This is a genomic window from Dactylosporangium sp. NPDC000555 (assembly GCF_040300025.1).
Classification (GTDB): domain Bacteria; phylum Actinomycetota; class Actinomycetes; order Mycobacteriales; family Micromonosporaceae; genus Dactylosporangium.
Genome location: NZ_JBEPDB010000011.1, coordinates 56052 through 113335 on the forward strand (window position 1 = coordinate 56052; position 57284 = coordinate 113335).

Genomic DNA, 57284 nt, shown 5'->3' on the forward strand with positions numbered 1-57284 from the left:
CCGTGACGTTCCGCGCTCCTACGGGTGGACCGGCCGACCGTCTGCCAGGCCGTCCACCGGCGCCGCCCGCTCCCCGTGTGCGACCGGGCAGCCGCCGGCCGGCGTCCCGGGGGAGCGGCCCCGCCGGCCGAGCTCCCGCGCGTCCGGGTCGAGGTAGAAGTTGGGGCGCTGGTCGGCCTCGGCGTAGTACCGGTGGAACACGCCGGTCGCCGCGCCGCTGATCGGCGGCACGATCCAGGACCAGTCGGCCGGGGTACGGCGGCCGGAGCGCTCCTCGCTGGCCACGTGCGCCAGGAACCGTTCCGACTCCGTGTGGTGGTCGCTGATGCGAGCGCCGGCCCGGTCGAAGGAGAACAGCACGGCCCGGTTGAGCTCGACCAGCGCCCGGTCCTTCCACAGGGAGCGCTCGGTGCCGGTGTCCAGACCCAGCCGCGCGGCGACCAGCGGCAGCAGGTTGTAGCGCTCCGGGTCGGCGAGGTTGCGCGCGCCGATCTCGGTGCCCAGGTACCAGCCGTTGAACGGCGCCAGCGGATAGTCGACGCCGCCGATGGTCAGCCGCATGTTCGAGATCGCCGGGATCACGTGCCAGCGTAGCCCCAGCTCGGCGAACCAGCGCAGCTCGGGGTGCACGATCGGCACCTCCCAGACTGCGTCCTCCGGCAGCTCGTGCAGGCTCACCGTGCCGTCGGGCGACTCGATCGCCAGCGGCAGCACGTCGAACGGGTTGTCGGGCTTGCCGCACCAGCCGTACTGCCGCAGCGTCTCGGTGAACCGCGCGTACTGCGGGTCGCCGACGAGCGTGCCGTCGGGGTGGCGGTGGCCCGCGTAGCGGATCAGCTGGTCGTTCCACAGCCGCGGGCCGGGGCGGCCCGGCGTGTGCGGCGCGAAGATCGAGATCATCGGGCGGATCACGTTGCGCTCGCGCTGCCCGGCCAGGCGCAGGTGGCGCACGAGCTCCTCGAAGATCTCGGCCGGGGCGGCGACCTTGCGCAGGTCCCGCACGACCAGGCTGCGCCAGTAGAGCCGGCCGATGCAGCGGCTGGCGTTGCGCCACGCGACCCGGGCACCGAAGACCAGCTCGGCGTACGTGTGCGCGTACGTGCCGGTCTCGGCGATCTCGTCGCGGACCCGGGCCAGCCGCTCGCGCCCGTCGCCGGGATCATGATGCTCGCGGCGGTAGAGGGCGAGGAAGTCCTCCGCCTCCGCGAGGTCCACGGGTGCGTGGGCATCCCAGTGCGGCCCTGGCATGTCGCGGTATCCAGGCACGCTCACGCGCCTACCTCCCCAACGCCTCCGGTGGTGACAAGGCACCCATCGTGTCGGCGTGATGCGGGCGCGGATCGCACACCGTGTGCGGCTGGCGTCGCACCGTCAGGATCTGGTCACCTGATCTTGCGGGTTCCCTCCGCCGGGGTCACGACGAAGGCGTCGGGGGGCGTGAAGCCGGCCGCTGCGAACGCCTCCCGCACCGCCGCCTTGGCCTGCGCGCACCGGTCGGCGTCCACCAGGGCCAGCACGCACCCGCCGAAGCCGCCGCCGGTCATCCGGGCCCCATACGCCCCGGCCGCCAGGGCCGCGGTCACCGCCGTGTCCACCTGCGGCACGGTGATCTCGTAGTCGTCGCGCATCGAGGCGTGCGAGGCGGTCATCAGCGGCCCGATGAGCCGGGCGTCGCCGGCCCGCAGCGCCGCCACGGTGTCGAGCACCCGCTGGTCCTCGGTGACCACGTGCCGGACCCGCTTGCGCGTCACCTCGTCGTCGAGGCGCTCCAGCACGGCCGGCAGCCCGGACGGGTCGATGTCGCGCAGCGCCGGCACGCCGAGGATCTTCGCCGCCTCCTCGCAGCTGCGCCGCCGGGCCGCGTACTCGCCGCTGACGTGCGCGTGCGGGGCCCGGCTGTCCACCACGAGGATGGCCAGGCCCTGCGCGGCCAGGTCGAAGGGCACCTGTTCGGCGACCATCGACCGGCAGTCCAGGAACAGCGCGTGGCCCTCCCGGCACAACGTGGCCGCGGACTGGTCCATGACGCCGGTCGGCGCGCCGACGTACTCGTTCTCGGCCCGCTGCGCCAGCCGCGGCCGCAGCGCCATCGGCAGGTCGATCCCGGCGAGGTCGAGCAGGACGGCCATCACCGCGCACTCCAGCGCCGCGGAGCTGGACAGCCCGGCGCCGAGGGGCACGTCGGAGACGACGGTCAGGGCCGCGCCCTGCACGTCGTGGCCGGCCTCGCGCAGCGCCCAGACCACCCCGGCGACGTAGGAGGCCCAGCCCTCCACCCTGTCCCGCGGCCCGAAGGTGACCGTCCCGCCCGTCTGCTCCGAGGTGACCGTCCACTCGGGACGGTCGAGCCGGCGCCCGCCCACCACCGTGCTGTGCGGCAGGGCGAAGGGCAGCACGTACCCGCCGTTGTAGTCGGTGTGCTCGCCGATCAGGTTGACCCGGCCGGGGCTGGCCCAGACGGCGTCGTAGGGTCCGTCCGGGAGCCGCTCCACGGCGGTGCTGCTCACAGGGCCACCTCCCGCAGCATCGCGGCGGCCTGCTCGGGTCGCACGTCGTTGACGAACACGCCCATGCCGGACTCGGAGCCGGCCAGGTACTTGAGCTTGCCCGGCGCCCGCCGGGTGCTGAACAGCTGCAGGTGCAGGTAGGCCAGGTCCCGCGCGACCCGCACCGGCGCCTGGTGCCAGGCGGCGATGTAGGGCATGGCCAGCCCGAACATGCCGTCGAGGCGGCGCAGGACCTCCAGGTACAGCGGGCCGAACGCGTCGCGCTCCGCGCCGCTGAGTGCGGGGATGTCGGCGACCCGGCGGTTGGGGTACAGGTGGATCTCGAACGGCCAGCGGGCGGTGGCGGGCACGAACGCCGTCCAGCAGTCGTTGGCGGCCACGATCCGGGTGCCGTCGGCGCGCTCGGCGGCCAGCACCTCGGCGAAGAGGTTCGCGCCGTCCGGGCTCTTGGCGGCGTACTCGCTGGCGGAGCGCAGCATGCGGCGGGTGCGCGGGGTGACGAACGGGTAGGCGTAGATCTGCCCGTGCGGGTGGGAGAGCGTCACGCCGATCTCCTCGCCCCGGTTCTCGAAGCAGAAGACCTGCTCGACGTCGTCGCGCGTGGACAGGTCGGCGGTGCGGTCGGCCCACGCCTCCATCACCGTGCGCACCCGGTGCGGGCCCAGCGACGCGAACGACGCGTTGTGCTCCGAGGTGAAGCAGACGACCTCGCAGCGCCCGGCGGCCGGGCGGGTCGGCACGAGGCCGGGCAGCACGTCGCGCCCGGCCGGCCCGACCCGGTGGCTGAAGGAGGGGAAGCGGTTCTCGAAGACCACGACGTCGTACCCCGGCGACGGGATCTCGCTCCGCCGCTGCGGCGTCGACGGGCACAGCGGGCACTGGTCCGACGGCGGCAGGAAGGTGCGGGACTGCCGGTGCGCGGCGATCGCCACCCACTCGTCGAGGATCGGGTCGTACCGCATCTCCGGCGCCGGCGGCGGCGGGGGCAGGTCCCGCTGGTCGACGACGTCCCGGGACGCGTCGTCGCGCTCATCGAAGTAGATGAGCTCCCGGCCGTCGGCGAGGTGGGTGACCGTGCGCTTCACTCGTTCTCCATGCTCTTCCGGCTAACCGTTCGGATTGACGACGATGAGCTCCCCGACGCGCTCGGCGAGCTGCACCCGCGCCTCGGCGGTCAGCCCGACGTCGGTGATGAGGACGTCCGCCTCGTCCAGCGGCGTGATGGTGGCGATGCCCACCATTTCCCACTTCGTGTGGTCGGCGAGCACCACGAGCCGGCGCGCGGCGGCGACCAGCAGCCGGTTGGTGCCGGCCTCCATGAGGTTGGGCGTGGTGAAGCCGGTGCGCGGGCTCATGCCGTGCACGCCGAGGAACAGCACGTCGACGTTGAGGGAGCCGATCGCCGCCTCGGCCACGGGGCCGGCGAGGGCGTCGGACGGCGTGCGGATCCCGCCGGTGAGCACGACCGTCTGGTCCGGGCGCCCGGCGTGGTACAGGGTGTCGGCGACCGGGATCGAGTTGGTGACGACGGTCAGTCCGGGGACGTCGACGAGGTGCGCGGCGAGCGCGGCGGTGGTGGTACCGGCCGACAGCGCGACCGCGGTGTGCGGTTCGATCAGCTTCGCGGCCCGCTCGGCGATCGCCGCCTTCTCGTTGCGCTGGCGCACGGACTTGGCGTCGAAGCCGGGCTCCTCGGTCGAGCCGGGCCCGGCGACCGTCGCGCCGCCGTGCACCTTGTCGACCAGTCCGCGCTCGGCGAGCGCCTCGAGATCGCGACGGATGGTCATGTCGGAGACGCCGAACTGGCGGACCAGCTGACTCACGCGCACGCCACCGTGGCGGCGAACCAGATCGAGGATGGCCGCCTGACGTTGCTGTGCGAGCATCACGCCGTTCCCTTCGCAGGCGCAGCGGGGGTGTGCACGGCTGCGCGAGTGTCCGACCCCACAATGGGTTCCCACGCAGACGGTACGTCTCCCGCACACATGTGCGTCTCGCTGACCCGGTCGAAGTCTCTCGCCGGGCGGCCACCCCGAAAGGCTGACTCGGCGCGGGAACCGCCGCTCCCACCACGGCCACCCGGCGGGCAGGAGCGTCAGAGGGGGCGGGTGCCGACCGTGGTCAGGCGCTGGGTGGCGCGGGACAGCGCGACGTACAGCGTCCGGAAGCCGGTCGTCGCCTCCTCGCGGATGTCGGCCGGCTCGACGACCAGGACGCCGTCGTACTCCATGCCCTTCGCGTCCAGCGCGCCGACCGTCTGCAGGCGCTGCGGGTCCAGGCCGTCCACCCAGCCGGCGACCTCCGCGCGGCGCGCCGTCGCGGTGATCACGCCGACCGTGCCCTCGACCTGGTCGAGCAGGGTCTTCGCGGCCTCGCGCACCGCCGTTTCCAGGTCGTCGGTCACGATCTCGAGGGGCTCGATGCCGGAGGAGCGCACCGCCGTCGGCAGCTCGATGTCCGGCTGCGCCGCCCGGATCACCCGCGCGGCGACCGCGAAGATCTCGGCCGAGTTGCGGTAGTTGGTGGTGAGCGTGAACGCGGAGCGGCGGCGGGTGCCCACCGCGCTCTCCATCGCCCGCTCGGCCTCGGCGGCGTCGGCCCACGCGGCCTGCGCCGGGTCGCCCACGACCGTCCAGGTGGCGTGCGGGCCGCGGCGGCCGATCATCCGCCACTGCATCGGCGAGACGTCCTGCGACTCGTCGACGATGATGTGCGCGTAGTCGCGGTAGTCGTCCGGGCGCTCCACGGACTGGGCGCGCGCCGCCGCCATCCGGTCCGCGTAGGTGGTCACCTCGCGCACGCCCTCGGCGACCTGGAACGGGTCGCGGGGCGGGCGCTTGCGCGCCGGCGGGTCGCCGAGCAGCTCGTGCAGCTCGTCGAGCAGCGCCACGTCCTCGACCGACAGGCTGCCGGGCAGCGTCTCGGGGTCGAGGGAGGCGGCCAGGGTGGCGATCTCCCGGTTGCTCAGCGTGCCGCCCGCCCAGCGCGACAGCCGCTGCCGGTCTGCGAGCCAGCCGAGCACCTCGACCGGGCGCAGCACCGGCCACCACCCGCGCATGAACCGGATGAACTCCGGGCGCTCGGCGATGTCCGGGGCGAAATCCTCGCGCTTCTGCTGCCGGCCGGCCGGCAGCAGCTCGACGCTCTGCCGCCACAGCGCGTCGAGCACGTACCCGGCGGCCTTGGCCCGGGCGGCGTTGCGCTTCACGCCGAGGCCCAGCACGGTGCGGCGCAGCTCGTCGAGCGCGGGCCGGTCGAGGCTGAGCAGCTCCCCGCGGTACAAGATCCGGATCTTGTCGGGCGAACCGGGTGCCGGGCTGCGGGCGGCGCGCCCCAGCACCCGCTGCATGCGCAGCGAGCCCTTGACGGCGGCGACCTCCGGCGGCTCGTGCCGGGTCGCCTGGACGCCCTCGACCAGCTGGCCCAGGGAGCGCAGGGAGGCGGTGTCCTCACCGAGCGACGGCAGCACCCGCGAGACGTACCCGACGAACACGTCCGACGGCCCGACCACCAGCACCCCACCGGACTCGTACCGGTTGCGGTCGGCGTAGAGCAGGTATGCGGCGCGGTGCAGCGCGACGGCGGTCTTGCCGGTGCCCGGCCCGCCCCGCACGATCGTGATTCCGGACGCGGGGGAGCGGATCGCGTCGTCCTGCTCGCGCTGGATGGTGGCGACGATGTCCTTCATGCCCCGGCCGGTGGCCCGGGACAGGTTGGCCAGCAGCGCCCCGTCGCCGACGACGACCATCGACGGGGGCGCGCCCGCCGGGTCGAGCAGGTCGTCCTCGATGCCGACGACCTTCTCGCCGGTGCTGCGGATGCTGCGCCGGCGCACCACGCCCATCCGGTCGGCGGGTGTGGCCCGGTAGAACGGCGCCGCGGCGGGCGCCCGCCAGTCGACGACCAGCGACTCGTACTCCTCGTCGCGCAGCCCCAGCCGCCCGATGTAGCGCGCCTCGCCGTCCGGCACCGCGGGCTCGACGGCGGCGGCGTCCGCGCCGGACACCCCGTCGGGGCCGAGGTCGAGGCGGCCGAACACCAGCCCGTCGTGCTCGCTCTCCAGCGCGCGCCGTCGCCGTGCCGCGTGGTACACCATCGCGTCGCGCTCGACGAGGGCGCCGAAGTTGCCGACCCGGGCCAGGCTGTACCCGGCCTTCTCCACCTCGGCGGCGGAGATACGCAACTGGTCCAGCCGCACGTACACCCGGTCCAGATATGCCTGCTCGGCGGCGATCTCCAAGTCGCGAACCGCGTCGCTCAACGCTTTACTCCTGCCGCCCGGCGAAAAACAACCCCGAAATCCTACTCGCGCGTCAGCGCCCGGTCCGGGTCGACCGCCGGATGGGGGCAGGGGCCTTCCTACGGCGTTGCCGCGGGCTCGCTGTCTGCTTTGTCCGCTTTGCCGGCTTCGACACGCAGTGCCCGAGCCTCGGCGGCCGCCCGTCGGCGCACGTAGATGGTGGTGGCCAGGCCGGCGACGGCGGCGAGGACGAGGGCCACCCAGGAGAAGTCCTTCAGCCACTTCTCGGCGACCCGGCCCAGCGAGTAGATGGCGAACACGGTGCCGAACGACCAGGTTAGCCCGCCGAGGGCGTTGGCGATGAGGAACTTGCCGTACGGCACCCGCAGCGCACCCGCGAGCGGGCCGGCGAGGATACGCAGCAGGGCGATGAACCGGCCGAAGAAGACCGCCCAGACGCCCCAGCGTTGGAACGCCCGCTCGGCCTTGGCCAGGTGCGCGGGCCCGAAGTGCTTCGGGAACCGCCGGCCGAACCGCTCCAGCAGGGCCCGGCCGCCGCGGTGGCCGATGAGATACCCGACGCTGTCCCCGAGGATCGCGCCGACCGACGCGGCCCCCGCGACCACCCACGGGTTCACCGAGGTGGTGACGGAAAGCAGGGAGGCGGTGACGAGCGTGATCTCGCCGGGCAGCGGCACGCCCATGCTCTCGACCCCGATCACGGTGCCGACCAGCAGATACACCCAGATCGGGGAGAGTGTGCCCATCCACGCCTCGATGTGATGCACCGCGGCTCCCCTCCCCAGAGACTTCCGGTCGGTGCTCAGCGTCTCATACGTTGCTGAGCGTGAGCTGGACGGTTTACGACACCAACACGTACAGCGTGTCGCTGCTCGCCGGCTGGCAGTAGTGATCCGTTGCCCTCGCCACCGACCTGGGCCTGCTGCATCGGGTGGCCCAGCTCACCCTTGGGGCAGCTCGAGGGCGTCGACGCCGTCGCCGCCTGCCTGGCGGCCGGGATGCACTACCCGGACATCACCGGCGAACCGGCCGTAGTCGAGGATATGTGAGGATATGTTCGGCCACGACGGGGTGACCCGCGCCGCCGGCGTGACGATGATCACCCGGTGCCGGCTTCGACACCCTCGCCGCGCTGCATCGCGGGCCCGGCGTGCACTACCCCGCCGGCCGCGGGCGGCGCTGACTTCGTACGCACGCCGGACGGCGTGACACGCAGCATGGCCGCGTGACGCTCACCCCGTCGGCGTGGCGACGCCGTCGTCTGTCACAGCGGTGCGCGGCCGGCGGGGCCTCGGCGCGCGGCGGCGGTTGCGGGCGGCGCGCCGGATGACCGACACGATCGCGTCCGTGACCGCGTCGGGGCGCTCGATCGGCAGCATGTGCCCGGCCTCGTCACACACCTGGAGCTCGGCGTCGGGCAGCTCCCGGACGATCGTCTCGGAGCAGATCGGCGGCGTGAGCCGGTCCATCGACCCGACCAGCACCGCCACGGGCAGCCCGCGCATCGCGGCCAGGCTCTCCACGCGGTGATGCAGGTCGACCGATGGCCGGAAGCCACCGATCGCGCACAGCGGGGCGTTGCCGACCATGGACGCCGTCAGCGCGACCCAGCTGGTGTCCACCCGGTGGCCGAACACGAGCCATCGCACACCGGGGGAGAGCAGTGGCATCAGGCGTCGGTGCGGCCGCCACGCGCCGGAGCGGGCCAGCAGCCCGGCGCCCTGGACCTCGAGGATCCGCATCACCCGGGCCAGGCGGGGGCTGAGCCCGTAACTGGTGCGCGAGGAGCCCTCGGCGGAGGTGGATACGAGCACGACCCCGACGACGCGGCGCGCGAAGTCGGCCGTGTAGCGGTGGGCGTACTCCATGATCGCCATCCCGCCGAGCGAGTGCCCGGCCAGGACGATGGGGCCGTGCGGGACGAGTTGCTCGATCACCTCGGCGAGGTCGTCGCCGAGCTGTTCGAGGGTGGCGTCGGCGCCGCGGATGGCCGACGAGCGGCCGTGGCCGCGCAGGTCGAAGGCGAGCAGCCGGATGGGAGCGCCGAGCCGGGCGGGCAGGTCGGCGATCTGCTGCTGCCAGAGGCGGTTGTCGAGCGTCCAGCCGTGCAGGAGGACCACCGTGACGGGGCGCCGGCCGGGGGCGGCCTGCGCGGCGGGGTGGAGCACGCTGTACAGGCGGGCGCCGTCCTTGAGCCTCACGGTCGGAGAGACGACGGTACCCATGAACCATTGTTACCCGGAAGTACCTGGAATTACCCCGGGCATTTTGAGGAGTAATCCGGGAGTACTACCAGGAGTACTCCTGGCGAAACGCCGGACGCCGCCGGGTGACCCCGGCGGCGTCCGCACAGCGAGAGGCTCAGGCAGCCTCGAACACGCCCGCCTCGACGAGACGCTTCTCGGCCGCGTCCCAGCCGTCCTGCGGGGTGGCGGCGGAGAGCGCCTGCAGCTCCGCGCGGATCTTCGTGGCGTGACCGGCCCCGGCCAGCTGCCGGATCTCCTCGATGAACGCGTCCGAGGTGGTGCTGAGGTGCACGGTCTTGCCGTTGGTCAGGTTGCGCACGTAGACGTGCTTGCCCTTGTTGAGCGGGATCAGGTACTTGAACTCGCCCAGCACACTGAGGGCGCCGGATGCACCGGCCTGACCTGCGCGGACTGAGGCCCGCGCGGTCTTTGAGGTGTTGCTCGCCACGGCGGGAACTCCTTGTCGAGGCTGCGTACGGAAGACAAGGAACTGTAACACCCGGTCGCACCACCCGGAAAAAGCGAGTTACCTGATGGAAGCTCCGATCGTTGGACAATTCGTACGACCGGTGTGAGCGATTCTCTGGCGCACCGGGGACAACATCGTCATCATTGGTCGCAACAGTCACCGCCGACGCGACGGCATGACCCGCGGGGCACGAGGTCGTAGGGGAAGACGCACCTCGGTCTCCAGGAGGTCTTACGTGCCCACGCGTGGCGTCATATACGTTCACTCGACCCCGCTCGCCGTGTCCTCGCACGTCGAGTGGGCGATCGCACGCGTCCTCGGGACACCGGTGCGACTCGAGTGGTCGGTGCAGCCCGTCGAGCCCTCGGCCCGCCGGGCTCAGTGCTCGTGGACCGGCGCGACCGGCACGGGCGGTGAGCTCGCGGCCGCGCTCCGGCAGTGGCCGATGATCCGCTTCGAGGTCACCGAGGAGCCGAGCCCGGGCGTCGACGGGGAGCGGTTCATGCACGTGCCCGGCCGGGGCCTGTTCCGCGGCTCGACCAGCGCCAACGGCGACATCGTGCTGTCCGAGGACCGGCTGCGGGCCCTCGTGGCCGGCGCCCGCGGCTACGAGACGTTCGCCCACACCCTGGAGAAGGCGCTCGGCGCTCCCTGGGACGCGGAGCTCGAGCCGTACCGCCACGCCGGCGACGGCGTTCCGCTGACCCTGCTCACCCGGGTCGGATAGCCGGCCGAGAACAGCTTTGCGCGCTTATGGTTGAGTTACGGGATGTCTGCCCTCCGCCGCCTCCTGCCGCCCCTGACGGCGCTCGCCCTGTCGCTGAGCGCCTGCACCGACGGCGGGGCCGGCGCCGCCGACCCGAGCTCCAGCGGACCCGTGTCCGACCTGGTGCCGAGCGGCGACCCGGCGGCGCAGGCCGCGGAGGTCGCCGGCCGCCTGTCCGATGAGGAGCTCGTCGGACAGCTGCTGATGCCCTACGCGTACGGCAACGCGGCCGACAAGGTGTCCTCCGGCTCGGTGTCGGCCAACCGCAACTACGCGGGCGCCACGACCCCGGCGGAGATCGTCAAGAAGTACCACCTGGGCGGCATCATCCTCGTTTCCTCCAGCGCCGACGACCCGACCGCCAGCACCAACATGACCACCAATGTCGAGTCCCCGGCCCAGATCGCGAAGCTGACCGCCGGCCTGCAGCAGGCGGCACTGAGCCTGCCCGCGCGCCTGCCGCTGCTGATCGGCACCGACCAGGAATACGGCCAGGTGACCCGCATCCGCGACGGCATGGTCCAGCTGCCGTCCGCGCTCGCGTTCGGCGCGGCCGGGGACCCGGCCGTGACGGAGGCCGCGTGGCGGGCGGCCGGCGCCGAACTCGCCGCGATCGGCGTCAACGTCGACTTCGCCCCGGACGCCGACGTGCTCGGCACCCAGCCGGGCGGCGTGATCGGCTCCCGCGCGTACGGCAACGACCCGGCGAAGGTCTCCGTCCAGGTCGCCGCGGCCGTGCGTGGACTGCAGTCAGCCGGGGTCGCCGCGACGGCCAAGCACTTCCCCGGCCACGGCCACACCACCGTCAACAGCCACAGCAGCCTGCCCGTGCTCGGCCAGAGCCTCGACGCGCTGCAGTCCGGCGACCTGCCCCCGTTCCTCGCCGCGCGCGACGCCGGCGTCGGCCTGATCATGTCCGGCCACCTCGATGTCAAGGCGGTCGACCCGGGCGTACCGGCCTCGTTCTCCAGCAAGGTGCTCGTCGACCTGCTGCGCACGAAGCTCGGGTACACCGGGGTCGTCGTCACCGACGCCCTGAACATGACGCCGGCCGAGGCGTGGCCGCCGGGGGAGGCCGCGGTCCGCGCGATCCTCGCCGGCAACGACGTGCTGCTCATGCCGCCCAACCTGACCGCGGCGTACAAGGGCCTGCTCGACGCCGTGCGCTCCGGGCGGATCACCAAGGAGCGGCTGATCGAGTCGGCGACCCGGATCCTGACGCTGAAGCTGCGGCTGGCCGCGGTACCGCGGCCGTCGATGAGCGTCGTGGACGGCGACGCCGGCAGGTCGGCCGCCCGGAACGCCGCCGCCGCCGCGATCACCGTCCTGCGCGGCCCGTGCTCCGGTGCCCTGGTCACCGGCCCGATCCGGGTCACCTCCGCGGGCTCCGAAACCGCCCGGGGCGTCCTGGAGGAGTCGCTGCGCCAGGCGGGCGCCGAGGTGGTGACCCAGGGCGGCGCGGAGGTGCGGCTCGTCGGCTACGGCCGCGGCTCGGCCGACCTGTCACCGTCGTCGGCGGTCACCGTGGCGCTGGACACCCCGTATGTGCTCGGCTCCGCCAAGGGCACCCTGGTCGCGACCTACTCCGGGTCGCGCGCCTCGATGTCCGCGCTCGCCGACGTGCTGATGGGCAAGGCGAAGGCGCCCGGCCGCACGCCGGTCCCGGTCCCGGGCCTGCCCGCCTCGGCCTGCGCCTGAGCCGCGACCGTGATGGCCGTGCGCGCTGAACACGGCGATGAACGCGAAGCCGTACCCGATGAGCAGCGGAGCGCTACCGGGCGCTGAGCGCGAGGCTGTCCAGGCGGCGGCCGGTGGTGGCGTCGACGATGGCCGTGGTCACGGCGGCCTTGGTCGCTTTCGACGGGGCGGCCACGCTCAGCGCCTTGGCCAGCTCGCGGAGCTGGGCGACCGTCAGCTTGAGATCGTTGAGATACTGCGCGGCGGCCTGCCGGTTGCCGAGCTCGGCCAGCATCGCCTCGATCTCGCTCGCCGGGCGGGACAGCGCGGCGGGTGCGGCCTTCGCCGGGCGGGCCGCGCGGGCCGGGCGGCCGCCCTTCGGCACCAGCTCCAGCTTCGCGGCGCCGGAGGCCAGGTCGGCCAGCTGGTCGGCGGGGAGGGTCTTCACGAACGCGGCCACGCGCAGGAGCACCTCGTGGGCGAGGTCGGCCGGGTCGGTCATCGGGGCTTCTCCCTCAGGTTCGCGTGCGTGCCAGGAACTCGCTGGTGAGCTGCTGCAACTCGTATCGTAGGTTCTCGATCGCGGCGCTGCCCGGCGGTGCCAGTACCGCCGGCACGGAGCGGTTGCCGGCCTCGGTGACCGCGCTCTTGTTGTCGCGGATGGTCTGGGAGAACACCGGCATCTCGATGCGCGTGGTCTCCTCGAACGAGCTGCGCTGGCTGGCCAGGGGGCCCGACGGGGTGTATTGCACCATCGTGTAGACGACGCCGGCGATCTCCGGGTTGATCGGGCGCTCCGCCACCGAATTGTAGTCCTCCACCAGCTGCGACAGCCGGTTGCGCAGCAGGTCGATGCCCAGGGTCGACAGGTAGTCGGGGCGGGCGGGGACGACCACGTGGTCGCTGGCGACCAGGGCGGTGCGGGTCACCAGGTTGAAGTTCGGCGGGCAGTCGATCAGCACAACGTCGTAGGCGTCGAACGGCTGCTCGGCCAGGGCGTCGGCGAGCAGGCGGTACACCTGCAGGTACCGCGGGCTGCTGCGCTGGAACCGGGCGCCGCCGAGGCCCGCGGCCAGATCGAGGTCGGCGTCGACCAGACCCAGGTGCGAGGCGATCAGGTGCAGGTGACCGCCCAGCGGCTGCACGACCGCGTTGACCGTGTGCGGGGCCAGCACGTACCGGAACAGCGACTCCGGGGTGCGGGTCGCGACGAACGCCTCGAACCAGGACCGGATTGTCGGCTGCTCGGTGAAGTCGGCCGGCCGGTAGAACGAGTACGTGAGGCTGGCCTGCGGGTCCAGGTCGATGAGCAGCACCTTGCGGCCGCGGGCGGCGAGCTCGGCGCCGAGGTTCGCGGTCACGGTGGTCTTCCCGACGCCGCCCTTGTAGTTGATCACGGAGACGACGCTCATCGGTGCAGCATGACATTCATCCCGGCCACTTGTCGCCGAGACGCTCCCCGCCGGGGCGAATTTCTTTCGGTCATGACTGTAAATTTCTTCGGGTCGTTGTCCATAGGAGGAGCATTGCTGACACTGCCGAGCTGGGACGACGCCCGCGTCGTCGTCGAGCCGCCCGCCGGCGGGCCGGGGAGCTGGGCCGGCGCGCCGAGCGCGCTGCGCGTCGGTGACGAGGTGTATTTGGCGTACCGGCTGCGCCGGCCGGTCGACGAGGGGCGCGGCTACGCCAACGTGGTGGCCCGCTCCCGCGACGGCGTCGCGTTCACCACGGTCGCCGTGGTGGACCGGGACCGCTTCGGTGGCGCGTCGCTGGAGCGGCCGGCGCTCGCGGTCACCCCGGAGGGCCGGTGGCGGCTGTACGTCAGCGTCGCCACCCCCGGCACGAAGCACTGGCGGGTCGACCTGCTGGAGGCCGGCGATCCCGGAGAGCTCGGCGAGGCGCCGGCGCGGACCGTGCTGCCCGGCGACGCGACGGCGGGCGTCAAGGACCCGGTCCTGCACTTCGACGGCCGCCGCTGGCACCTGTGGGCGTCGGTGCACCCGCTGGAGTCGGACGAGCACGCCGACCGGATGAGCACCTGGTATGCCGTCAGCCCCGACGGCGTGGACTGGACCTGGCGCGGCGTGGCCCTGGCACCGCGCCCGGGCGCGTGGGACGCCCGCGGCGTGCGGGTCAGCGCGGTCGTGCCGGTCGACGGCGGCCTGGCCTCCGCCTACGACGGGCGAGCCACCGCCGCGGAGAACTGGGAGGAGCGCACCGGCACCGCGACCGCGCCGCTCCTGGCCGACGGCACGTTCGGCCCGATGACGGCCTCGGACGCGCCGCCCGCGCAATCCCCGCACGCGCCGCACGGCCTGCGCTACCTGACCGCCGTGCCGGGCCGCATCTACTACGAGGGCACCCGCGAGGACGGCGCCCACGAGCTCCGAACGGAGGTCACAGCCTAGGCGCGGTGGTGGCGGCCCTTCGGGCGGTCGCGGCCGGAGCGCTCGTCCAGCAGGGCCGCGGTGCGCTGCAGGACCTCGTCCCACATGGACGGCGGGGCGCCGCCGGCGATCATCGCGGTCAGGTCCTCGGCCAGACGGTCGAGCATGGACAGCTCGACCGTCGGGTCCGGGTCGGGCTCGACGATCGTGCGCTGGCGCGGGATGCGGTCCGTCACGTCACCCGGTGACTCCAGCGGGAGCGTGTCGCCGCTGCTGACGATGTCGAGGTACCGGATGGTGCGGGTCAGCGCGACGAACAGCAGCCGGTGCCCGCGCGGGTCCTCGGCGACGATCTCCTCGGGCTCGACCACGATCACCGCGTCGAACTCGAGGCCCTTCGCCTCCTGCGGCGAGACCAGGTTGAGGGTGCGGTCCAGCTCGCCCTGGTCGGCGCGGCCCCACGGCAGGTCGTTGGCGTGCAGGGCGAACTCGAGCTCGGCCCGGCACGCGGCGGGGCAGACGATGCCGACGAAGCGGTGCGCCTCCAGGTGGTCGCGGGCGATCTGAGCGGCCCGCCCGGCCCGCTCCCCGGGCTCGACGACGTGGATGCCGGGACCGGCCGGGCCGTCGCGCACGACCCGGATCGGCTCGGCGCCGGGGGCGGCGATCGGCAGCAGCTTGGCGGCGAGCTCGTACACCTGCCGCGGCACCCGATAACCGAACCGCAGCCGCTCCACGACCCGCGGGAGCGTCTGCGGCAGGTGGTCGGTGACCTCTTCCCAGCGGTCGCGGGCCCACGCACCGGTGGACTGGGCCAGGTCGCCGACGACGGTGAGGGAACCGTTGGCCGAGCGGCGGGCGATGGCGCGCAGCTGCATCGGCGAGAGGTCCTGAGCCTCGTCGACGACGATGTGGCGGTATCGCCCGGGAGTCCCGTTGAGCAGGTCGTCGACCTCGTCGAGCAGCGGCCCGTCGGCGTCGCCCCAGACCTGCTCGGAGAGGCGGTCGGCGCCCCGCCGGTACAGCAGCGCCACCTCCTCGTCGGTGAGCTCGCCGGCGGCCGCGGCGGCCAGCCGGGCCCTCGAGCCGAACAGGCCGCGCAGGAACGCCGCGGCGCTCTGCAGCGGCCACAGCCGCTCGAGGAGGTGCTCCACCGGGGGGAGCCGTTCGGCGTCGACCGGGCCGCCGCGCTCGCGCACCAGCTCGGCGAGGCGGGCGCGCAGCCGCTGGCGGCGCAGCGCGTAGGGGCCGCCGGACTGCTGGGCGCCGGCCACCTCGGCGGCGACCTCGGCGCCGGTCAGGGTGAGGAAGCGGCCGTCGAAGAGCATCCGCTCGGCGGCCTCGGGCGCGCCGATGCGGGCCTCGAGGGCGCGGGCGAGCAGCCCGGCCATCCGGGCCTCGCCCTTGAGCCGGCGGGTGGCCGGGTCCTCCTGCCGGCCGCGCTGCACCGGCGGACCGAGCGCGTCGATGTCGACCTGCTCGACGTCGGCGTCGCCGAGGCTCGGCAGCACGGTGCGGATGTAGCGGGTAAACGCCGGGTGCGGGCCGACGACGAGCACGTCGCGGGGGCGCAGCCGCTCGCTGTGGTTGAACAGCAGCCACGACACCCGGTGCAGGGCGACCGCGGTCTTGCCGGTGCCGGGGCCGCCCTCGATGACCAGCAGCTGCTCGAGCGGGGCGCGGATGAGCCGGTGCTGGGCGGCCTGGATGGTGGCGACGATGTCGCGCATGGCGCCGGTGCGCTCGCGGTCGAGCTCGCCGAGCAGGGCCGCGTCGGGGCCGTCGAGGGCCTCGATCGCCTCGGCGAGCCGCTCGAACAGCAGATCCTCGAAGTCGACGATCCGGTTGCCGTCGCAGTTGTACGTGCGCTTGCGGGTCAGGCCGCGCGGGTCCTCGGCGGAGGCCTGGTAGTACAGCTCGCCGATCGGGGTCTTCCAGTTGACCACGAGGACCTGGCGCTGGTCGTCGAGGATCGTCTCCCGGCCGATGTAGAAGCGCTCCTCGCCGGCCTGGTCGACCTCGTCGGCCTTGTCGACACGGCCGAACGCGACCTCCTGCTCCGGCGGGGCGAGGGACTCGCGGCGGCCGCGGCGGAACCCCGACAGCCAGCGGCCGGTCCCGGTGTTGGCGGCGACGTCAGGGTTCTCGCCCAACTCGGCGCGCAGCCGCTCTCGGTGTTTGCGGGCGAGGTCGAAGTAGTGCTGCTCGGCGGCGATCTCGGCTGCCTTGGACTCCACGGCTCTCCCTATTCGCACGCTGCGTGGGGCCAACGCTACCTTGCGCCAGGAAGGGTGGTCGATCCCCTCACGGCCGAATCACCCTCGGACAACAGGCGGGTGGCGAGGCCCCGGATAGCGGCTCACCCGCGGTCGGACCGACGGTCGCCAGGATGACATTTCCCCTGCTCCTGCTGTCGTTGCTCGGGGGCGGCGAACGTCACCCCGGCGCGGGCGAGCGGCACCGACGCCATCCAGGTGTCGGACGGCGGGGGCCGATGCGGTGCTGGGTGGCGCCGGCTGCTCGACGCCCCGAACGGCCCTGCGCGAGACGCCGAAGCCGGCGAGGGTACGGCCGCCTGTCCCTCGCGGCCCGATGAGCGCGAGCCGACCACGCACGCACCCTGAGCGAAGCGCAACCAAGAGTGCCCGCGAAGCGGGCATGGGGGGCTCCGGGGTGGGAACCCCCGGCAGCGTCCGCGCGGAGCGCGCGCCAGGCTAGGAACAGCCCATGAAAAGCTGTAGGTGTGACAGCGGCGGACTTCGACCAGTTCCCGGAGCTCCTGGCGGGCTCCAAGGGCTCGGAGCCCCCTGCGGCGCCGGGCTCGCTGGAGGCGAGCGTGCGCTCGATCGAGCGGGCCGCCGGCGCCCTGGCCACGGCCAGCGTCGCCCGCATGGACGAGACGCTGCCCTGGTTCCGCGAGCTGCCGGCCGACCAGCGCGCCTGGGTCATGCTGGTCGCCCAGGCGGGCGTGCGCTCGCTGGTGGAGTGGCTGCGCAACCGCGAGAAGGGCGGCCCGGCGCCGCCGGACAACTCCGACGAGTTCTTCGACGCCGCGCCGCGCGCGCTGGCCCGCTCGATCAACCTCGCCCAGACGGTACAGCTGATCCGGGTCACCATCGAGGTCGTCGAGGAACAGCTGCCGCACCTGGCCGCGCCCGGGCAGGAGAGCGGCATGCGGGAGGCGGTGCTGTACTACAGCCGGGAGGTCGCCTTCGGCGCCGCGCGGGTGTACGCCCGGGCGGCCGAGACCCGCGGTGCCTGGGACGCCCGGCTGCAGGCTCTGCTGGTCGACGCGCTGCTGCGCGGCGACTCCTCCGACGAGCTGGCCAGCCGGGCGGCGGCGCTGGGCTGGGCCGACGCCCCGCCGGTCGCGGTGGCGGTGGGCCGTTCGCCGGGCGGGGAGGCCGCGGCGGTGCTGCACACGGTGTACCGCGCGGCCCGGCGCATCGGCGTGGAGATCCTCGGCGGCGTGCACGGCGACCGCCTGGTGGTGGTCCTGGGCGGGGCGGCGGACCCGATGGCCGCCACCGAGCGGCTGCTGGTCGGCTTCGGCGACGGCCCGGTCGTGGTCGGGCCGGCGGTACCGTCGCTGGACGAGGCGACCGAGTCCGCCCGCGCGGCCCTGGCCGGCTACCGGGCGGCGCCCGCCTGGCCGGCCGCGCCCCGCCCGGTCGCCGCCGCCGATCTGCTGCCCGAGCGGGCCCTCGCGGGCGACGCCGACGCGCGGCGGATCCTGCGGCACGAGGTCTACGGGGCGCTGGTGCGGGCCGGTGGGGAGCTGCTGGAGACGCTCGACGCGTTCTTCGCGGGCGGCGGGGTGCTGGAGAGCGCGGCCCGGGGGCTGTTCGTGCATCCGAACACGGTGCGGTACCGGCTGCGGCGCATCGGTGAGGTGACCGGATTCACGCCGCTGGTGCCGCGGGACGCGTTCGCACTGCGGATCGCGCTCACGATCGGCAGGCTGGATCCGTTCGCGCCGTCCCCCGCACCGATCCCGCCGCACTGATTTTCATTTCCGGGCGCTGTCCCATCATTTGCCCGTATTCTGCTTGCGCCACACTGGGTGACCTGGATCGCATCGCAGGTGAACAAGAGACTGCAGCGGGTAACAGCGTGGATCTGTTGGCGCAACACCACGCGATCGTTTGTAGGCTTCCTACAAACGAGGTGGTTCACTTTGGTGTGTAGCGCTACCCGCGCGACTCTTGAGAATCCGGAAAAGTCATAGACGTGCTCGCTGTACTCGCTCCAGGCCAAGGCTCTCAGAAGCCCGGTTTCCTGACCCCGTGGCTCGCGCTGCCCGGTGCCGAAGCGCGTCTGCGCTGGTGGTCGGCCTTGTCCGGGGTCGATCTCGTGCACCTGGGCACGGAGGCCGACGCCGAGGAGATCAAGGACACCGCGAAGACTCAGCCGCTGCTCGTGGCGGCCGCGCTGCTGACCGCCGAGCGGCTGCCGATGCACGACGCCGCCGTCGTCGCCGGTCACAGCGTCGGAGAGCTGGCCGCGTCGGCCCTCGCCGGCGTGCTCAGCGCCGAGGCCGCGGTCACCCTCGCCGGGGTGCGGGGCCGCGAGATGGCCGCCGCCTGCGCGCTCGAGCCGACCGGCATGAGCGCCATGCTCGGCGGCGACCCCGACGAGGTGCTCGCCGCGATCGACGGCGCGGGGCTCTACCCGGCCAACCGCAACGGCGCCGGCCAGACCGTCGCCGCCGGGGCGCTGACCGGCCTCGAGAAGCTCGCCACCGCGCCGCCGGCCCGGACCCGGATCGTCACGCTGCAGGTGGCTGGGGCGTTCCACACGCCGTACATGGCCCCCGCCGAGCAGGCGCTGGGGCGGGTCGCGGCCGGCATCACCGCCGGGACACCGAGCAAGATCGTGCTGTCCAACCTGGACGGCACCGCGGTCGATCACGGCCCCACCTTGCTGCTGCGCCTGGTGCGCCAGGTCACCGCCCCGGTGCGCTGGGACCTGTGCATGCAGACCCTCGCCGACCTCGGCGTCACCGCGATCGTCGAGCTGGCCCCGGCCGGCACGCTGGCCGGGCTGGCCAAGCGGACGCTCAAGGGCATCGAGATCGTCACCGTCAACACCCCGGACGACCTGCCCGCGGCGCGCGACGCGATCGCGCGGCACGGCACCGCGCCCACCCATGAGCCGCACCCGGAGTTCAGCGTCGTGGTGGCCGGCACCGCCGGCACGTTCAGCCCCGTCGCGGACCTCACCGAGGGCGCCGACATCCACAACGGCCAGGTCATCGGGGCCGTCGAGACCCGGCAGGGCCCGGTCGAGGTCGCCGCGCACCGCGCCGGCGTGCTCACCGAGTGGCTCGCCCACCACGACGACCCGGTCGCCCCGGGCCAGCCGCTCGCCCGCATTGGAGGCCAGCTATGACCCAGGCTGCAGGATCGAGGATCCTCGCGTTCGGCCACTACCAGCCGTCCCAGGTGGTTACCAACGACGACCTGTCCAAGGTCATCGAAACCAACGACGAGTGGATCCGCGACCGGGTCGGCATCGCCCAGCGGCGCGTCGCCGGCAGCGAGTCGGTGGCCGACATGGCGATCGCAGCGGCGGGCAAGGCGCTCGCGGCCTCCGGGCTCACCGCGGCCGACATCGACACCGTCATCGTGGCCACGTGCAGCTCGGTCGACCGGTGCCCCAACGTTGCCACCCGGGTCGCGGCCAGGCTCGGCATCAACGCCCCGGCCGCCTACGACCTCAACACCGCCTGTTCCGGCTTCTGCTACGCGCTGGCCGGCGCCGACCACGCGATCCGCGCCGGCGCGGCACGCAACGCTCTGGTGATCGGCGCCGAGAAGCTCTCCGACCTCATCGACTGGACCGACCGCACCACCGCCGTGCTCTTCGGCGACGGCGCGGGCGCGGCCGTGGTGACCGCGGTCGCCGAGGGTGAGCGGCCCGGCGTCGGCCCGGTCGTGTGGGGCTCCGCCCCCGAGCGGGGCGACGTGCTCAAGATCGAGGGCTGGCGGCCGTACATCAAGCAGGAGGGCCAGGCGGTGTTCCGCTGGGCCACGACCGCCATCGCCCCATACGCCCAGGCCGCCCTCGACCGGGCCGGAGTGCAGGGCAAGGACATCGCCGCGTTCGTTGCCCACCAGGCCAACACCCGTATCATCGACGGGATCGTCAAGCGCCTCGACCTGCCCAACGCGATCATCCTCAAGGACCTCGTCGAGTCGGGCAACACGTCGGCGGCTAGCATCCCGCTGGCCCTGTCCAAGGCCATCGAGCGGCGCGAGGTCCCCTCCGGCGCACCGGTGCTGCTCTTCGGCTTCGGCGGCGGCCTGACATACGCGGGCCAAGTCATCCACTGCCCGTAGCGGTCTGTTCATCTTCATCGACGAGCGCGTCAACCCTAGGAAGGAAAGCTCTATGTCCACCCGTGAAGAGATCGCCGAAGGTCTCGCCGAGATCCTCGAAGAGGTCGCCGGAGTCAACCCCGCCGACGTCGCCGAGGAGAAGTCGTTCACCGACGACCTGGACGTCGACTCGCTGTCCATGGTCGAGGTCGTCGTGGCGGCCGAGGAGAAGTTCGGCGTGAAGATCCCGGATGACGAGGTGCCCAACCTCAAGACCGTCGGCGACGCCGTCTCGTACATCGAGAAGTCGCAGGCCTGAAATCCGCCGCCGGGGTCCTGGGCAGGGCACGGTCACCCCGGGAACCTGCCCAGGGCCCCGTCGTTAGGTCCGCTGTAAGGAGTGTTGTGCAGTGAGTGTTGAGGTCGTCGTCACCGGTATGGGGGCCACCACCCCGCTCGGCAGGGATGTCCCGTCGACCTGGGACGCCATGCTCGCCGGCAAGTCGGGGGTGTCGCCGCTGGTCCAGGACTGGGCCGCGCAGCTCACCGTGCGGATCGCCGCACAGCTCGCCGTCGAGCCCACCGAGCAGATCGACCGGGTGCAGGCCCGCCGGCTGGACCGCAGCGAGATGACCGCGATCCTGGCCGCCCGCGAGGCCTGGGCCGACGCCGGCTCGCCGGAGGTGGACAAGGACCGGCTCGCCGTCAGCGTGGGTACCGGCATCGGCGGAGCACAGACCCTGCTCAACCAGGACGACATCCTGGAGGCCAGCGGACCGCGCAAGGTCTCACCGCACACCGTGCCGATGCTCATGCCCAACGGGCCCGCCGCCTGGGTCGGCCTGGAGCTGGGCGCGCGCGCCGGCGTGCACTGCGTCGCGAGCGCGTGCGCCACCGGTGCCGAGGCGATCGCGCACGGCCTCGACCTGATCCGGCTCGGCCGCGCCGACGTCGTCGTCGCCGGCGGCACCGAGGCCGTGATCCACCCGCTGCCCATCGCCGGCTTCGCCTCGATGCGCGCCATGTCGGTGCGCAACGACGAGCCGGAGCGCGCCTCCCGCCCGTGGGACAAGGGCCGCGACGGCTTCGTCCTCGGCGAGGGCGCCGGCGTCATCGTCCTGGAGCGGGCCGAGCACGCCCGGGCCCGCGGCGCGCGCATCTACGCCCGTCTCGCCGGTGCCGGTCTCAGCTCCGACGGCTACGACATCGTCCAGCCGCACCCCGACGGCGACGGCGCGGTGCGGGCCATCGCGTTCGCGCTGCGCGACGCGGACATCGCGAAGGCCGACGTGGTGCACGTCAACGCCCACGCCACCTCCACTCCGGTCGGCGACCTGGCCGAGATCAAGGCCCTGCACCGGGCGCTCGGCGACCACCCCGTGATCACCTCGACCAAGTCGATGACCGGGCACCTGCTCGGCGCGGCCGGCGCGGTGGAGTCGATCGCGACGATCCTCGCCGTCTACCACGGCGTGGTGCCGCCGACCATCAACCTCGACGAGCCGGACGACGAGCTCGACCTGGACGTGGCCGCGCACAAGGCGCGCCACCTCGACATCCCGGCGGCGCTCAACAACTCCTTCGGGTTCGGCGGGCACAACGCGGCACTGGTCTTCGCCCGCGCCTGAAGCACCGCACCGCCTGGAGCCACCGGGACGTCGACCTGCGCACCCTCTTCGATCGCGGGCACGCTGCGCCTGCTCGCACCGCGCGACGACCCGGGCATGCCCGGCGCGCGCGGAGAGATCGACGGCACGCCCGTCGTCGCGTTCGCCAGCGACGCCACCCGAATTGGCGGCGCTGGGCGACGAGGGCTGCCGCCGGTTCGTCGACGCGATCGACACCGCCGTGCGGGAGCGGGTGCCGGTCATCGGCCTGTGGCACTCCGGCGGCGCCCGCATCGCCGAGGGCGTCGGGCAGGTCTTCGCGGCCATGGTCCGCGCGTCGGGCCGCGTGCCGCAGATCTCTGTCGTGCTCGGCCCGGCCGCCGGCGGCGCCGTCGCCGCTGCGGCCCTGCGATGGGCTCCTTGCACATCATGCAAGGTACTATGCAGAGTGTGCAAGCTAGGTCTCGGCTGCTTCCGCTGCTGCGCTCGCCGCTGCTGGGCGAGCTGCTGGCGTGGCTCTATCTGCACCCGGAGATGAGCTGCTCGGTGACCGAGCTGGCCCGCCAGTTCGGGGTATCCCAGTCGACCGTCAGCCGGGAGGCCGACCAGCTTGCCCAGGCCGGCCTCGTGCACGAGGAGCGGAGGGGAAACCTGCGCCTGGTGCGAGCGGACCTCACCAACCCCCTCGCTCGCCCGCTCACCGAGCTGTTGACGTTGACCTACGGTCCGGCCGCCGTCCTGGCCGATCTGCTTCCATCCGTGGATGGGGTGGATGAGGCGTACATCTACGGTTCATGGGCGGCCCGTTATGCAGGCGAAGCCGGCCCTCCACCGCGTGACGTCGATGTGTTGGTGGTGGGCGACGCGGACGAGGACGACCTGGCGGACGCGGCCCGCTCCGCCGAACAGCGACTGGGCCGAGAGGTCAACATTCACCGCGTGTCCGCGGTAGCCTGGCGATCGGCCGGCGACGATCCCTTCCTGGCATCGGTGCGGTCACGCCCGTCGTACCCCATCGTGAAACCCGGAGACCGGTCGTGAGATGGCAGCAGGGCCGCGAGGCCTTGGACGGCATGATCGCGCGGGGCGAGTTGGAGCGCGTGCCAGCCAGTCGCGACCACGCCGACCTCTTGTTGTCCCAGGCGCGCCGGCATCTCGCCTCAGCGGGCGCCATCGCGGATTCCGACCCAGCTGGCGCCTATTAACTGCTGTACGACGCCGCGCGCAAGGCGCTCGCCGCAGTGCTGGAGAACCAGGGTGTGCGAGCTACGAGCCGAGGCGGGCACATCGCGGTACGTGACGCGGTGTCGGCTCAGCTCGACCCGCCGCTCGGTGCAGTGCTGCGCCCCTTCGATCGCCTCCGACGTCGCCGCAACCAGCTCGAGTACCCCGCCGCGGCAGCGCCCAGCATCAGCGCGGAAGAGGTCGAGCGCGATGTGCCCAAGGTCGAGCAGATCGTCGACGTCGCCGCCAGAGTGCTGGACCAAATGAGTCCACTGTGACCGTACAAGAGCTGGGCCGAGGCCGGGGCCGTGCGGGGCGTGCTGGCAAAATCGCGGCATGAGCGGTCCCGAGTTGGTCCTGGTCCTGCGCTATCGCAAGGCGGTGACGTACGGCTTCCACGTGCTGCTGGGCGCGCTGGAAGAACATGAGACCGCGACGCGGTACGAGGTCCGGTTCGGAGACACGCCGGAGTCGACTGCGGAGCACGTCCAGGCGGCACATGCATCGGGAGCGAAGGTCCTGGTCCTGTGGTCGTTCTACTCGCCCGACGCGGCCGCGCTGGCCGAGGAGCTTGCCGCCATCAAGCGGACCGCCCCGGGCGCGGTCCATGTGGCGGGCGGCGTCCACGCCACCGCGGAGCCGGTGCAGACCCTCGACGCGGGGTGGGACATCGCCGCCGTGGGCGAGGGCGAGAGCACCCTGCTCGCCCTGGTCGACAACGGGGGCGACCCGGCTGGGGTCACGGGGCTGGTCTACCGCGACGGCAGCGGCAACGTCGTGCGGACCGGCAAGGCGCACCGCGAGCCGCTGGGCCGATACCGGGCGTTCCCGCTGACGTACAAGCGGATGAACCCGATCGAGATCACCCGCGGCTGCGTGTACGCGTGCCGGTTCTGCCAGACGCCGTTCATGTTCTCCGCGCGGTTCCGGCATCGCAGCGTCGAGAACGTGCGGTGGCACGTCGACCGGATGCGCGAGTTCGGCAAGCGCGACGTGCGGTTCATCACGCCGACCTCGCTGTCCTACGGCGCCGACGACGAGGAGCCAAACCTGCCCGCCGTCGAGGAACTGCTGGCCTCCTGCAAGGAGGGCATCGGGCCGCACGGGCGGGTCTTCTTCGGCTCGTTTCCCAGCGAGATCCGGCCCGAGCACATGAGCGTCGAGGCGCTGCGCCTGGTGAAGAAGTACTGCGCCAACGACAACCTCATCGTCGGCGCCCAGTCCGGGTCGGAGCGGGTGCTGGAGGCGGCCAAGCGCGGCCACGACGTCGAGTCGGTGCGGCGCGCGGTGCGGCTGGGCGTTGCCGAGGGGTTCCGGATCAACGTTGACATGATCTTCGGGATGCCGGGGGAGGACCCGGCCGACGCGGAGGCCTCGCTGAAGCTGGCGCAGGAGCTCGCCGCGCTCGGGGCGCGCATCCACTCGCACGTGTTCATGCCGCTGCCGGGCACGCCGTGGCGGGACGCGCCGCCCGGTGACGTCGACCCGGAGACGATCCGGGCGGTGTCGCGGCTGGCGCAGCAGGGTGCGCTCTACGGGCACTGGCAGAAGCAGCGCGAGCACGCGGTACGGCTCGCGGCCGCCGCGGAGGCGCACCCACGGCCCGGGCGGAGCAGCACGTTGTTGCCGATCCGCCCGGCGTCCGAACAGGCGGGCACCCCGTAGCTCCGGGTCCGAGGCCCGTCTGACGGCCGCCACGGAAGCTCAGTCGAGCCAGACCACGATCCCGGTCCAGCCGGTGAGCACGGCGGCGGCGCCGGCGCGGATGGCGGCGGCGCAGCGCTCGGCGGTGAACGAGGCGGCGTCGTACGTCGAGGACATGCCCAGGCCCTCGCCGCGGAACGACGCGCCGGACCAGTCGACCGCGGTCACGTTGTGCGTGGGCTCGGCCAGCTCCGCGCCCACGACGAGGAACTGCTGCGACAGGTGGCTCGCGGTGACCACGGTGAGCGGGTCGATGAGGTCGTTGCCGGCGCTGACGACGAGGTCCGGCTTCAGGTCGATGGCCCGCACGATGCCGGCGACGAGGTCGTCGTGGTCGGCGACCACGGTGCGCAGGTCGACGCGCTCGGCGGCGGCCCAGTCCCGCACCGCCGTCATGAGGGCCCTGGTCGGGGCGTCGTCGCCCGCGGTCAGCAGCACCACGCGGTAGCCCTTCGACGGGTGCACCCCGTCCCAGGAGCCGGGCCGGGGCGTGATGGTCGACTCCGGGGACGGCGAGACGGACGGGTCGATGAACCCCGGGCCGAGGGTACCGACGGCGGCGGGCGCGGGGCGCGGCCGGGACCAGTCGTCCCCGCCGGAGCCGCAGCCGGTCACGAGCGCGGCGGCCAAAGCGAGTACGGCGGCGGCCCGAAGCGTGGGGGGCAAGGCGATCGTCCTCTCCGATCGTCGGGTCCAAGGTGACGGGATGCATCCTCCGGCCTGAGCCGGGCCCGGGGTACTGCTGCGGGAAGTTGTTCTTGAGCGGTTCGTCGGCGGGGCGGCTCGCGTTCATCCGTGGCGTGCAACGTGCTCTGGCCAACCGAAGGAGCAGCATGTCGCAACGCGTCCTCGTCACCGCCGCCGCGATCGTCGCGGCGGTGATCGCCGTGCTGAGCCCCGACACGGCGTTCGCGCACGGGTTCTCCTCCACGGTGTACGTCAACGTCACCGCCGACGAGCAGGGCCAGGTCCGGACGGCGCTGGAGCTCGAGTACGACCTCTTCGTGGTCTCCGCCGCCGACGCCGAGCACGAGGATCCGCTCTTCCGGGCGGGCAATGCCGCGTTCGAGGCGCAGGACACCGCCGGGCAGGCCGCGGCGCTCAACGCCCACGCGGATGCGGCCGTGCGGTACGTCACCGGGCGCTTCGCGGTCACCGCGGGCGGCCGGGCCTGCGCGCCGGCGCGGGTTGGCGACTTCACGATGGGCCGGCGGGAGGACGTGCCGTACGCGAGCCTGCTGCTCGACTGGTCGTGCCCGGGCGCCGGTGCGCACGAGGTGCGCACCGGGCTGTTCGCCGACGCCGAGGGCTACGTCAAGGGCGTCAAGACGATCGTCACGTACGACATCGACGGCCGCTCGGGCAGCGCCGCGCTGGACGCGGGGCACCCGTCGTTCTCGACCGGCCAGGCGTGGTACGAGCGGTTCTGGGAGTTCTTCCGGCTCGGCGCCGAGCACCTGCTGAGCGGCATCGACCACATCCTGTTCCTGCTCGCGCTGATCGCCGGGTCGCGGCGGCCGCGCGAGATCGTGCTGGCGGCCACGAGCTTCACCCTGGCGCACTCGGTGACGTTCATGCTTGCCGCGCTGGGCCTGGTCGACGTGCCCGCGCGGATCGTGGAGCCGGTCATCGCGCTGTCGATCGCCGTGGTGGCCGGCTGGCACCTGTGGCGGCTCCGGCGCCACGGCGAGCACTCGGCCGATCTGGGCGAAGACGGGCTGGACCGGTCGGGCTGGACCCGCCTCGGGGTCGTGTTCTGCTTCGGGCTCGTGCACGGCCTGGGCTTCGCGGGCGCGCTGGGCATCGACGAGGCGTGGTCGTGGACCCTGCTGTGGTCCCTGCTGGTGTTCAACGTCGGCATCGAGGTCGTGCAGCTGGGGATCATCGCCGTCGCCTTCCCGCTGCTGATCGTGCTGCGCCGCCGCTCGCCGCGGGCCGGCCTGTGGGCGACGGGCGTGATCGCCGCGGGGGTGTCCGTTATGGGGTTGATCTGGTTCGTCCAGCGGGTGTTCGGGCTGTAAGTCCCGCGGGCGTGCAACTGGCCGCAAGATCGCGTTCATGCCGGCGTCATGGGCCGGCGAGAGGTTGACCTCGCCTGTATCCGTATCCCCGTCGGACAAGGGAAGAAATTGATGAAGTTAGACACCCGTCGTGTGGCCGCAGGGGCCACCGCGGCGCTCGTGGGCCTGGCCGTGGCCCTCGGCAGTGGCGTGGGTTCCCCCGCCGCCGCCGCGGACCCGGCCGCGCTCACGGGCATCATCCTCGGCGTCGGCGCCAACGAGTCCCAGCGCATCGTGACCTGGTACTCCTCGGCCGACACCGCGCAGAAGGTCCAGCTCGCCCCGACCGCGTCGCTGGTGGGCGGTGAGTTCCCGGCGTCGGCGGCCACCTTCGCGGCCGTCGGCGCGGCGAACATCGCCACCAGTGGCGGTTACAACCGTCACGCGACGCTCACCGGCCTGCTGGAGCACACCGCGTACTCCTACCGGGTCGGTACCGAGGGCAACTGGTCGCCGGCCTATGCCTTCAAGACGCAGGACTACGAGGGCGACTACGACTTCCTGTTCTACGGCGACCCGCAGATCGGCTCGTCGGGCGACCTGGCCAAGGACCAGGCCGGCTGGCAGGACACCCTCGACGTCTCGCTCGCGGCCAACCCGAACGCCGAGCTGCTGGTGTCGGGCGGCGACCAGGTCGAGACGGCCAACACCGAGGCCCAGTGGACCGCGTTCCTCGCCCCCGACAAGCTGCGGCAGTACCCGTGGGCGGCGACGATCGGCAACCACGATGTCGGCGGCAAGGCCTACGAGCAGCACCTGTTCACCCCCAACACCGACCGTTCGGCCCCGCTGTACGCCAACGGGAACCCGGCGTCGAACACGTCGGGCGGCAACTACTGGTTCATCTACAAGGATGTGCTGTTCATCGACCTGAACAGCAACAGCTACGCCACGACCCAGGGCGGCGGCGGCGACGCGGCGCACATCGCGTACATCACCGACGTCATCAACCAGCACGGCGCCGAGGCCAAGTGGAAGGTGCTCGTCTTCCACCACGCGATCTACTCGCCGGCCTCCCACGCCAAGGACGGGGACGCCAAGGTGCGCCGGGTCGACTTCCCGACCGCCTTCTCCAACCTCGGCGTCGACCTCGTTCTGCAGGGCCACGACCACAGCTACTCCCGCAGCTACGAGATCAAGAACGGTGCGAAGGCGAACCCGGCCGAGCAGCCCGGGGCCGCCGACGTGTACCCCGGCCCGGGCGGCGTCATCTACGTGACGGCGAACTCGGCCTCGGGCTCGAAGTACTACGACATCACCGCGCCGGACAAGAGCGCCACGAGCGGCGCCGGCAACGGTGCCGACCCGCTCAACCCGAGCAGCTACTGGTACAACTCGGCCCAGAACCAGGAGCACGTCCGCTCCTACGTGAAGGTCCAGGTCCGCAACGACCGGCTCGTCGTGGAGAACGTCCGCAGCGGCACCTGCGCGGCGCCGAACCCGGCGGTCGAGCGCGGTCTCAGCTGCAGCAACACCCCGGCGGGCCAGCCGGTCGGCTCGATCGTCGACAAGGTGACGGTGCACCCGTACAACGCCGACGGCCAGCAGCTGCAGGTCAACGTGCCCAACGCCGCCCCCGGTGAGTTCGGCTGGACGATCGACGGCTACAACGGCCTGGTGGACCTGGGCACCGCCCAGGAGCGCAACGGCGACTACTTCGCCGCGACCGGCAACCTCAACCCGATCACCGTGTCGGACAGCCGCCGTTCGCAGGCCCCGTGGGCGATCTCGGCCAGCGTGAGCGACTTCCGGGATGCCGGCAAGACGTTCTCGGGCGCCTACCTCGGCTGGACGCCGCGGGTGCTCAACGCCGGCGCCGGTGTGAAGGCCAGCGCGGCGGTCCCGTCCCGGTACGACGACCAGGGCCAGGGCCTGTCCGTCTCGCGCGGGCTCGGCTGGGCCGACCAGGGTCACCCGCGGGGCAGCGCCCAGCTGGGGGCCGAGCTCGACCTGAAGATCCCGGCCAGCGTCGAGAAGGGCGACTACCGCGCCACGCTCACGATCACCGCGCTGAGCAGCTGACCGGATCCGTTCCATCCGGCGGGCAGGGCCTTCGGGCCCTCCCGCCGGTGTTCCACGTCCTGCCCAGTCCGCCCACCCCGGAGAACCCCAGATGCAGCACCGGAAGAACGTCGTTCGCATCGCCGTCGTGGCGTTGCTCGCCGCCTTCGCCCTCGCCGGCCCGGGCGCAGGTCCCGCGCTGGCCGCGGACGGCGATGTGGCCTGGACCGTCCGGACGGTCTCGAACAGCTACGGCGCCGACCGGTCGAGCTTCAGCCACGCCGTCAACCCCGGTGGACAGGTCAAGGACGCCATGGTCGTGGCCAACCGCGGCAAGGCCCCGGTCAACCTCACGGTGTACGCCGGCGACGGCTACACGACCGAGACGGGCCAGCTCGACCTGCTCACCAGGGACAAGAAGTCCGTCGGCATCGGCGCCTGGCTGCGCGCCGACGGCGACACCGTCGCGCTGCAGCCCGGGCAGAGCGCCGAGGTCCCCTTCACGATCAGCGTCCCGGGCAACGCCACGCCCGGCGACTACGCCGGCGGCATCGTCACCGCCCTGACCCAGCCCGACACCACGCGGGGCATCAACGTGGAGCGGCGCCTCGGCATCCGGGTCAAGCTGCGGGTGGGCGGCGACCTCAAGCCGGGCCTCGCGATCGAGGACCTGCGCGTGACGTACGACGGCGACGCGGTCGTCAGCTACACGATCCACAACACCGGCAACGCCATCCTCTCGGCCGACCAGGCGGTGTCGATCGCGGGCCCGTTCGGCTGGGCGCGCACCGACGCGGCCAAGATCGCGGCGCCGCCGGACCTGCTGCCCGGCGAGACGTGGAAGGTGACCGCGACGGTCAAGGGCGTGGCCCGCACGGGCCGGATCACCGTGACCACGACGCTCACGCCCCGGCTCGCCGACGCGTCCGGCTCGACCACCTCGCTCCCGGCGGTCCGGGCCGAGGCGCACGCCTGGGCCGTGCCGTGGATGTGGCTGCTGGTCGCCGTCGCGGTGATCGCGCTTGCCGTCGGCGCGTCGCTCCTGCTGCGCCGCGTCCGGGCCCGGGGCAAGGAGCGCGAGGACGCCCGGGTGCGGGAGGCCGTGGAGAAGGCGCTGCGCGAGGAGAAGGCCAGGACGAGCTGAGCCCCGCGGCAGTACGGGTCAGGCCGGCGGGGTGACCGCGTAGACCGGGGCCGAGCGCGGCGAGCGGTTGCCCAGCAGGCCGCGGGCGTAGACCGCGAACGTGTACTCCGTCGAGCCCTTCAGCCCGCGCAGCGTCACGTCGGCGTGGGTGGTCGTCAGCATGCGGGACTCCGACGCGCCGCTGACCGCCACGACCGCGTAGGTCGTACCGCTGGAGCCGCGCTTCCACGTCAGCCGCACGCTGTTCGAGGTCACGTCGGCGACCCTCAGCCGCACCGGGGTGCCCCGCGGCGCGGTGGCGGCTTCCGCCGTACCGTTGCGGAAGACCGTCGCCTCCCGGGTGCCCGTCGAGATGCCGTTGGGGCCGGTCAGGAACCGCTTGCCCCAGGCCGTGCGGCTGGCCGGGTCGAAGTCCTGGACCAGGTCGAGATAGCTGAACTCCTGCTCGTTGCCGCTCCACGACCAGCCGAGGTAGCCCAGGTCGTGCCCCTCCGCGTAGGCCATGATGGCGTCCTCGTCGGGGTCGCCCCACTGGTGCTCGCCGGAGAACTCGCCGATGACGAGCGGTAGTTTGCGCCGGGTGAACGAGGTCAGGTACGAGTTGACCTTCGCGGCGTTGTCGAACTCGCCGTACATGTGGATGTCGAACACCGTGTTGCCGGTCGGGTCGGCGGCGCGGACCTTCTCGGCGTTGTCGCGCATCACGAACGCCTCGTCCTGGCCCCACCCGGGCCCGTCGACCATGAGGGTGTGCCGGAAGCCGGCCGCGCGCAGCGCCCGGACGGCGTCGCTGGTCTGCCCTACCCACGGCCAGTCCCCGCCCACGCCGAACGGCTCGTTGGCGATGTTGATGATGATGTGGTCCTCCTGGCCGGTCAGCTCGGCGCGCACCGACTTCCAGAACCGCACCGCCTCGGCGATGGTGGTCGCCTTCTTGTCCTGGCCCCAGCCGGTGGTGTCGTGCGCGTCGAGGACGCAGATCAGCCGCTGCCGGCGGCACAGCTCGACGATCGTGCGGATCTCCTCCGGCCTGGTCCGCCGGAACTGGTGGCCCATGCCGAGCGGCACCCGCACCGAGTTGGCGCCCGCCGCCTTGATCGCGGTGAACGAGGCGTTCTTGTCGGGGTACCAGATGAAGTCGTGGTTGACCCCGCGCAGCACCAGGTCGCTGCCGTTGGCCTCGACGAGCCGGCCGTCGCGGACGCGGATGCCGTCCGTGGGCTCGGCCGCGCCGGCGGGGGCGGGCAGCAGGATCGCGGCCGCGGCGAGCAGGGCAAGGGCCAGCACGCTCCTCATGGCAGCGGCGGCTACCCGGGGCCGGGCCGGTGTACCGGGCGGCCCGGGGTGAACCACCGGGCGCCGCGGGCCATGTCCCGCGACGCTGCGCCGGATCCGGTTGTACGGTCGGGAACGCCGGGCTGACCGGCCGGCCTGTCCGACCCCTGGGAAGGAGCCTTGGTGCGCGACTTCGAGGCGTCGGTGGCGGCGTTCTTCCGGGCGGTGTCGTTCGAGGCGGGCGAGCGCCCCGACTACGAGGCGATCCGCGGTCTGTTCGTACCCAAGGGCCTGCTGATCCGCGCGCTGGAGACCCCGCCGGAGATCAGGGACGTCGACGGGTTCATCGGGCCGCGGCTGGAGCAGGTGCGCTCGGGGAAGCTGACCGAGTTCGCCGAGTCGGAGATCTCGGGCGAGACGCGGGTCTTCGGCAACGTGGCCCAGCGCTGGAGCCACTACGACAAGCGCGGCGTCCTCGACGGCAACACCTTCGCGGCACGGGGCTGGGTCTCCACCCAGTTCGCCCGCACCCGGGGCGGCTGGCTGATCACGGCAATGGCATGGGACGACGAGCGCTGAGCTCCTCGCGGCAGTGCGACTCCTCGTGCGGCACCTGGATGCCCTGCTCGACAGCGTCGGCGGCGGCGGCCTCGGCGATGCGCTCGAGCACGTCCGCGAGCCGGCCGAGGGTCTCGTCGTCGAGGCGGTCGAGCAGCCGGCGCTGCGCCCGCAGGCCGCCGTCGCTGATCTGGGCGAGGGTCTGCCGGCCGGTGGGGGAGAGGTGGATGCGCCGGACGCGCCGGTCGTGCGGGTCTTCGGTGCGCGTCACGTAACCCTGCGCGACCATCCGGTCGATGATCCCCGACAGGGTGGCCAGGGTCACACCGAGGTGACGGGTGAGCGACTGCGAGGACATCCCGTCATGCCGGGAGAGCAGTAATAGCACCTTGAGCTGTTGCATCGTGAGGTTTACTGAGAACAGCGGGTTGCTGCGGTCGTACGCGAGCAGGGCGCGCATCCGCTCCTCCGCCGTCGTGACGCGGTGCAGAAGTGCTTCCCTGTGAGTATTCACAGCAATGTTTTACCCCCTGGATGAACTTTGCGCGAGGCGAACGGTTAGCATCGCACGAACTAACGTCTGTCTTAGCCGATCGGAAGAAGACTCCAGACATGTCGTTTCTCGCCCGGCTCAGTTTGGCGAACCGGGGGCTGGTCGCGATCATCGCGATCGTCGTCCTGGGCTTCGGCGCCATTGCCATCCCTTCCCTGAAACAACAGCTCATCCCCTCGATCGACTTCCCGGCCGCGTTCGTGGTCGCCCCCTACCCGGGCGTGTCACCGGACATCGTCGAGGAGCAGGTGGCCAAGCCGATCGAGGGTGCACTGCAGGGCGTGCCCGGCCTGACCGACATCACCTCGACCAGCCGCGAGGGCGTCGCGACGGTCCAGGTGTCCTTCGAGTTCGGCTCCTCGATCGACGACATCACCAACAAGATGAACACGGCCATCACGCGCATCCGCTCGCAGCTGCCGTCGACCGTCGAGCCGCAGGTCATCGCCGGCTCCACCGACGACCTGCCGGCCGTGGTGCTCGCCGCGTCCCGCTCGGGCGACCAGATCGCCTTCGCGCAGCAGCTCCACCAGGTCGTCGTGCCCGAGCTGCAGGGGATCGAGGGGGTGCGGCAGGTCGAGGTCACCGGCGCCGCGACGCAGCACGTGCTCATCACGCTGAACCCGCAGAAGGCGTTCCCGGCCGGGGTCAACGCGCAGTCGCTGACCGCCGCGCTCAAGTCCAACGGCGTGTCCTTCCCCGCCGGCACCCTGACCGAGGGCGACAAGTCCCTCGCGGTGCAGGTCGGCGGCACCCTGGCCACGATCGACGAGCTCAAGAACCTCAACGTCACGCCCACCGCCAAGCTCGGTGACGTGGCCACGGTCGAGCTCAAGCCGGTCGATGCGACCTCGATCACGCGTACCGGCGGCAAGGCCAGCCTCGGCATCTCGGTCACCGCATCGCCCGACGGCAACGCCGTGAAGATCAGCCACGCGGTCCGGGACAAGCTCGCCGACCTCGAGAAGCAGCTCGGCGGCGACACGAAGATCACCTCGGTCTTCGACCAGGCGCCGTTCGTGGAGAAGTCCATCAAGGGCCTGTCCACGGAGGGCGGCCTGGGGCTGCTCTTCGCCGTCATCGTGATCCTCGTGTTCCTGGTGTCGATCCGCTCGACGCTGGTCACCGCGGTGTCGATCCCGCTGTCGGTGGTCGTGGCGCTGATCGGCCTGTGGATCGGCGACTACTCGCTCAACCTGCTCACGCTGGGCGCCCTCACCATCGCCGTCGGCCGGGTCGTGGACGACTCGATCGTGGTGCTCGAGAACATCAAGCGACATCTGGAGTACGGCGAGGCCAAAGTCGACGCCATCCTCACCGGCGTACGTGAGGTGACCGGGGCGGTCGTCGCCTCCACGCTCACCACCGTCGCCGTGTTCCTGCCGATCGGCCTCGTCGGCGGCCTGGCCGGCGAGCTGTTCCGGCCGTTCGCCATCACCATCGCGGTGGCGCTGCTCGCCTCGCTGCTCGTCTCGCTGACCATCGTGCCGGTCATGGCGTACTGGTTCCTGCGCCAGCCGAAGGCGCTCGGCGTCGAGGAGCGCGAGGCGATCGAGGCCCGTGCGCTGGAGAAGGAGCGCCGCAACCCGCTGCAGCGCACCTACGTGCCGATCGTCAGCTGGGTGACCAAGAGCCGCGCCACCCGCTGGGCCACCATCGCGGTCAGCATCGTGGTGTTCATCGTCACCCTGGGCCTGGCCAGCACGCTGAAGACCAACTTCATCGACCAGTCCGGCCAGACGGAGTTCTCCATCTCGCAGGAGCTGCCGGTCGGCTCCAGCCTCGCCACCACCGACGCCGCGGCCAAGAAGATCGAGGACATGCTCGCGGCGCGCGGCGACATCGAGGCGTACCAGGCCACCATCGGCGCCTCCGCAGGCTTCGGCTTCGCCGGCGCCCAGTCGGCCAACACGGCCAACTTCTCGGTGAGCGCCAAGCACGACGCCAAGGTCGACAAGGTGATCGACGAGCTGCGCACCCAGGTCGCGGCGGCCGGCGCGGGCCTGGGCAAGGTGAAGATCACCGCGGGCGGTGGCGGCGGCGCCAGCGACCAGCTCCAGGTCATCGTCAAGGCCAACAACCCCGGCGACCTCACCAAGGCCGCCGGCCAGGTCGAGCAGGCGATGAAGGGCGTCACCGGCATCGCCGACGTGGAGAGCAACCTCGCGGCCAGCAACCCGCGCATCGACGTGCACGTCCGGCGGGACGTGGCGGCGAAGTACGGGCTGTCGGACGCGGCCGTCGGCGGGATCGTCTCCGCGGCGTACCGCGGCCAGACCCTCACCCAGCTCACCGTCGACGGTTCGCAGCGCGACCTCGTCCTGCGCTCCGGCCCGGCGCCGGCCTCGCTGGACGAGCTCAAGGCGCTGCAGATCCCGGTGCCGGGCACCCCGCCGTTCGTGCGTCTCGACCAGATCGCCGACGTCGCGCAGGGCGCCGGCCCGGTCGCCATCACGCGCATCGACGGCAATCGCAGCGCCTCGATCACCGGCCGGGCGGCCGGCGACAACCTCGGCAAGGTCTCGACCGACCTGAAGAAGAAGCTCGACGCCCTCGACCTGCCGGCCGGCGCGACGGTCTCCCTCGGCGGCGTCAGCCAGCAGCAGCAGGAGACCTTCGGCCAGCTCGGCCTGGCGATGCTCGCCGCGATCGCGATCGTCTTCATCATCATGGTGGCGACGTTCCGCAGCGTGGCCCAGCCGCTGATCCTGCTGGTCTCGATCCCGTTCGCGGCGACCGGCGCGATCATCCTGCTGCTGGCCACGAACACCCCGCTGGGCCTGCCCGCCATGATCGGCGTGCTGATGCTCATCGGCATCGTGGTCACCAACGCGATCGTGTTGATGGACCTCATCAACCAGTACCGCGAGGCCGGAATGCCGATCCGCGAGGCGGTCGTCGAGGGCGGCCGGCGCCGGCTACGCCCGATCCTCATGACCGCGGTGGCGACGATCTGCGCGCTGCTGCCGATGGCGATCGGCCTCACCGGCGAGGGCGGGTTCATCTCGCAGCCGCTGGCCATCGTGGTCATCGGCGGCCTGATCAGCTCGACGCTGCTCACCCTGGTGCTGGTCCCGACCCTCTACTCGATGGTCGAGAGCACGAAGGAGCGCCGCCGCCAGCGCCGCGAGGGCCGGCACGCCTCGCCGTTGACGGCCCTGGAAGCGGAAGGCGGCGAGCCGGACGGCCGGCACCGCGTCGACCCGCTGGAGCCCGCACCCTCTCTGTAATCGCTTCGCGCACGCGGCCGGCCACCCTTAGGGGTGGCCGGCCGTTTTTTCAGGGTTGTGCAAACAGGTTTATAGCGTAAAGCTGTTTGCATGACGCCCGTCGATGACGATGCGCCGCCGGCCTCGGCCGCCGAGTCGCTCGAGCTCATCCGCCGGGAGCAGGCCGCAGCGGCCCGCACCATGGCGCTCAACCCGTTGCTGTACTACATGCCCTGGGGCGGCGCCTGGCTCATCGGCTTCGGGCTGCTCTTCCTGCGATACGGCCCGGACGGGCGCGTCTTCGTCGACCTGCCCGCCTGGCTGCCCCTGGCGAGCCTGTTCGCCCTGATGGCACTCGCGATGGCCAGCACCGCGCTGGTGTCGGCCGTGCGCGGGCGGGGCCTGGAGGGCCGCTCGTCCTGGCAGGGCACCGCGTTCGGCCTCGCGTGGTTCTTCTCCTTCGCCGGCGTGGGCACCACGACGAACCGCTTCGCCCAGTTCCTTCCCGAGGCCGAACGGGGCCTGCTGTGGGCTTGCTCGTCGGTCGGGCTGGTCGGCGCCCTGTACATGGCCGGCGCCGCCCTCTGGATGTCCCGGGACATGTTTGTCCTCGGCGCGTGGCTGACGGTCATCAACATCGCCGGCGTTCTGGCGGGACCCGGCTGGCACTCGCTGCTCATCTCGCTCGGCGGAGGCGGCGGCCTGTGCCTGCTCGGCATCCTCCTGCACCTGCGCGCCCGCCCGGCCAGCCGGGCGTGAGCGCAGGGATCGGCATGAGCGAAGCGGAGGGATCGACGTGGCTGACCTCGATCCGGTGATCCACGCCCAGGCGCGGTTGCGCATCATGGCGGCCCTGTCGAGCCTCGGCGACGGCGACCGGATGACCTTCCCGAGGCTGCAGCAGCTGCTCGACATGACCGCCGGCAACCTCTCGGTGCACCTGACGAAGCTCGAGCAGGCCGGCTACGTCGAGGTCGTCAAGAGCTTCCGCGGCCGCACGCCGACCACCTCGGCCGGCCTCACCAACCGGGGCCGGGCCGCCTTCGACGACTACACCAACGCCCTCCGGGCCCTCATCGACCCACCCAAGGAGCCGTGATGATGCTCGCCCGCACCGTCGAGGTCAGCCGCCGCTACGGCGACACCCTGGCCCTCGACCGTGTGACCCTGGACATCCCGCAGGGCGGCGTCGTCGGCTTGCTCGGCCCCAACGGCGCGGGCAAGTCGACGCTGATCAACCTGCTCGTCGGCCTGCGCCGCCCGACGAGCGGCACCGTCGAGCTCTTCGGCGGCGACCCGCGCGACCCGGCGAGCCGCCGCCGGATCGGCGTCACCCCGCAGGAGACCGGCCTGCCGTCCACCCTGCGCGTGCGCGAGTGCCTGGAGTTCGTGGCGCGCCATTTCCCGGATCCGGTACCGCACGGCGAGATCCTCGACCGCTTCGGGCTGAACGACGTGGCCCGCCGCCAGACCGGCGCGCTCTCCGGCGGCCAGAAGCGTCGCCTCGCCGTGGCCCTGGCCTTCGTCGGCCGGCCGCGCCTGGTCTTCCTGGACGAGCCCACCACCGGCCTGGACGTGCAGGCCCGCCGCGCCCTGTGGGATGCCGTGCGCACCTTCGCCGACGACGGCGGCACGGTCCTGCTCACCAGCCACTACCTGGAGGAGATCGAGGCCCTCGCCGACCGGGTCGTCGTCATCGGCCACGGCCGCGTCCTGGCCGACGACACCGTGGAGGCGATCCGCGGCATGGTCGGCATCCACCGCGTCACCCTGACCACCGGACCCGAGGCCGCCGGCCTGCCCGGCCTGCCGGGAGTCGTCGGCGTCGAGCACGCCGACGGGCGCACATCCCTGCTCACCCCCGACGCCGACCAGCTCGTCCGCGACCTGGTGCACGCCGGCGTGCCGTTCCGCGGCCTGCAGGTCCAGCCGACCACCCTCGAAGAGGCGTTCCTCACCCTGACCGGAAAGTAGCGTAGATGTCCTCCCTGGTCCTGACCCACGCCCGCTTCCGCATCCTGGAGACCGCCCGCATCCCGATCGCCGTGCTCGGCGGCGCCTTCTTCCCGGCCGCGTCGATGCTCTTCTTCGTCGTCCCCTTCGCCGGTGACGACCCGGCCGGCGCCACCTACGCCACCGCGTCGATGGTCATGTTCGCGGTGATGACGAGCTCACTGTTCACCTACGGCGTCGGCGTCTCCGGCGACCGCGCCCAGCCCTGGGACCCGTACACCCGCACCCTCCCGGCCGGCCCCGCGGCGGCCTTCGCGGGCCGCATCCTCTCGGGCCTGACCTTCATGGCCCTGTCCCTCCTTCCCGTGGTGCTCATCGGCTGGCTCTTCACCGCCGCGACGGCCACCGCCGGCGGCCTGCTGCTCTCCGTGGCCGCCGTCGTGGCCGGCGCCCTGCCGTTCACCTTCATGGGCCTCGCGATCGGCTACGCCCTGCCGATGAAGGCCGCCCTGGCGGTAGCGCAGATAGTCTTCTTCCCGCTCGCCTTCGGCGGCGGCCTCCTGTCGGCCCCGAGCCAGGCCCCGTCCTTCGTCGAGACCATCGCCCCGTATCTCCCGACCCGCGGCGCCGTGGAACTGGTCTGGGCCGCCGTGGGCGACTTCCACGTCTCAGCGACGTCGATGATCTCGCTGGCCGCCTGGACCGTGGCCATGGCCGCCCTGGCCGCGTGGGCCTTCCGCCGCGACGAGGGCGCAAGGTTCAGCTGACCGGTTTCGCTTCTCCGCCGCCTGCTGCGCCGCGACAACGACGGGGGTGACGCAGCGGCGAGACGGCGTGCCGGTTCCCTGAGGCCCAGGGAACCGGCACGCCCGTCCGTGGCGCGGGATCGTGTTCAACAAAGCCGTAGAGCACACCCGTTCCGCAGCGGGAGCGGGTGACCTGGCCAGCGAAGCGCAGCCAGTGCCGATGCGCAGCGAGGCATGGGGGGTGCGGGGTGGGAACCCCCCGCCGCGCCGCGCCGGAGGCGCCGCCGGCCAGGAACTGCGCCGCCGGCTAGGAACTGCGCGGGCAGCGGTGGATCGGGCGGCGGGGGATGCGGGCCGGGCGGCGGATCGACACCAGACGGGCGGAGCGCACCACGGGTCGCTTCGCCGAGGCGGGGGTGCCGGCGGCCCCCGCCGCGTCGGAGACGGCCGCGAGGTGCGAGGACAGCGCGGCGTGCAGCAGCGTCGGCGACGGCTGCAGCGTGACCGTCGGCGGGTCGGTGCGGCGGTTCAGCGGCTGGTGGGTGCGCTGCGCCGGCACATACGGCCGGGTCGCCGCGGATGCACCAGCGCCGCGCCGCTCGGGGCGCTGCGGGGGCGGGCCGGCGGCGTCCGGCTCGGCCGGGGCGTCCTTCTCAGGGCGCGTCACGATGAACGCGACCACCGCCGCCACGACGACCGGGACCAGGTAGAGGAGGGCTCCGGCGTATTGCTCGGCCACGACGACTCCCAACGCTGCACACGACTGACCTGGGCAACGCTACGGATTCCGCCGCACTCACCGTGTCATCCGGTCGGATCTGGATGCAAGTCCGGGCGGGGTGCAGCTGCGGTGCAAACTTGGCCGTACCACTCGAAGGACCTCCGAGGGGTGCGCTCCTGCGTGTCGAAGTCGACGTGGACCAGGCCGAAGCGCTGGTGGTAGCCCTCCGCCCACTCGAAGTTGTCCAGCAGCGACCAGGTGCAGTAGCCGTGTACCTCCACGCCGGCGTCCATCGCGTCGCGCACCGCCCGCAGGTCGCCGGCGATGTAGTCGATGCGGAACTGGTCGTCGATGTCCGGCCAGGAGCAGCCGCTCTCGGTGATCCAGATCGGCGGGAGCTTGTCGCCGTAGCGCTCCTTGAGGCCGGTGAGCAACTGGCGGAGGCCGTCGGGGACGACCGGCCAGTCGAAGGCCGTCTGCGGGTACCCCTCGATCGGCAGCCGGGCGAACGGCAGCGGGTCGCCGGACGGCGGGGCGGCGATGAGGCTCGGGTTGTAGTAGTTCACGCCCAAGGCCTGGATCGGCTGCGAGATCACCTCGAGGTCGCCCTCCATGATGATCGAGTCGACGTCGGCGGTGGTTAGGAACTCGTATCCGGGCGGGTACGCACCGAACAGGACAGGGTCGCTGAACAGGTGGTTCTGCACCATGTCGTAGACGGCCGCGGCCATCTGGTCCTCGTCGGAGTCGCTCGCGGGCCAGACCGGCGAGTAGTTGTTGGCGAGCGTGACCGGCGCGCTCGACGTGCGCCGCAGCGCGGAGGCGGCCAGGCCGTGGGCCAGCAGCAGGTGGTGCACGACCGGCAGCTGGTCGGTGAGCATGTTCAGGCCCGGTGCGTGCATGCCCTGGACGTGGCCGAGGGCGAAGTGGATGTACGGCTCGTTGAGCGTGATCCACAGCTTGACCCGGTCGCCGAGGCGCTCGCCGACGAGCTCGGCGTACTCTCCGAAGCGCATCGCCGTGTCCCGGTTGCTCCAGCCGCCCTGGTCCTGCAGGGCCTGCGGCAGGTCCCAGTGGAACAGCGTGACGAGCGGGTCGATGCCGCGCGCGGCGAGGCCGTCGACGAGCCGGTCGTAGAAGTCCAGGCCGGCGGCGTTGGCCGGGCCGCTGCCGGTCGGTTGGATCCGCGGCCACGCCACCGAGAAGCGGTACGCCCCCGCGCCGAGCCGGGCGATCAGGTCGAGATCGGACTCCCACCGGTGATAGTGGTCGCAGGCGACGTCGCCGGTGTCGCCGTTGCGGATCCGGCCCGGCGTGTGGGCGAACGTGTCCCAGATGGACGCGCCGCGCCCGTCCTCGGCGATGGCGCCCTCGATCTGGTAGGCGGCGGTGGACACGCCGAAGCGGAAGCCCGGCGGGAACTGTGGGAGATCCGGCATAGGCGCACGCTACCCCTTCGGGGCGACGTGCGGTACGGCATCGGGCTTCACCTTGTCGCCACCCCGAGCGGTTGCCACGCGCGCCGGCCCCGGATCCACATTGGACGGCTCCGCCGGGCGGGCCCGGCCATGCCGCCATGCGCTGCGGTGTCGGGCAGTATTGGAGGCATGGCACAACAGATCCCAGCCGTCGAGCTGGCCCCGGGCGTGAGCCTGCCGACGATCGGCTTCGGCACGTGGCAGATCACCGGGCAGTCGGCGTACGAGTCGACCCGCACCGCGCTGGACGTCGGCTACCGGCACATCGACACGGCCACCATGTACGGCAACGAGGAGCAGATCGGCCGAGCGCTGCGCGACAGCGGGCTGGAGCGCTCCGAGGTCTTCATCACCACCAAGCTGCCGCCGTCCCACGCGGGCCGCGAGCGGCAGACCATCGAGGCGAGCCTGAAGGCACTCGGCGTCGACTACGTCGACCTGTGGCTCATCCACTGGCCGCCGTCGCGCGGCAAGTCGCTGCCGACCTGGACCTCGTTCCTGGAGCAGCGCGACGCCGGCCGCATCCGCGCGGCCGGGGTCAGCAACTACGACACCGCCCTCGTCGACGAGCTGATCCGGGAGACGGGGGAGACGCCGGTCGTCAACCAGGTCCCCTGGAGCCCGGCCCAGCACGAGCCGGAGTTCCTCGACGATATGCGCGAGCGCCGGGTGGTCGTCGAGGGGTACAGCTCGCTCAAGAACACCCCGCTCAACGACCCGCGCCTGGTCGCGATCGCGTCCGCACACGGCGTGACGGTGCCGCAGGTGGTGCTGCGCTGGCAGCTGCACCACGACATCGTCATCATCCCGAAGTCTGCCCGCGAGGCCCGCATGCGCGAAAACCTGGCCGTGCTGGGCTTCGCGCTGACCGCCGAGGAGATCGCGACGATCGACGCGCTGTAGTCGCCGCTGTCACTCAGGAACGCTTCACCGACCGGTCGATCCGCGCCCGCCAGCCCCGATCCTGGGGCTTGCGGCGCAGCTTGGCCAGCGCGGCCACGGCGCCGGCGGTGAGCTCCTCGAACTCGAAGCCGGTGCGGTGCGTGCCCTTCTGGATCACGAACGCCATCCCGGCCGAGTTGCTCACCGCCCAGCCCTGCCGGGTCCCCAGCCGATGGGCGGCGTTGGCGCCGTACGCCGTGACGAGTTGGATGTCGAACGGGTACCGCACCTCGCCGCCCTCCCGGGTGACCACGATGCGCGCCTGAGCGAGCGTGTCGTCGCGGTTGAACAGCGCCTGCCACCACTTCTTGCGCGGCGCCTCGACGACCACCTCGACACCGTGGCCGTGTTCCCCCGGATCGCGCGCCTCGGCCACCCGCCGTATCAGGTCGACAACCCGCCCCTGCCGCGACAGCCGAAACGCCACCCACTTCTGCACAGGGCTCAGTATTCCTGCGGCTCCGACGCGGCGGGGGGTTCCCACCCCGCACCCCCCATGCCTCGCTTCGCGTCGGCACTGACCTGCGCTTTCGCGCGGTCAGCTCACCGGCTCCCACGAGGGGGCATCGTGCGCTGCGCGCCTTCGCCGGACGGGCCACCGTCGCGTTGTCCGCGCAGGCCCGCGTCACGTCCGCCGCGCCCTCGCCGGCTCCGCCGCGGCGGACCGCTTCGGTGCAGCTCGGGGTCGGCGTGGATCTCGGCGGTGTGCCGCCACTCGACGAGAAGCTGCGACACCGCCGCAGTGTTGCCGATGGCTGCGGCGGCCTCCGTGGTGGATACGAGTTCCGCCGCCATCGCTTCGATGTCGGCGTCGGGCAGGAACCGGACCCACGGCACAGCGTTCGGCAGAACCTCGCGGAGAAGCCCCGGGTTGCGTCGCGCGACCCCGGCGAGCAGCCGCGAGCACACATCGATCACCTCGGCCTCCGCCTCGGCGCGCTCGGCCGACATCAGCACGAGGTCCGGGGCGTCGCGCCTCCGCAGCCGCACCGCCCGGGCGCGGGTCAGGCGATCGATCGTCTCGGCCGGCTGACGCAGCAGCTCCGAGAAGGGCACGGACTCCAGCGGCGCGGCGGTCACACATCAACACTACTTCAGAAGTCATGCCCTCCGCCCGGAATCAGCTCGTGGCAGGCGGAGGCGGAGCCGGTCAGGGGCGCCAACCTCCGTAGGAGGCGATGAGCGCGTCCGCCACCGTCGCCGCGTCCGCGTCGGCGACGTCCGCCGGGTACTCCGGCAGCAGGTCGTCCCAGACGACCATCCACGATCCGTACAGCTGAGCCTGTCCCTCGGGCCGGGCGAAGAACCAGACGTGCAGGTGCGCGCCACCGTCCCCGATGCGGTAGACGTGGGCCCGCCCGATGTGCGCCAACGCCTGTATGTGGCGGGCGAGGTGCGTGGTCAGCCGCCCCAGCTCGGCCGCCAGCTCGTCAGGTAGGTCATCCAGGTCGTAGTGATCGCGTGGATGCAGCATCAGCACCAGCGGCACGCCGACCCTCGCGATCCGGGTCAGCCGCCAGTGGTCGTCGAGCCAGATCCCTTCGTCCCGGTTGCGGCACGAGTCGCAGTCCGCCGGGTCCTCGCCGTGCCGCGCAGGCTCGGGCAGTACCGGCGGCAGCAGCGGCGCGACGCGCAGACCATCCTGCTCGAACGGGCTGATGTTCCACCCCGTCATGCGGGCCGGGGAGAGCCGTCGCTCACCATCCGCCGAGGCGATCGCGTGGTCGTAGAACTCGTCAGGTCGCAGGGCCACGACCCGGAGACTACTGGGATGCCCGGTCGTATTCCGGGTGCGGGTACTCGTCGTGCACGTGCCGCGGACATCGACATCCGGCCCCGGCCCCGGCGCCGCGTAAAGTGACGACCGCTCTGTTTGCCCGGATTGGGAATGGTTGATCGATAGGCAAGGAGGGGATCCGTGGTCAACGGTGTGTCGGGAAGCGTCTTCTGGCTCACACTCGCGCTGGTCAACGCCGGTCTGGCGCAGACCAAGAACCGCAGCGGCTGGTACTGGTGGGTCTGGTCGCTGCTGCTCGGGCCGATCGCGACGGCGCTGATCGTGGTGTGGCCGCCACGGCCGGCCGGAGCGAAGCCCTGACGTACCACGCGTGCCCTGGCTCCCCGCGTACGCCGTCGCGCCGCGCCGGTCGAGCAGGCTCCCTGCCATCGGCTCTGGCTTCATCGTGTCGGAGCCGGTGGCCATATCGATCGGCAGTCACGCCGTGACCAGGTCGACAGCGACGACGGGCTTCGCCACGATGGCCGGGTGACGAGGGACTGGCTTCGCTGGCACCAGGACTATGACTCGGCGGGTTCGTCGCTGGCCCGCAGGCTGGTGGTCGTTCGGGACTATCTCGACCGCGCGTTGACCGAGGCGCCTGCCGAGGAGGACGGTCGTCGCCGGTTGATCGGTATCTGCGCTGGCGATGGGCGCGATGTGCTGCCGGTCTTGGCCCGCCATGATCGAGGGCGCATGGTTCGCGCGGTGTTGGCGGAGTTGGATCCGGAGCTGGGCCGACGGGCGCGAGCGGCGGTCAGCGAGCTGGGCCTGGCCGGGGTTGACGTGCGGACGGGGGACGCGGGTTTGGCGGACACGTATCTCGATGTGGCTCCGGCGCACGTGGTGATGGCTTGTGGAGTGTTCGGCAACATCAGTGGCGAGCATGTGCGCCGGACCATCGCCGCGTTACCGGCGTTGTTGGTCGCGGGTGGCTTCGTGATCTGGACCCGTGGTAGCGGCGAAGATGGCTCGGACCCGAGCACGGAGGTCCGGGCCTGCCTGGGGGAGTACGGATTCCAGGAGATGGCGTTCACGCGGCCCGCCGATGCCCGATTCCGGGTCGGCATGCACCGGCTTGTTGCCGCCCCGGTGCCGGCGCAGCGGCTGTCGCAGGCGCGGCTGTTCACCTTCGTCTGACAGGGTCGTCACAGCCCGATGAACCGCGCGAGCTTGCCTGTCGAGGCGTGACGCGGGATCTGTTCGACGGTACTGACGCTGATCTTGGGAGAAGGGAGGCCATACGACGACAGCGAGGCGGCCAGCGCCGCCGCCACCGCGGAGACATCGGGTGACCCGACCACCAGCACGTCCGCTCCGCCCAAAGTCTGACGCACCTGGTACTCCGAGATCAGCGGATCGGTGCCCAGCACGTGCCGGAACACGCTTGCCGGGACCATTCGCTCGCCGTAACGGAAGTCGTCGTCGCGCCGTCCGGCGATGTCGGCGACGCGCAGCATCTTGCTGCCGCACGCGCAGTCTCCGGGCAGCAGCGTCACCTCGTCGCCGAGGTCATAGCGGATGAACGGAAACGTACGGCCGGCAAGCCCGGTGGCGAGCGTGCGCGCGGCAGGCTCATCGGGGCCGACCGGGCGCCCGGCCGAATCGACCCGCTCGATGATGACCTCGTCCTCGCAGATGTGAAGGCCATCCCCTTCGCCGCAGCCGACCGCCTGGACGCCGATCTCGGTCGAGCCCCAGAGGTTGTGGACGGGCACGCTCCAAGCGGCGTCGATCGCATGGCGGTCCTCCTCGCTGAGCGGCTCGGAGTTCGTGCTCACACGGACTGGCCGGATGTCGAGCTCACTTGCGAACGCGGCACGGGCGAGGCGTCCGATCACCGAGGCGTAGCCCACGAGATGGGTCGGCCGGGCGTCCGACACCGCCCGCAGTATCTGGTGGAACGGCGCCGCCGCCGGGATCACGATGGTCTCCGTCAACGGCCAGGTCGCGACGTCGAACAACGGCGTGCTGGCGTGCGGCGGCTCACCGGCCTCCAGCACGGCCAGTCGGGCCGGGCGGATGCCTGACCCGGAAGCACGCTCGGCACGCGCCTGCCACCGCCAGGCGAGACAGGCGAGCGTTACGAACTGCTCCCAATCCCATACGTACACGCCGCGCACGCCACTCGAGCCGCCCGAGCTAAATATCTGGTATCCCGCGGGCGTGTAGGAGTACCAACGCCGCTGAGCCAACACCCGCTCGGCACCGGCGCGGTCGATATCGGGCGCGGTGACGATCGCGTCCCACTCGTCCTGGGCCTCCTGCTTGACCATGGGCGACAGTCGCGCAAGGTCTTCGACGGTCGCCGTGGCCGGGTCGATGTCGGCCATCCGGGCCGCGTGAAACGGCGAGCGCGCGCGAGCGTACGCGAGCAACGAGCGCAGTCGTTCGGTCCGGTAGCGCTCGATACGAGAGCGCGGCCACTCGAGCCGTGCCACGTGGTCCTCGAGCGAGGCCCGCATGGCGCTCAAGTGCGCTGCGCGCAAATGCTCGTAAGCAGCCTTCCGGGCCTCGTGGGACATATGCCCAGCGTGCCTCGGCCACGTCCGCGCGCACGACGCATACGCGTGCTGATCGCCCTCCGTCTGCTGGCGACTCACCCTCCGCGGAGCGGGCCGCTCTCTCCGCCACCTGCTTGAGATGTGTCACTTGCTCGGATGGCATCTGGTGAAAGCCGGGGAATGAGGCTCACATCTGGACGACGACCTTCCCCTTGGCGTGGCCCTGTTCCAGATAGGCGAAGGCCTCGGCGATCTGCTCGAACGGGAAGACTCGGTCGGTCACCGTCTTGAGCGTGCCCTTGTCTACCAAGTCGGCCAGCAGGCCGAGATCCTCCCCACTGGGATGCATGAACATGTACCGGTAGCCGACCCCCCTTCGTCGGGCCTCGCGGCGGATCTTGGCGCTGGCTGCCCACAGCACGGCAGTCACCAGGGGGCCGGCGCCCAGGTCCACGCGAGCGGTTGTCGCGTCGGGGACCCCTGCGATGGAGACCGTTCTGCCTCCCCGCTTGAGGATGGCGAAGCTGTTCATCAGGTCCTGCCCGCCGGTCAGGTCGAAGGCGCCGTCATAGTCGGCAAGGAGATCCTTGAACTCCTGTGTCCGGTAGTCGATGACCGTCTCGGCCCCGAGCGACCGCGCCAGCGCCTCGCCACGGGGTGACGCGGTGGTGGCCACCTTCGCACCCATCCAGACGGCGAGCTGAATGGCGAAGGTGCCGACACCCCCGGCTCCGCCGGAGATGAACACCCGGTCGCCCGCGGTCACGGCCAGTTCGTCGCGCAGTGCCTGCAGGGCGGTCAAACCGGCCAGCGGCAGCCCGGCCGCATCAGCGAAGTCCAGCGCCTTCGGCATCTTCGCCACCAGGGTCTCGTGCACGACGACGAATGAGGCGTAGGCACCCAGCTTCGTCTTGTTCACCCTGGCGAACACCCGGTCCCCGACCGCGAAACGCGTGACACCAGCGCCGATCCTATCGACCACACCGGACAGCTCACTGCCCGCCACCATGGGCAGGTCGAGGCGGCTCAGCAGCCGCATCTTTCCGTCGCGGATCTTGTAGTCGACGGGGTTCAGCCCCGCCGCTCGGACGCGGATAAGGATCTCGCCGTCGCTTGGCGCGGGCTCGGGGACGTCCCGCAGCTCCATCGCGCTCGCGTCCCCGTATCGGGTCAATACGTACGCCTGCATGAGGACTACCTGCTTTCGCTGCCTTGTGCGGTACGGGCCCTCCGCAATATCACCGTGCTACCACCGCGACAACTGCACGGACCCGATCGGCGACAACGACCTCAAGCCTCCGGTCCGGCGCGACCGCGACAACGGCCACATCATGACCCATCTGGGCATCGATCGCACCGTAAGCGATCTGATAGCCAATAGCGTGGCTATTGCCAGCAGGAATGCAATCTCGACGGGTTCCGGGTCCACGGCGGCTGTTACCGCGTCAGTCAGTTCGTTCGAGCCGACACGTAGTCGCGCCAGAATGGGACGGTGGCCTCCGCGGTCCAAGGCTCCTCGCCGTCCCGCGACTCGTCGGCAGCGAACTCACGACCGATGTAGTGAGCAAGGTCGCGACCGTAGAAGATCGTGTCGGACAGGCTGTGAACGGACAGTACGGGATGCCCTGAGGTGCCCCGGCCGGCCGGTAGGTACCGGTGGGCGTACACCGGGATCATGCGTGGAACGTCGGCGAGCCGCGCATCCAGGGCTACTGCCGCCGCCTCCGGGCTCTCCGGGCGTGGTCCCCAGGCCCGCGGCCAGTATCCATCGCTGACTGCGTAGCGGACGATGGTCGTCGGCCAGTTCACCTGACTTTGCAGCGTCTCCGGGTCGCCGTCGCGCCAGTCCGGCCATCCCCAGCTTGCCTGCTCCGGATCGTCGTCACCCTGTGTCCATACCGGCAGGCCGACGGCGAGGAACGCCCGATGATCGTCGGCGAATTCGAAGCCGAACCGTCGCTCGATGTCGGCGAACTCCGCATCGGTCAGCCCCGGACGGACCTCGATGAAGTCGAAGCTCGCCACAAGTCGAGCGGCCTCCAGCCCCAATATCCCGGCCCCACCGCCATTCACCGCATCACACCCCTCATGCCGCCAAGATTGTATTTCGGGCTTGCAGCCGACGTCAGCGGACGCCGTACACGTCCCCGCGGAGTCGGATCGACAGGACGTACACCGCTCTGGCGTCTTCGTCGATCCGGTACACCACGCGGTACGTGCCCAGGTGTGCCGAGCGCATACCCTCGTGTGGACCTTCCAGTTCACCGCCGAGCCGATGTGGGTTCGTGGGCAGCCGTTTAGTGATGAAGGTGTACGCCGCCCATGCCACCGATTCCGGTAGTTCGGTCTCAAGCGCGCGTCGCGCCGGACCGGTGAGCTTGACGCTCCCGGGCTTGTCCGCGGGTTGCGTCACGCGGCGGCGTGCATTCAGAAGTGGTACTCGTCCACGTCGACCACAGTGCCGGTTCGGGTCAGGAACGCCAGGGCCCTGCGGTCGAGCCACCAGCCGAGCAGATTCGGCTCAGACGGGTCCTCGCCGGCGGCCGCAGGCGTGTACTCCCGAACAATCTGTAGACATGCGGTGATGCCCGGCCCGTCCGGCCCGTCGGCATCGAGTCGCGCCGCCAGGCCGCCGATGCGGTCGGCGTACGGTTCGAGGCGATCGAGCACGCGGCTGATCTGCTCGTGCAGGAACAGGGTGGTGTCCCGGCAGGAGACCTGCCAGGCATGCGTACGCGGGATCGGCACGTCCGGGAGCCGGCTTCCCTGGACCTTCACCTCGTCCGGCTCCAGGCCGATCTCCCGTGCGATCTGCACAGCGGAGACCCGCTCGGACCGCAGCGCGAAGTAGACATACTGGCGAACCCGCACCGCGGCAATCTACAACCGAACATCGCCGGGTCGAGGCGGAACGATCACTGCGGGGCCACTTGCCGTCGCGGGCGAGTCGACCGTGCGTGGCTTGCCACCGAACGGCGTTGGCGCAGCCTGTACGCATCGCCCGGTCGGCGTGCCCCACATGCCCCAAGCCCTGGCGAACCACGGTCAAAAGAGGGTGTTCAGCGGATCGAGCGGACCCTACGAGACACCCGCTGAGCTGCGCGGATGCCTGATTCTAAACCTGTGGGCACGGTTGGGTTCGAACCAACGACCCCCCGCTTGTAAGGCGGGTGCTCTTCCGCTGAGCTACGCGCCCCTGCCCTCTTGCCGAGGACGGGTACCCAGATGTTACCCAAACCCGTCCCCCCGACCCAGTCGGGCGCAACGTGCCGGCACATGACCGTACCGTGGCCAGGGCGTCAGTGGGGCATCGGTGTCCGGGATCAAAGGGTGGCGATCGCCTCACGCCAGGCTGACTGGTCTCTCGGTTGGCTCGCCGGGACCACTTCGGCGAAGCGGACCACGCCCGTCGCGTCGATCAGGAACGTGCCGCGGTTGGCGTAGCCCTTCGCCTCGTTCAGGACGCCGTACGCCGAGGCTACGGCGCCGTGGGGCCAGAAATCCGACAAAAGCGGAAACGTGTAGCCCTCCCGATCTGCCCAGATTTTATGGGCGTACGGGGAATCCACACTCACCGTCAGGACCTGCACCGCGTCGTTCTGGAAGTCGGCGAGACGGTGCTGGACGCCGCCCAGTTCGCCCTGGCAAGTGCCGGTGAACGCGAGCGGGTAGAAGACCAGGAGCACGGCCTTGCGGCCGCGGAAATCGGCCAGCGAGACCTCCTGGTTGTTCTGGTCGCGCAGTACGAAGTCCGGTGCCGGATCTCCGACATCCACTGTCATACCTTGAATATGCCACCTGTCGTACCGGGGGCCTACACTCGCCCGCATGGCAGCAGGGCCGCGGCTCGGCATCGATTTCGGGACCTCCCACACCGTCGCGCTTCTCGCGTGGCCGGACGGGAGGGTCCGGCCGTTGCTGTTCGACGGTTCGCCGCTGCTGCCGTCCGCCGTCTTCGCGCAGACCGACGGGGCGCTGCTGGTCGGGCGCGATGCCGTGCACGCCGCCCGCGTGGATCCGGCGCGCTTCGAGGGTAGCCCCAAGCGGCGCATCGACGACGGTACCGTGCTGCTCGGCGACCGCGAGGTTACCGTGCCGGCGCTGATCGGGGCCGTCCTCTCGCACGTCGCGCAGGAGGCGACCCGGGTCGCGGGCGGGCCGGTGGCCGAACTGACCCTGACCCACCCGGCCGCGTGGGGCGTGTCCCGGCGGCTCGCGCTGGTCGAGGGGGCCAAGCTCGCGGGGCTGCCCCAGCCCGCGCTCATGCCCGAGCCGGTCGCCGCCGCGCATTATTTCGCGGGTGTACTGCAAAAGCCGCTCACCGGCGACCAGGGCCTCCTGGTGTACGACTTCGGCGGCGGCACCTTCGACGCGAGCCTCGTGAGCCGGTCGGGCGACGGGTTCGACGTGCGCGCGGTCGACGGCATCGACGACCTCGGCGGCCTCGACCTCGACGCGCTGATCGTCGAGCACGCCCGCGGGCAGATCGACGACCCGGCGGTGTGGGCGCGCCTGGACGGCCCGCAGAGCACTGAGGACCGGCGGCACCGCCGCATGCTGTGGGACGACGCGCGCATCGCCAAGGAGATGCTCTCGCGCACGCCCGCGGCGGCCCTGCACGTGCCCATTGCGGCCGCCGACGTCAGTGTGAGCCGGGAGCAGTTCGAGGACAAGGCGCGGCCGCTGCTGGAGCAGACGGTGCGCACGACCGCGGCGGTCATGCGCTGGGCCGGTGTGGACAAGGACCGCCTCGCGGGGCTGTTCCTGGTCGGCGGCTCCAGCCGGGTGCCGCTCGTGGCCACCCTCCTGCAGCGCGAGCTCGGCCTCGCCCCGACCATCATCGAGCAGCCGGAGCTGGTCGTCGGCGAGGGCAGCCTGCGCGCCTGGGTGAACGTCGGCGACCGCCAACCGGCACGGGCGCCGCAAAACGTCATGAGTCCGGCAAACATCCCGGTCAGCGGTCAACCGGCGCAAAATCCCCAAGCAGGCCTGGCCCCTCAAAACGCGACCCCTCAATACGCTCAGGCGGCGCCGGGGGCCCAGGCGGTGCAGCCCATGCCGGCCACCCCCGCCCCGCAGAACCCGCCGAACGCCTTCCAGCAGCCGGCCGCGTTCCAGCCGCCACAGAATCCCCAAGCGCCCCAGAATCCGCAGCAGGGCCAGCCGTTGGGGAGCCCGCACGCGCCGGTCAGCGGGGTACCGGTCAGCCCGGCCGGATTCCAGCAGGGCGTCTACCCGGTCAGCGCGCCCCCGATCGGCCAGCGCCCCGTCAGCGCCGCGCCGGTCAGCCCGATGGCGCCGGGCGCGTTCCCGGTCAGCGGCCCGCCCCGCGGCGGCGACGCGGAGGCCACCCAGCCGCTGCGTCCCATGGTCCAGCCGGGCCCGCCCCCGCGAGCGGTCCCGCCGCCCCAGGTGGTGCCGCAGGCCCCGCCGCCCCAGGTGTACGTGTCGCCAGCGGCTCAGCCGGCCGTGTACGCGCAGCAGCCCCGCGAGGAGGAGCCGGCCCCCGCGCGGGCCCGGCGCAACGTCGCCGTGCCGCTGCTGGTGGGCATCCTGGTGCTGGCCCTGGCTCTGGCCGGATACGTGGTGTTCCAGAACCGGAACAACGGGCAGGCCAACGCCGGCAACAACGGCTTGTCGTACTCGCCCGGCGACACGCAGTCCGCCGACGGGCCGCGGGCCATCCCGGCGTACAACCGCGAGGGAGAGCCCGGCTGGGTGCCCAACGGCTGGCGGGACCAGGATCTCGGCACGGTCGATCAGCTCTGGAAATCTCAGCAGGAGTCCGAGGGCGGCCGCTGCGACGCCACCCGGGACCGGCTGCGCGTGACGACTGATGCGGCGCCGGCGCTGACGGGGTGCACGTTGAAGGCACCGCTGGACGTGCCGATGACCGACGGCAGCATCGAGGCGAAGGTCCATGCGTCGGCCGGCTGCGCGGGGATCTGGCTGCGGACCGGCGACAAGGGGTACACGCTGGGTTACTGCTCGGACGGGCACCTGCGGCTGTACCGGCTCGGCAACAAGGCGCCGGGCCCCGACTCGCTGCTCAAGGAGTGGACGGTCCAGGTCAGCGGCGACCCGTACGTGGCCTTCAAGATCCAGGCGGACCAGCTCGACGCGTACGTCAACGGCGTGCGGTTCGGGCCGGTCACCGACGGCCAGATCCGCGGCGGCAAGATCAATCTGGGGGCGTTCGCCCTGGCGGACCAGACGGCGGACGCGAGCTTCTCGCAGGTTCGGATCTTCGTGCCGGGCGATTGGCAGCCGGGCACCGCCGCGACCGCGACGAAGCGCTCTCCGACGCCGACCCCGTCGAGCTCAAGCTCGAGCTCGTGGTCGGGCTCACCATCGGCCGCCCCGAGCTCGAAGAAGCCCACACCCCAGCCGACCGCGTAGCGGCTCCGGCGTCGGTGAGGCCGCTCAAAGGCCGCGAGCGGCCTGCGCCCCGGCCGACCGCCGCCGGACACCTGCAGCGGCTCCGGCGGCGGCGAGGGCCTCCCAGAAGGCCGCGGGGAGTCCGCATCGCAGTCGACCGTGCAGCCGATCGCGTAGCGGCTCGGGCGTCGACGAGTAGAAGGACGCCGGCAAGCCCGCGTCGCGTCCCAGCCGAAAGGCGTGCAGCGCACCGGACCGGCGAAAGGCCGCGAGGAAGCCCGCACCCCGGCCGACCGCGTAGCGGCACCCGCCTCCGAGAGGGCCCCGAAGCCAGCCGGCCAGAAGGCCGAGCAGAGGGCCCCAAGCCGGCCGGTCAAAGGGCTGAGCGGAAGGCCTGAAGCAGGCCGGGCAAAGGGCCCGACGAAGGCCACGCCCCGAACCGACCGCGTAGCGGCGGGCCGGCACGCGGGGCGTGGCCGACGAAGTCCAGGAAGATACGGGCCGCGCCCCCGGGGCGCGACCGACACTATGTGCGGGCCGCGCCTGAGTCAGGGGCGCGGCCGGCAAGGCCTAACGGCGGGAACGAGCGGCGCGGGGCGCGACCAGCCGGGCCGCGGTCCAGTCCTTGCCCGCGTTCACCGTGGAGGTCTGCTGCAACCCCGCGGTGGGCGCCGACTCGTTGATCTCGCTGGGCTCGACGTGCCCGGGACGGCCGGCCTTGGGCGTGAGCAGCCACACCACGCCGTTGTCCGCCAGCGGGCCGAGCGCGTCGATGAGCGTCTCGACAAGGTCGCCGTCTTCGTCACGCCACCAGAGCAGCACCACGTCGACGACCTCGTCGGTCTCCTCGTCAACCAGGTCCCCGCACCGGTCGATCAGGACGTCGCGGAGATCCTGGTCGACGTCGTCGTCGTACCCCATCTCCATAACGACCATTCCCGGTTCGACTCCGAACCGGTCCGCCAGGCTCTTCACCTCGGCCTGACCCGCGGTCGCGTTCACTGTCCACTGCCTCCTGTCGCAACAACCACTGTTAGCGCGTAGTCCACACAGTACGGGCCATCAACGCAAGTGGCGCACCGATGCGATCGAAAAACTATCGGTCCAAGTTACCGGGCGAGCAGCGATCTCGCGCCCTGGATGATCTGTTCCTCCGAGACCAGGACGTGATTCGCGGCCGGGCCGAGGGGCACGAACGAGTCGACGGCGGCCACCCGGCGGGCGACGCCGACGTATCCGGCGTCCACCAGGGCGGCGATCACGCCCTCGCCGACGCCCCCGGAGCGGCGGGTCTCGTCGACGATGAGCACCCGGCCGGTGTCGGAGGCGTTCTTGATGATGTCCCCGACCGGCAGGGGCGACAGCCAGCGCAGGTCGACGACCCGGCAGGCGATGCCCTCGGCGGTCAGCCGGGCGGCGGCGCGCAGGGAGAGCCGGACGCCGTTGCCGAAGGTGATGATGGTCAGGTCGTCGTTCGGGCCGTTGCTGTACGCCCGGGCGCGGCCGATCGGCACGTGGATGGCCGGCCACTCGCTGGGCGGAGCGTAGTCGGACAGCCACCAGTTGTCGTTCTCGGTGTGCAGGTCGCGGGTGTGGTACAGCGCGATCGGCTCGACGAAGACGCAGACGCTGCCGTCCACGACAGCGCTGGCCAGGCAGGTGCGCAGCATGGGCGCGGCGTCCTCGGCGCGGGCGGGCGCGGCCACCACGAGGCCCGGGATGTCGCGCAGCACGGCCAGGGCGTTGTCGTTGTGGAAGTGCCCGCCGAAGCCGAGCTGGTAGGCCAGGCCGGCGACGCGCACCACCATCGGGTTGTGGAAGGCGCCCTGCGAGAAGAACTGCATGGTCGCCGCCTCGCCGCGTAACTGGTCCTCGGCGTTGTGCAAGTAGGCGAGGTACTGGATCTCGGGCACCGGCAGCATCCCGGCCAGGCCGGCGCCGAGCCCCAGGCCCAGGATGCTGGTCTCGTCGAGGAGGGTGTCGAAGACCCTGGTGCCGCCGAAGCGGTCCCGCAGGCCCTTGGTCACCCCGTAGACCCCGCCCTTCGCCGCGACGTCCTCGCCGAAGACGAACATCTGGGGGTACGCCAGCATCGCGTCCGTCAGCGCGGCGTTGATCGTCTGGGCGAGGGTGAGCGGGCCGGCCAGCTCCGGCAGCCTGCCGTCGAAGGCAGCGGCGCGGGTGGCCGGGTGGCCGCCCCCGGTGCTGCGCGGCGTGCCGGAGACGGGCCGCTGCTCGAGCTCCGGCCCGTCTTCGGCCCGTGGTTCCGGCTCGGGCTCGGGCGGGGTCGGCTCGGGCCATGCGTCCGCCTCGTCCGGATGTTCGGCTTCCTCCGCCACGGTCGAGGTGTCCGCCGCGGCGGCGTCCTGCCCGGGCGGCTCCGCGCCGGCCCACAGCGGCTCCCCGGCCGGAACCGGCGGCCCGGCGGGCGCGGCCGGGGCGAACTCGAGGTCGTCGTCCAGCTCGCCGTCGAACTCGTCGGTCGCCAGGTCGTCGTCGGCCAGGTGCGTGGCCGCGTCGCCGACCGCCCGGGACACCCGCACCGGCCGGCGCGGGGCGAGCGGCGCGGTGACCTCGGAGGCGCTGCCGAGCTTCGGCTCGCCGAGCACCTCCTCGGCGATCCGGCGCACCTCCCAGCCGATCTCGTCGTAGCGGGTCATGAGCTCCGCCGGGGTGGCCATGCCGGCCTCGACCAGCAGCCGCGCGGTGCGCACGAGCGGGTCGCGGGCCTCGTCGGCGGCGATCTCGGCGGGCGAGCGGTACGCCACCTCCGCGTCGGCGCCGGCGTGGCCCATCAGCCGGACGGTGCTCAGGTGCAGCACGGCCGGCCGGCGGTACCGCCGGACCCAGGCCGCCGCCTCCGCGGCCCGGTCGTAGGTGGCGGCGCTGTCGCAGCCGTCCGCGGCGTAGTAGCGCAGACCCGGCCGGCTCGACAGCGCGGCGGCGACCCAGCCCTCGGGCGAGCGGACGCTGATGCCCAGCCCGTTGTCCTCGCAGACGAGCAGCAGCGGCAGCTTCAGCCCGATGTGGTCGCACCAGCCGGCGGTGTTGAACGCGGCGGTCGCGGCCGCGTGGTTGATCGAGGCGTCGCCGAAGGAGCACACGACGAGGGCGTCGGCTGGCCAGCCGTGGCCGCCGCCGGGCGGGGTGAGCCGCTTGCCGCGGCCGAGGGCGAAGGCGACGCCGACCGCGCGGGGCAGGTGCGAGGCGATGGTCGACGTGGTCGGGATCACGTGCAGGTCGGCGTGGCCGAAGACCTTGTGCCGGCCGCCGGCGATCGGCTCCTTCGCCGAGGCGACCACGCCGCGCAGCACGTCGCGGATCGGGTCGCTGCCGGCCACCTGGCCGCCGCGCATGCAGTAGAAGCCGCCGGAGCGGTAGTGCAGCAGTGCCGGGTCGGTCGGGCGCAGCGCCGCCGCGACCGCGGCGTTCCCCTCGTGACCCGACGATCCGATGGTGTAATACCCGGCGTCGAAGCTGCGCAGCCAGCGCGCGGCCAGGTCCAGGTGGCGGCTCGTGGATTGGGCGTCGTAGAGAGCACGGGCCTGTTCCCCGGTGAGCGCGGTGTCCTCGCGGACGGGCTCGTCGAGGTCCCGGCTGACCGTTGCGGCGACGAGCCCCGCGAGCTCGGCGCGGAAGCGCTCGTCGAGATCCTGAGGGGTGGTCACGCTCGACAGCATGGCCGAAAACGGTCACCGGATGCCACCCGAGCCTGCTACGCCCGGCGATTCGGACCTGCCGGCTACCCCTTCGCGCGGTCCGCGAGCCCGCGGTACGCCTCGGAGGCGAGGAACTCGGGCAGCAGCAGGGCGGCGGTGACGCCGAGATCCCGGCCGAGCGCCTCGGCGGGTGTGAGGAACACCATGGCCTGGCCCTCGCCGAGCACCACGTCGGCCTGGGTGGCCTCGGTGGGGCCGTAGAAGACGTGCATCTCGACCTCGCCGTCGGCGGTGGTCACCGAGGCCCGGGTGCGCACGGTGTACGGCAGGATGGCCCCCGCATCGAGCGCGGTCTCCTCGCGGACCTCGCGGCGGGCCGCCTCCCGCGGCGACTCGCCGTCCTCGATCTTGCCGCCCGGCATCGCCCACTGGTTCGGCGAGACCTTCGCGTGCCGGTCGCGATGCTGCATGAGGACCCGTCCCTCGGGGTCGACGAGGAACACGACGGCGACACGGCGCTCGATCACGACTCAATCCTTACGCGGGGCCCGGCCAGGGGCGCTCCGACACACGGTTCACACAATCATTCATGCGGGGAGAAAACTCAAACGGACCTGCCGTGTGGCGTTGTCGCCGTTGGGGTCGACGAGGCAGACCGACTGCCAGGTGCCCAGGGCGATCCGGCCGCCGACGACCGGCAGGGTCGCGTACGGGGCGATGAACGCCGGCAGCACGTGGTCGCGGCCGTGGCCGGGGGAGCCGTGCCGGTGGGCCCAGCGGTCGTCGGCCGGCAGCACGTCGTCGAGGGCGCGCAGCAGGTCGTCGTCGCTGCCGGCGCCGGTCTCGATGAGCGCGACGCCGGCGGTGGCGTGCGGGACGAAGACGTGCAGCAGGCCGTCGCCCTGCCCGGCGACGAACCGGGCCGCCTCCTCCGTGATGTCGCGAACGACCGGCCGGGAGCCGGTCCGGACCGTGATCACCTCGGTGCGCATCGGCACAGTCTCGCAGCCTCAGCCCGAGTGGTGATGGTGGGAGGAGCCGGAATCGCCCCCGGACGACCCGGAGTGGCTCCACGACGACGATCCGGAGTCGTGGTGGATGGTGTGCCCGTGGCTCTGCCAGTGATCATGCCCGTGCGACGAGTGGCCCGATTGATGG

General features: G+C 72.0%; 55 protein-coding genes, 1 tRNA gene and 1 pseudogene (2 of these 57 cut by a window edge). 26 read left to right on the plus strand and 31 right to left on the minus strand.

Annotated elements, in window-relative coordinates:
* Nucleotides 1–6 carry the final stretch of a hypothetical protein gene (locus tag ABT297_RS09905; RefSeq protein ID WP_350546891.1) on the plus strand. The gene continues 123 nt to the left of window position 1, outside the view, so 6 of the gene's 129 nt are visible here — the last part of the coding sequence; the start codon falls outside the window, past its left edge; the stop codon is at nt 4–6.
* A gap of 12 nt (nt 7–18) precedes the next feature.
* Here the strand turns inward: ABT297_RS09905 and ABT297_RS09910 are convergent, their stop codons facing one another.
* From ABT297_RS09910 to ABT297_RS09945, 8 genes are all read right to left on the minus strand, one after another.
* On the minus strand, nt 19–1272 hold the full coding sequence (locus ABT297_RS09910) for a nitric oxide synthase oxygenase (protein WP_350546893.1): 1254 nt from the start codon (nt 1270–1272) through the stop codon (nt 19–21).
* Nucleotides 1273–1382: 110 nt separating this feature from the next.
* Nucleotides 1383–2507, minus strand: coding sequence for a galactokinase (gene galK / locus ABT297_RS09915; protein ID WP_350546895.1), 1125 nt, complete (start codon nt 2505–2507; stop codon nt 1383–1385).
* On the minus strand, nt 2504–3592 hold the full coding sequence (gene galT / locus ABT297_RS09920; protein WP_350546897.1) for a galactose-1-phosphate uridylyltransferase: 1089 nt from the start codon (nt 3590–3592) through the stop codon (nt 2504–2506). Before galT ends, galK begins: the two co-directional genes overlap by 4 nt.
* 21 nt (nt 3593–3613) lie before the next feature.
* The gene (locus tag ABT297_RS09925) at nt 3614–4393 is read right to left on the minus strand and encodes a DeoR/GlpR family DNA-binding transcription regulator (protein WP_350546899.1); all 780 of its coding nucleotides are present in this window, start codon (nt 4391–4393) and stop codon (nt 3614–3616) included.
* A 209-nt stretch (nt 4394–4602) separates the two neighbouring features.
* Nucleotides 4603–6768: a HelD family protein gene (locus tag ABT297_RS09930; protein ID WP_350546901.1), complete on the minus strand. Its 2166-nt coding sequence runs from the start codon at nt 6766–6768 to the stop codon at nt 4603–4605.
* Nucleotides 6769–6866: 98 nt separating this feature from the next.
* Complete coding sequence (locus ABT297_RS09935) at nt 6867–7535, minus strand: DedA family protein (RefSeq protein ID WP_350546903.1); 669 nt, start codon at nt 7533–7535, stop codon at nt 6867–6869.
* Nucleotides 7536–8000: 465 nt separating this feature from the next.
* Nucleotides 8001–8969, minus strand: a complete 969-nt coding sequence (locus tag ABT297_RS09940) for an alpha/beta fold hydrolase (RefSeq protein ID WP_350546906.1) — start codon at nt 8967–8969, stop codon at nt 8001–8003.
* 160 nt (nt 8970–9129) lie between these two features.
* Complete coding sequence (locus ABT297_RS09945) at nt 9130–9462, minus strand: hypothetical protein (RefSeq protein ID WP_350546908.1); 333 nt, start codon at nt 9460–9462, stop codon at nt 9130–9132.
* Nucleotides 9463–9718: 256 nt separating this feature from the next.
* Here ABT297_RS09945 and ABT297_RS09950 point away from each other — a divergent pair, with 256 nt between their 5' ends.
* Nucleotides 9719–10210, plus strand: coding sequence for a DUF3145 domain-containing protein (locus ABT297_RS09950; protein ID WP_350546910.1), 492 nt, complete (start codon nt 9719–9721; stop codon nt 10208–10210).
* Nucleotides 10211–10252: 42 nt separating this feature from the next.
* Nucleotides 10253–11947 (plus strand): glycoside hydrolase family 3 protein, encoded by a 1695-nt coding sequence (locus ABT297_RS09955; protein ID WP_350546912.1) that lies wholly within the window; start codon nt 10253–10255, stop codon nt 11945–11947.
* A gap of 73 nt (nt 11948–12020) precedes the next feature.
* On the opposite strand, the gene ABT297_RS09960 is transcribed toward ABT297_RS09955, so the two are convergent.
* Nucleotides 12021–12428, minus strand: coding sequence for a hypothetical protein (locus ABT297_RS09960; RefSeq protein WP_350546914.1), 408 nt, complete (start codon nt 12426–12428; stop codon nt 12021–12023).
* A gap of 13 nt (nt 12429–12441) precedes the next feature.
* The gene (locus ABT297_RS09965) at nt 12442–13338 is read right to left on the minus strand and encodes a ParA family protein (RefSeq protein ID WP_350546916.1); all 897 of its coding nucleotides are present in this window, start codon (nt 13336–13338) and stop codon (nt 12442–12444) included.
* Between the two features lie 114 nt (nt 13339–13452).
* Between ABT297_RS09965 and ABT297_RS09970 the strand changes: the two genes are divergently transcribed.
* Complete coding sequence (locus tag ABT297_RS09970) at nt 13453–14334, plus strand: glycoside hydrolase family protein (protein WP_350546918.1); 882 nt, start codon at nt 13453–13455, stop codon at nt 14332–14334.
* Here ABT297_RS09970 and ABT297_RS09975 read toward each other — a convergent pair.
* Nucleotides 14331–16550, minus strand: coding sequence for a HelD family protein (locus ABT297_RS09975; protein WP_350546920.1), 2220 nt, complete (start codon nt 16548–16550; stop codon nt 14331–14333). The genes ABT297_RS09970 and ABT297_RS09975 overlap by 4 nt on opposite strands.
* A 542-nt stretch (nt 16551–17092) precedes the next feature.
* On the opposite strand from ABT297_RS09975, the gene ABT297_RS09980 reads away from it, so the two are divergent.
* The 9 genes and pseudogenes from ABT297_RS09980 to ABT297_RS10020 all read left to right on the plus strand — a co-directional run bounded on the left by ABT297_RS09980 (nt 17093) and on the right by ABT297_RS10020 (nt 25129).
* Nucleotides 17093–18319 carry a PucR family transcriptional regulator gene (locus ABT297_RS09980; protein WP_350547083.1) on the plus strand — a complete coding sequence of 409 codons (1227 nt, stop codon included), beginning with the start codon at nt 17093–17095 and terminating at the stop codon, nt 18317–18319.
* Between the two features lie 224 nt (nt 18320–18543).
* On the plus strand, nt 18544–19704 hold the full coding sequence (locus tag ABT297_RS09985; RefSeq protein ID WP_350546922.1) for an acyltransferase domain-containing protein: 1161 nt from the start codon (nt 18544–18546) through the stop codon (nt 19702–19704).
* Entirely contained in the window at nt 19701–20654 is a 954-nt protein-coding gene (locus ABT297_RS09990) for a beta-ketoacyl-ACP synthase III (RefSeq protein WP_350546924.1), read from the plus strand. Before ABT297_RS09985 ends, ABT297_RS09990 begins: the two co-directional genes overlap by 4 nt.
* A 52-nt stretch (nt 20655–20706) precedes the next feature.
* Nucleotides 20707–20952, plus strand: a complete 246-nt coding sequence (locus ABT297_RS09995) for an acyl carrier protein (RefSeq protein ID WP_350546927.1) — start codon at nt 20707–20709, stop codon at nt 20950–20952.
* Nucleotides 20953–21043: 91 nt separating this feature from the next.
* The gene (gene fabF, locus ABT297_RS10000) at nt 21044–22261 is read left to right on the plus strand and encodes a beta-ketoacyl-ACP synthase II (protein WP_350546929.1); all 1218 of its coding nucleotides are present in this window, start codon (nt 21044–21046) and stop codon (nt 22259–22261) included.
* A pseudogene (locus ABT297_RS10005) lies at nt 22258–22649 on the plus strand (carboxyl transferase domain-containing protein); the annotation flags it as partial. The gene fabF and the pseudogene ABT297_RS10005, both read left to right, overlap by 4 nt.
* A 2-nt stretch (nt 22650–22651) precedes the next feature.
* Nucleotides 22652–23281, plus strand: a complete 630-nt coding sequence (locus ABT297_RS10010; protein WP_502885544.1) for a MarR family transcriptional regulator — start codon at nt 22652–22654, stop codon at nt 23279–23281.
* Nucleotides 23282–23544: 263 nt separating this feature from the next.
* Nucleotides 23545–23742, plus strand: a complete 198-nt coding sequence (locus tag ABT297_RS10015; protein ID WP_350546931.1) for a hypothetical protein — start codon at nt 23545–23547, stop codon at nt 23740–23742.
* Nucleotides 23743–23800: 58 nt separating this feature from the next.
* Nucleotides 23801–25129, plus strand: coding sequence for a TIGR04013 family B12-binding domain/radical SAM domain-containing protein (locus ABT297_RS10020; RefSeq protein ID WP_350546933.1), 1329 nt, complete (start codon nt 23801–23803; stop codon nt 25127–25129).
* 39 nt (nt 25130–25168) lie between these two features.
* On the opposite strand, the gene ABT297_RS10025 is transcribed toward ABT297_RS10020, so the two are convergent.
* Entirely contained in the window at nt 25169–25834 is a 666-nt protein-coding gene (locus tag ABT297_RS10025) for a type 1 periplasmic-binding domain-containing protein (RefSeq protein WP_350546935.1), read from the minus strand.
* A 167-nt stretch (nt 25835–26001) separates the two neighbouring features.
* On the opposite strand from ABT297_RS10025, the gene ABT297_RS10030 reads away from it, so the two are divergent.
* From ABT297_RS10030 to ABT297_RS10040, 3 genes are all read left to right on the plus strand, one after another.
* A complete protein-coding gene (locus ABT297_RS10030) occupies nt 26002–27189 on the plus strand; it encodes a HupE/UreJ family protein (RefSeq protein ID WP_350546937.1) in 1188 nt (395 codons plus the stop codon).
* Between the two features lie 111 nt (nt 27190–27300).
* On the plus strand, nt 27301–29250 hold the full coding sequence (locus tag ABT297_RS10035; RefSeq protein ID WP_350546939.1) for a purple acid phosphatase family protein: 1950 nt from the start codon (nt 27301–27303) through the stop codon (nt 29248–29250).
* A 91-nt stretch (nt 29251–29341) separates the two neighbouring features.
* Nucleotides 29342–30373, plus strand: a complete 1032-nt coding sequence (locus ABT297_RS10040; protein WP_350546941.1) for a COG1470 family protein — start codon at nt 29342–29344, stop codon at nt 30371–30373.
* 18 nt (nt 30374–30391) lie between these two features.
* On the opposite strand, the gene ABT297_RS10045 is transcribed toward ABT297_RS10040, so the two are convergent.
* Nucleotides 30392–31660, minus strand: a complete 1269-nt coding sequence (locus ABT297_RS10045; protein WP_350546943.1) for a cellulase family glycosylhydrolase — start codon at nt 31658–31660, stop codon at nt 30392–30394.
* Between the two features lie 171 nt (nt 31661–31831).
* Here ABT297_RS10045 and ABT297_RS10050 point away from each other — a divergent pair, with 171 nt between their 5' ends.
* Nucleotides 31832–32227 (plus strand): nuclear transport factor 2 family protein, encoded by a 396-nt coding sequence (locus tag ABT297_RS10050; RefSeq protein WP_350546945.1) that lies wholly within the window; start codon nt 31832–31834, stop codon nt 32225–32227.
* Here ABT297_RS10050 and ABT297_RS10055 read toward each other — a convergent pair.
* Nucleotides 32196–32720, minus strand: a complete 525-nt coding sequence (locus tag ABT297_RS10055) for a MarR family winged helix-turn-helix transcriptional regulator (protein ID WP_350546947.1) — start codon at nt 32718–32720, stop codon at nt 32196–32198. The genes ABT297_RS10050 and ABT297_RS10055 overlap by 32 nt on opposite strands.
* 98 nt (nt 32721–32818) lie before the next feature.
* Between ABT297_RS10055 and ABT297_RS10060 the strand changes: the two genes are divergently transcribed.
* The 5 genes from ABT297_RS10060 (at nt 32819) to ABT297_RS10080 (ending at nt 38688) form a co-directional block, all read left to right on the plus strand.
* Nucleotides 32819–35989: an efflux RND transporter permease subunit gene (locus ABT297_RS10060; RefSeq protein WP_350546949.1), complete on the plus strand. Its 3171-nt coding sequence runs from the start codon at nt 32819–32821 to the stop codon at nt 35987–35989.
* A gap of 90 nt (nt 35990–36079) precedes the next feature.
* Nucleotides 36080–36727 carry a transporter gene (locus tag ABT297_RS10065; RefSeq protein WP_350546951.1) on the plus strand — a complete coding sequence of 216 codons (648 nt, stop codon included), beginning with the start codon at nt 36080–36082 and terminating at the stop codon, nt 36725–36727.
* A gap of 37 nt (nt 36728–36764) precedes the next feature.
* Nucleotides 36765–37067 carry a winged helix-turn-helix domain-containing protein gene (locus tag ABT297_RS10070; protein WP_350546952.1) on the plus strand — a complete coding sequence of 101 codons (303 nt, stop codon included), beginning with the start codon at nt 36765–36767 and terminating at the stop codon, nt 37065–37067.
* Entirely contained in the window at nt 37067–37942 is an 876-nt protein-coding gene (locus tag ABT297_RS10075) for an ABC transporter ATP-binding protein (RefSeq protein ID WP_350546955.1), read from the plus strand. Before ABT297_RS10070 ends, ABT297_RS10075 begins: the two co-directional genes overlap by 1 nt.
* Before the next feature lie 5 nt (nt 37943–37947).
* Complete coding sequence (locus ABT297_RS10080; protein WP_350546957.1) at nt 37948–38688, plus strand: ABC transporter permease; 741 nt, start codon at nt 37948–37950, stop codon at nt 38686–38688.
* Between the two features lie 286 nt (nt 38689–38974).
* Here the strand turns inward: ABT297_RS10080 and ABT297_RS10085 are convergent, their stop codons facing one another.
* Together ABT297_RS10085 and ABT297_RS10090 are read right to left on the minus strand one after the other, a co-directional pair.
* Complete coding sequence (locus ABT297_RS10085; protein WP_350546960.1) at nt 38975–39406, minus strand: hypothetical protein; 432 nt, start codon at nt 39404–39406, stop codon at nt 38975–38977.
* A 65-nt stretch (nt 39407–39471) separates the two neighbouring features.
* Nucleotides 39472–40827 (minus strand): GH1 family beta-glucosidase, encoded by a 1356-nt coding sequence (locus ABT297_RS10090; RefSeq protein ID WP_350546962.1) that lies wholly within the window; start codon nt 40825–40827, stop codon nt 39472–39474.
* A 168-nt stretch (nt 40828–40995) separates the two neighbouring features.
* Here ABT297_RS10090 and ABT297_RS10095 point away from each other — a divergent pair, with 168 nt between their 5' ends.
* Nucleotides 40996–41769, plus strand: coding sequence for an aldo/keto reductase (locus ABT297_RS10095; protein WP_350546964.1), 774 nt, complete (start codon nt 40996–40998; stop codon nt 41767–41769).
* 13 nt (nt 41770–41782) lie between these two features.
* On the opposite strand, the gene ABT297_RS10100 is transcribed toward ABT297_RS10095, so the two are convergent.
* The 3 genes from ABT297_RS10100 to ABT297_RS10110 form a co-directional block, all read right to left on the minus strand.
* On the minus strand, nt 41783–42247 hold the full coding sequence (locus tag ABT297_RS10100; RefSeq protein WP_350546966.1) for a hypothetical protein: 465 nt from the start codon (nt 42245–42247) through the stop codon (nt 41783–41785).
* A 104-nt stretch (nt 42248–42351) separates the two neighbouring features.
* The gene (locus tag ABT297_RS10105) at nt 42352–42888 is read right to left on the minus strand and encodes a hypothetical protein (protein WP_350546969.1); all 537 of its coding nucleotides are present in this window, start codon (nt 42886–42888) and stop codon (nt 42352–42354) included.
* Nucleotides 42889–42958: 70 nt separating this feature from the next.
* On the minus strand, nt 42959–43561 hold the full coding sequence (locus ABT297_RS10110; protein WP_350546972.1) for an HIT family protein: 603 nt from the start codon (nt 43559–43561) through the stop codon (nt 42959–42961).
* 165 nt (nt 43562–43726) lie between these two features.
* Here ABT297_RS10110 and ABT297_RS10115 point away from each other — a divergent pair, with 165 nt between their 5' ends.
* Complete coding sequence (locus ABT297_RS10115; RefSeq protein ID WP_350546975.1) at nt 43727–43906, plus strand: hypothetical protein; 180 nt, start codon at nt 43727–43729, stop codon at nt 43904–43906.
* A gap of 168 nt (nt 43907–44074) precedes the next feature.
* A complete protein-coding gene (locus ABT297_RS10120) occupies nt 44075–44725 on the plus strand; it encodes a class I SAM-dependent methyltransferase family protein (protein ID WP_350546978.1) in 651 nt (216 codons plus the stop codon).
* An 8-nt stretch (nt 44726–44733) separates the two neighbouring features.
* Here the strand turns inward: ABT297_RS10120 and ABT297_RS10125 are convergent, their stop codons facing one another.
* From ABT297_RS10125 to ABT297_RS10155, 7 genes are all read right to left on the minus strand, one after another.
* A complete protein-coding gene (locus ABT297_RS10125; RefSeq protein ID WP_350546981.1) occupies nt 44734–46110 on the minus strand; it encodes a phenylacetate--CoA ligase family protein in 1377 nt (458 codons plus the stop codon).
* 166 nt (nt 46111–46276) lie between these two features.
* Nucleotides 46277–47278, minus strand: coding sequence for an NADP-dependent oxidoreductase (locus tag ABT297_RS10130; protein ID WP_350546987.1), 1002 nt, complete (start codon nt 47276–47278; stop codon nt 46277–46279).
* A 260-nt stretch (nt 47279–47538) separates the two neighbouring features.
* On the minus strand, nt 47539–48114 hold the full coding sequence (locus ABT297_RS10135) for a hypothetical protein (RefSeq protein WP_350546990.1): 576 nt from the start codon (nt 48112–48114) through the stop codon (nt 47539–47541).
* 100 nt (nt 48115–48214) lie between these two features.
* Entirely contained in the window at nt 48215–48592 is a 378-nt protein-coding gene (locus ABT297_RS10140; RefSeq protein WP_350546993.1) for a type II toxin-antitoxin system RelE family toxin, read from the minus strand.
* Nucleotides 48517–48960: a DUF4279 domain-containing protein gene (locus tag ABT297_RS10145; RefSeq protein WP_350546996.1), complete on the minus strand. Its 444-nt coding sequence runs from the start codon at nt 48958–48960 to the stop codon at nt 48517–48519. The genes ABT297_RS10140 and ABT297_RS10145 overlap by 76 nt, the downstream gene beginning before the upstream one ends.
* Nucleotides 48961–49213: 253 nt before the next feature.
* Nucleotides 49214–49285 (minus strand) — tRNA-Val (locus tag ABT297_RS10150).
* 127 nt (nt 49286–49412) lie between these two features.
* Nucleotides 49413–49871, minus strand: coding sequence for a peroxiredoxin (locus ABT297_RS10155; RefSeq protein WP_350546999.1), 459 nt, complete (start codon nt 49869–49871; stop codon nt 49413–49415).
* Nucleotides 49872–49917: 46 nt separating this feature from the next.
* Between ABT297_RS10155 and ABT297_RS10160 the strand changes: the two genes are divergently transcribed.
* Nucleotides 49918–52488: an Hsp70 family protein gene (locus ABT297_RS10160; RefSeq protein ID WP_350547001.1), complete on the plus strand. Its 2571-nt coding sequence runs from the start codon at nt 49918–49920 to the stop codon at nt 52486–52488.
* Nucleotides 52489–53037: 549 nt separating this feature from the next.
* Here ABT297_RS10160 and ABT297_RS10165 read toward each other — a convergent pair.
* The 5 genes from ABT297_RS10165 to ABT297_RS10185 all read right to left on the minus strand — a co-directional run.
* Nucleotides 53038–53469: a DUF3052 domain-containing protein gene (locus ABT297_RS10165; protein ID WP_190257925.1), complete on the minus strand. Its 432-nt coding sequence runs from the start codon at nt 53467–53469 to the stop codon at nt 53038–53040.
* Between the two features lie 107 nt (nt 53470–53576).
* Nucleotides 53577–56147: a thiamine pyrophosphate-dependent enzyme gene (locus ABT297_RS10170; protein ID WP_350547005.1), complete on the minus strand. Its 2571-nt coding sequence runs from the start codon at nt 56145–56147 to the stop codon at nt 53577–53579.
* A 62-nt stretch (nt 56148–56209) separates the two neighbouring features.
* Nucleotides 56210–56653 carry an NUDIX hydrolase gene (locus ABT297_RS10175; RefSeq protein ID WP_350547008.1) on the minus strand — a complete coding sequence of 148 codons (444 nt, stop codon included), beginning with the start codon at nt 56651–56653 and terminating at the stop codon, nt 56210–56212.
* Between the two features lie 60 nt (nt 56654–56713).
* Nucleotides 56714–57118 (minus strand): YjbQ family protein, encoded by a 405-nt coding sequence (locus tag ABT297_RS10180; protein ID WP_350547010.1) that lies wholly within the window; start codon nt 57116–57118, stop codon nt 56714–56716.
* Nucleotides 57119–57136: 18 nt separating this feature from the next.
* Nucleotides 57137–57284 carry the final stretch of a hypothetical protein gene (locus ABT297_RS10185; protein WP_350547012.1) on the minus strand. Its footprint extends 230 nt past the window's final position, so 148 of the gene's 378 nt are visible here — the last part of the coding sequence; the start codon falls outside the window, past its right edge; the stop codon is at nt 57137–57139.

Bases quoted from the DNA above. Each gene is read 5' to 3' on its own strand.
- ABT297_RS09925 (WP_350546899.1), bottom strand. From the start codon at position 4,393: ATGCTCGCACAGCAACGTCAGGCGGCCATCCTCGATCTGGTTCGCCGC.
- ABT297_RS09955 (WP_350546912.1), top strand. From the start codon at position 10,253: ATGTCTGCCCTCCGCCGCCTCCTGCCGCCCCTGACGGCGCTCGCCCTG.
- ABT297_RS09960 (WP_350546914.1), bottom strand. From the start codon at position 12,428: ATGACCGACCCGGCCGACCTCGCCCACGAGGTGCTCCTGCGCGTGGCC.
- ABT297_RS09965 (WP_350546916.1), bottom strand. From the start codon at position 13,338: ATGAGCGTCGTCTCCGTGATCAACTACAAGGGCGGCGTCGGGAAGACC.
- ABT297_RS09990 (WP_350546924.1), top strand. From the start codon at position 19,701: ATGACCCAGGCTGCAGGATCGAGGATCCTCGCGTTCGGCCACTACCAG.
- ABT297_RS09995 (WP_350546927.1), top strand. From the start codon at position 20,707: ATGTCCACCCGTGAAGAGATCGCCGAAGGTCTCGCCGAGATCCTCGAA.
- ABT297_RS10010 (WP_502885544.1), top strand. From the start codon at position 22,652: ATGGGCTCCTTGCACATCATGCAAGGTACTATGCAGAGTGTGCAAGCT.
- ABT297_RS10020 (WP_350546933.1), top strand. From the start codon at position 23,801: ATGAGCGGTCCCGAGTTGGTCCTGGTCCTGCGCTATCGCAAGGCGGTG.
- ABT297_RS10030 (WP_350546937.1), top strand. From the start codon at position 26,002: ATGTCGCAACGCGTCCTCGTCACCGCCGCCGCGATCGTCGCGGCGGTG.
- ABT297_RS10035 (WP_350546939.1), top strand. From the start codon at position 27,301: ATGAAGTTAGACACCCGTCGTGTGGCCGCAGGGGCCACCGCGGCGCTC.
- ABT297_RS10040 (WP_350546941.1), top strand. From the start codon at position 29,342: ATGCAGCACCGGAAGAACGTCGTTCGCATCGCCGTCGTGGCGTTGCTC.
- ABT297_RS10060 (WP_350546949.1), top strand. From the start codon at position 32,819: ATGTCGTTTCTCGCCCGGCTCAGTTTGGCGAACCGGGGGCTGGTCGCG.
- ABT297_RS10065 (WP_350546951.1), top strand. From the start codon at position 36,080: ATGACGCCCGTCGATGACGATGCGCCGCCGGCCTCGGCCGCCGAGTCG.
- ABT297_RS10075 (WP_350546955.1), top strand. From the start codon at position 37,067: ATGATGCTCGCCCGCACCGTCGAGGTCAGCCGCCGCTACGGCGACACC.
- ABT297_RS10080 (WP_350546957.1), top strand. From the start codon at position 37,948: ATGTCCTCCCTGGTCCTGACCCACGCCCGCTTCCGCATCCTGGAGACC.
- ABT297_RS10090 (WP_350546962.1), bottom strand. From the start codon at position 40,827: ATGCCGGATCTCCCACAGTTCCCGCCGGGCTTCCGCTTCGGCGTGTCC.
- ABT297_RS10095 (WP_350546964.1), top strand. From the start codon at position 40,996: ATGGCACAACAGATCCCAGCCGTCGAGCTGGCCCCGGGCGTGAGCCTG.
- ABT297_RS10125 (WP_350546981.1), bottom strand. From the start codon at position 46,110: ATGTCCCACGAGGCCCGGAAGGCTGCTTACGAGCATTTGCGCGCAGCG.
- ABT297_RS10130 (WP_350546987.1), bottom strand. From the start codon at position 47,278: ATGCAGGCGTACGTATTGACCCGATACGGGGACGCGAGCGCGATGGAG.
- ABT297_RS10155 (WP_350546999.1), bottom strand. From the start codon at position 49,871: ATGACAGTGGATGTCGGAGATCCGGCACCGGACTTCGTACTGCGCGAC.
- ABT297_RS10160 (WP_350547001.1), top strand. From the start codon at position 49,918: ATGGCAGCAGGGCCGCGGCTCGGCATCGATTTCGGGACCTCCCACACC.
- ABT297_RS10170 (WP_350547005.1), bottom strand. From the start codon at position 56,147: ATGCTGTCGAGCGTGACCACCCCTCAGGATCTCGACGAGCGCTTCCGC.
- ABT297_RS10180 (WP_350547010.1), bottom strand. From the start codon at position 57,118: ATGCGCACCGAGGTGATCACGGTCCGGACCGGCTCCCGGCCGGTCGTT.